This window comes from Marisediminitalea alba (assembly GCF_002993365.1).
In the GTDB taxonomy this organism is placed as follows: domain Bacteria; phylum Pseudomonadota; class Gammaproteobacteria; order Enterobacterales; family Alteromonadaceae; genus Alteromonas; species Alteromonas alba.
Genome location: NZ_PVNP01000124.1, coordinates 1 through 47,644, shown reverse-complemented (window position 1 = coordinate 47,644; position 47,644 = coordinate 1). Strand labels below are relative to the sequence as shown.

Below are 47,644 nucleotides of genomic sequence, written 5' to 3'. Positions count from 1 at the left end.
GATTAATGGTATGGACCCTCTCCTCCCATAAAGGCTTCAAATGAGCCAAGATAGAGTTGTTGAATCACTATCAAGAAGGAGAAGGTCACATGAATAAGGTAACAATAGGTTTAGATATCGCCAAGTCTGTTTTTCATTTAGTTGTTATGAATCAGTCCGGCAGAGTACTCAAAAAGAAGAAGTTAAAGCGTTATCAGGTGCTGTCCTATTTTAGCCAACTGGAGCCAAGTATCGTGGTGATGGAAGCCTGTGGCAGTTGCCATTATTGGTGTCGTGAGCTGACAAAAGCGGGGCATGAAGTCAAAGCCATCGCGCCGCAATATGTTGTGGCATACCGAAAAGGCAATAAACACGATTACAATGATGCAGAGGCGATAGCCGAGGCCTCACAGCGTGAAGGGATGCGATTTGTGCCGTTTAAGTCTCAGGAACAACAAGATATTCAGCTCATGCATCGTATTCGAGAGCGTATGATAGCGCAGCAAACAGCGTTGAGTAATCAGATAAGAGGCTCGTTGGCTGAATACGGTATTGTGTATGCACGGGGCGTAGCGACCGTGGTGAAAGAATTACCTTTCACCTTGGAAGAGGCTGATAATGGATTGAGTATGCTAGCTCGCCAACTGTTTCAAGGTTTATTCAACGATTTGTTGGTGTTACGGGAGCGCATTAAGGAAATGGATAAGGAGTTGAAAGCATTTGCACAAAACCACCCTGTATGCGAGCGCTTAATGAGCATGACCGGTATTGGGCCACTGATTGCTACTGCTTTATATGCAGGTATTGGACAAGGACAGGCTTTTAATAGTGGTCGACATTTAGCCGCTTGGTTGGGTATCGTCCCCAAACAACATACAACGGGAGATAACCCGAGATTGCTGGGTATCAGCAAACGCGGGAATACGTATTTACGCACCCAGATGATTAACGGTGCCAGAGCCGCCTTGCGCCATATCGGTGATAAAACCGATAAAGTGAGCCAGTGGTGTCGGGCTTGCTTAGCGCGAATGAGCTTTAACAAAGCTTGCGTCGCGCTGGCCAATAAGATGGCGAGAATGGCCTGGGCCATGCTGCACCATCAACAGGATTATCTGCCAGGGCAGATAAATAAAGCTGCGGTTTAGCCGGTCAAACCCAAACCAGTAGTAAGCACGTAAACGAAAACAGGAAGCCTATCAACGCATTGCAAAAGACAACGTACTGATGATTAACGGTTCATAACCATCTTGTTCAAATCAGATTATACCAAGGGCCTTCGAGGCCGCCGGATTGATGAGACAACAAGATGCGAACAACCATCAAGGCTAGAAGCCACATGACTTCACTAAAAAGCCGAATATATGGCAGCAATGAATCACGTTAATTAGTCAACACGGTGTCTTGCAATCGGAGAGGGTCCATATATGGTATAAGACTGAAATGGGATTTATTGCAGGCACAGGGGCGGTGTGGACCCCGTCTGAACCTGGTACATCGGGCAGTGTTATCACTAGTCAAATAGAGGCGATTAACTAGGCGTCGCTTTGTCTTTCAAGCTCTATGGCATACTCCACTAATTCGGCATTGGAGAGATTGGCATCATAGCTGTCTTTATCCTGAGCGAGAATTTTATCGATGAATTTTTCAACTATCTGTTGATGACCTTCATCCAGCAGGCGGTATTTTGTGAGGAGCCTTGTCTCTGTATCATTCATATCCAAGTTGTTCTTCCTCTTTCGTTGTTAGTTACAACCCGCTTGTTAGCTGCCAGCACCTGTAATAGTGACAGGGGCATAAGCAACAAGCACTACTGAGTATAGTAGACAGCCAGGGCAGGAATTGCCAATCCGAGCCGCTCAGCCAAACGACTTGTTAGCCGCAACGACCACGATTACAAAATGATACAGAGAAAAGGTTTCCGGTCCTCAGGACTTTGCGTACTATTGGCCTGCATTTTAATAACAATGAGCAGATTACCAGCATGATAAAACCAATTCTTGCACTCAGCACTGCTGCACTGTTCAGCTTGCATGCTGCGGCAACAGTGGTGGAAATTCGCACCAATATGGGCAACATCAGCGTTAACCTTTTTGACGAAGCAACCCCCGAAACCGTTGAAAACTTTCTTGAATACGTTAACTCGGGGGCTTATGCCAATAACGTAGTGCACCGTTCTGAACCTGACTTTGTAGTCCAGGCTGGGGGCTTTACCTACAACAATACCCTGCCTCTCGACAATGTAGCTACCGGTGTTGCGGTGGTTAATGAGCCGGAGCTTTCTAATGTTCGTGGCACTATTGCTATGGCAAAACAAGCCGGCGATCCGAACAGCGCTACATCACAATGGTTATTAATTTATCGGACAACAGCCAGAATCTGGATGTGCAGAATGGCGGCTTTACCGTATTTGGCCAGGTGATTGATAACGGCATGGATGTCGCAGACGCGATTAGCGAGCTTCCTCGCTTTAATCTGGGCGGGGCAGCCAACTCTATTCCGCTGCAGGATTACACCAACGACGATGCCACCAACGGCCGTGAGCCGGACGGCGATAACTTTGTGTTAATTACTGATATTGTGGTTACCGACGCAGCGACTGTTACCAATCCGGATTTAACGCCGGTTCCAAACACTCTGATCGACAATGACAGCGACCCTACACCACCATCCAGTAGCGGCTCCTCCGGGGGTGCAATGCATCCGCTGGCATTACTGGTTATTGCCGTAACCACCATCGTTTTTCGGCGCAGAAAGAAACGCTAACTGATTAATAAGCCCTTTATTCCGGCCAAATCCAAGAAAGCCGCTCAGATGAGCGGCTTTCTTGCTTAAAACAACGACTTTTTACGCTATCCGGATCACCACCGCCTGCCACGGCTCAAGGGTGTATCCTGAGTCATCAGACTGCAGCGACGGATAGTTATTGATCATGACATTATCGCCAATCAATGCCGGCTCCAGTGCACAATGCTGTTGATGGCTCGAATAGTTAAGCAATACCAGAATCACCTCATCATCAAGTTTACGGGTGAACGCATAAATATGCTCATCATCCGGTAGCAGCAATTCATAAGCGCCGTAAACCAGCGTCAGATTTTCCTTGCGCAGGCGGGTAAGCTGGCGGAAGTAATTCAGTGGCGAGTCCGGGTCTTCTTCCTGGGCAGCTACGTTGATCTCAGGATAATTACCGGTCACCTTTAACCAGGGTTTACCGGTAGTAAAACCAGCGTTGGCCGAATCGTCCCACTGGATAGGCGTACGGGCATTGTCGCGACCACTTAACTTATGTGACTCGAGCAGCATTTCGGCATCACCGCCCTCATTTTTGGTGAGGTTATACCAATTAATGGTCATGAGATCGTTATAGTCATCAATGCTGTCGAATTTGGCGTTAGTCATGCCAATTTCATCACCCATGTAATAGTAGGGCGTCCCACGCATGGTAAGCAAAAAGGTACTGAGTAACTTTGAGGACTGCACTCGATGGGCCGGCGAATCATCGCCAAACCAGGTCACCTGGCGCGGGAAGTCATGGTTGGTATGCCATTGGGTGCCCCAGCCTTTTTCGTCGAAGGTGGTTGCCCAGGCGCTCATGATCTCTTTGTACTTCACCAGGTTCTGGAAATCAGCGTTAACGATCTTACGTTGATCAACGCCCAGCTCCACATGCTCAAAGTGATAATTCATGTTTAGTTCCTGACGGTCTTCGTCCACCAGGTCATGAATATTATCTAGGTTTGTGCCCGGCCCTTCGGCTACGGTCATAATATCGTAATGCTGCAGCACCTCGCGGTTCATTTCGTGCAGATACTGATGTAAACGTGGGCCCTGGGCATAAACATCGATCATGGCATCGCCGTGCACGCCCTCGAATACCGGGTAGTCATCATGCTTGGAAATAAAGGTGATCACGTCCATCCGGAAACCATCAATACCCTTTTTAAACCAGAAATGCATCATGTCGAAGATTTCTTCGCGCACTTTCGGGTTTTCCCAGTTTAGGTCTGGCTGTGTTTTATCAAAATAATGCAAATAGTAAGCGTCAGTGGGCTCGTGGTAGGCCCACGCACTACCTTCTTCGTCGAAGAACGACCAGCGCTCCGGCGGCGTGCCTTTTTCAGCCGGCCACCAGTGATAATAATCACGATAGGGATTATCTCGCGATGAACAGGCTTGTTTAAACCATTCGTGCTCGCTGCTGGAGTGGTTTACCACCAAATCCATCACCACCTTGATACCACGGGCATGAAAACCGGCCAGCAACTCATCAAAGTCGGCCATGGTGCCAAACTCATCCATAATGTCCCGATAATCAGAAATATCGTAGCCATTATCATTGTTGGGCGATTTATAAATCGGGTTTAACCAGACTATGTCCACGCCCAGCGAAGCGATGTAATCAAGGCGCTTAATAATGCCCTGCAGATCGCCCACCCCGTCACCGTTGGAGTCCTGAAAACTGCGGGGATAAATCTGATAAACAACGCCCTCTTTCCACCACTGGCGGTACATCTGTTTTAGTTGCATGATTGCTTCTCCTGATTAGCCAGGTGATCAGGTTTGGTGTTAATACGCAATGCCAAACCGGCACCGACCACAAATAAAATACCGGCCAGAGCCAACGCATTTCGCGGGTCCCCGCCAAGCAAAGAATCGTAGAAATAACCGACAGACAGCATTTCCATAATCTGCGGCAAACAAATCATGGCGTTAAGCAGACCCATATAAACCCCTACTCTGGCGGCAGGTGTTACGTCGGCAGCAATGATAAATGGCACAGTGATAACGGCTGACCAGCCAATCCCTACCAGCGCCATGCAGGCAAAAGTGGTATACAGGTCGGTAGTCAGCTGCATCGACAAGTAACCCACACCACCAATTAGCAAAAACAGCGCATAGGTTTTAGCATCGCCGATTTTGGTGACGACCTTAGCAATAACCAGCGCCATGATAAGCGTAGTCACGTTCATTACTGTAAACGCCATACCTACCTGCGCGGTGCCTTCCACAAAGCCGGGGCTGTCCGGATTAGGGGCATCGTAAACGTGACGGGCAATCGAAAGCGCCAGGTACTGCCACATCATAGGTAAACCAAACCAGGTAACCAGCTTCACCCACCACACAGCGCGCAACGACTTAGGCATATCCACCAGCGCACTCCACAACTCGGTAAACACGTGACCAATGCTTTTGTGCTCACGTTTAGCATGAAATGCTTCCATATCTTCAGGCGGGTATTCTTCGGTTTTAACAAATGACCAGGCCATGGAAATCAGAATAACCACTACGCCAATGGCAAAGGAATATTTCACAATTTCCGGAATTTGCTTACCGTCAGTCTCGGCTGAAACGCCAACAGAAATCATAATTAATGGCATTAGCCCGGCCAGCATCTGGCCGGCGGCAATCATGAAAGACTGCAAGGCGTAACCGGTAGGGCGCTGCTCATGGTTAAGCTTATCGCCCACCAGCGCACGGTAGGGTTCCATGGCGGTATTCATAGCAGCATCAAGGATCCAGAACAGCCCTACTACCATCCATAACTCAGGCACATAAGGCATAAACATCACGGCAATGGAGCCAACCAGCGCACCAATCATAAAAAACGGTTTCCGGCGACCAAAGCGGGTCCAGGTACCATCACTGATGGCCCCGATTAGCGGTTGGATGAGTAACCCTGTTACCGGACCGGCCAGCCACAGAATAGGCAGTTCGTGCTCTGCCGCACCGTGATAGCGGAAAATCGGACTCAGGTTAGCCTGTTGCAAACCAAAGCCGTACTGGATGCCAAAAAAGCCAAAGCACATGTTCCATATCTGCCAAAAGCTTAAGTTCGGTTTTAGTGAATCTTTCATATCAAGATCTCTGTTTGTAGTAAATGTTAGCGTAACAAACATGCTCCTGATTCTCACAAACTCGAAACATAAACATGTAACACGCTGATACTAGTGCAAGGTTTGATGTTGTGCGCGACTTTTAGCAGCCTTTCTGCGCAACATAAAACACACAAAAAATTAACTTCGCAAACTGAATCTTAAACGATTAAGAAGATTACGCAAGTTTTCTCCTCACTTTCTTAAAGTTAAGTGTGTAACTCGTTATCCTGCAAAAGAAAATATTAAATATGACTGTTAAACATCAGAGCTTGCCGTTTCAAACGTTTGTCATATCAACAAAATAAAATGAAAATTTACCAATCATAGCGGGATAGCCTTTTGATGAGCTCAGCGATTTCCAGGCGTTTATTTTACGTGCTGACCGTTACTTTTATTCTCCTCGCTGTGCTGGGTCAGCTTTCAACGGGTATCTATACGCCCTTTTTTGAAGAATTAGCCGAGTTGCATGGCACAAAAATCTCTCTGATTGAAAAAAGCGTTGCCCTTTTTCTTATCGCTTTCGCGGTATCTCAGTTGGTATCCGGCATCGCCTGCGACTACCTGAATAAGCCCCGTCTGCTGCAGTCAGGATTACTGTTATTTATAGTGGGCACATTGATCGTTGCCCATGCCAATAGTCCACTGCTCTTTCTTACCGGGCGGGTTATTCAGGGGCTTGGCGGCGGGGTTGGTGTGTCGGTAACGCGAGCCTTATCGAAACAGTTATTTAGTCCACAACAACTAAATATTTCTCTTTCACTCACTAACATAGCCTTTGCCATTGCCCCGGCAATTGCGCCAATGCTGGGGACATTAATCGGTGAGTGGCTGGGGCTCAGAGCCGTATTTTTCGTAGTGCTGGTGATTGCGCTGCTGGCTTTCGGATTACTTTTTGCGGTCACTCCCGCGCTGAAAATACGGCCTGTTTCAACTCTTCGCACGTAATGCGGGATACCTTAACGCTGCTAAAAAGCAGTGTGAGCCCGATTCTGTTAACCGGAACTGCCAGCGGATTACTTTATGGCATCGTTTTCGGCTTTGTGACTATCAGCCCGTCTCTGATTATCAATGAGCACGGTTACAGCAAAGGGGCATTTTCGTTGTTTTCGCTGCTGGCTACCATGTGTTTTGTGCTGGGTAGCGTGGTAAATATTAAATTATCGGGCGTTTCTGCGCTGCATAAATTCACACTGTCCGGGTGGGTGATACTGGGGTTGTCTTGTACCGCCCTGTTGTGGATCTCAATAATGGGGGCTGACAGCCTATGGCTCATTATGAGCTTTAGTTACCTCATTTTCTTCCTGGCCGGTATTGCCATGCCCTGCAGCGTGCTTTTAATGCTCGGCTTTTCTGACACCTCGGCGGGCCTGCTGGCCGCTTTAACTGGCTTTTTCCACCTCACCGGCGCATCCGTCGGCGCATACCTGGTAGCTATAATAAATCAGCCACCCGCTCACGCCTTCATACTAACAACCACAACCTTAAGCCTTTGCTGTGTGATTGCCTGCGCTTTTATCAGCATTCAGCAATCAGACTAACGCAACCACTTAGCGGGCTTAACTATCATGCCCAAAGGTAATCGGTGCCTGCATATAGAAGACATTTAATAGATCATTGAAGACTTTTATCTCTTCTACTGCTAGATAGCGCGAAGGCATTGATAATGTGGTAGTCACGTACAAAGTATCCAGCTCATCGCCGGGCTCAAACCGATAAGAGCGGGTGAGCCTGCCATACTGATGCTCCAGGTTCAGGTCCGGCGGATAGCGGTTGAGTGCCCAGTCATGCGGTACCTGAATTTTATACTCAGACTCGACTAAGAAGCCGGGGTAAAACTGACCATAAACTTCGTTGTTGAGCCATGATGATGAGAGTTCTCCGCGTAACCACGAGTCATTCTCAGCCAGAGAAATGCCCTGCTGAGGATTAAAATAAGGCTCGTAGGTGGTTTCAGAGTGGGTAGTTAACCTACTCGACATAGTATCAACGCCGGAGATCTCAAACACCGGCTCAGCATCTTCATTGGCCACATCATGATAAACATCCACCATGTATTCAAGGCGTTTTGGCTGCGACAGACCAGCCATGTTCTGACGCATTAACGATGCATACTCATTCAGAAAAGTGAGGGTAACGAGCTCTTGCTGGCCCCCCTCTGGCGTAATGGTAATATCTGACAGCGCTTTAAGCTGCCAGCGATATTGCGGGCGTGGAATGGTAGTTAACGACGCATCGTTAGAAAGGTTCAGTGCAACCCGCCCCTGGATCCAGTCTGACGTGCTCTGCCATTGCGTGTAGGGGTCGGTTGGATCGAGGCAATATTGCTGGCCTGCAAAACTAAAACAAACCACTACGTGATCAAATAAACCGACGGCAGCAGCGCCCGCCATGCCCGGCCGCTCTCGTTTGGTTGCCACCAATACCGGCTCAGCATCAATGTTAATGGCGCGGAGCATGGCTATCAGCAAGGCCGATTTGTCTTTACAGTCACCAAAGCGGTTGTCGATGGTTTCGTCCACGTTATGCGGCACTATGTCGTAGCCGGCTTCAGAGCGAGAAACATAACGAATATCGCGGGCAACAAACTCGAAAATACGCTGGATCAGTGCCTGCTTGCCATCAGCACTACCAGCAAACTCATCAACCAGCGGCTGTACGCCCTGGTTATTTTTGATAGCGTTGACAAAGCCAGGGCGCACTTGCGCTTTAACCGCCTGCCAATCTGGCTCTGTAGAAAGCGTGATCTGGCCTAACTTATCGCCCCAGTTCACCACGCTGTCAGACTCTGCCGCCACGAGATTAACGGCGTGACAGTACACCCGCGCGGGCTGCTGCTCACAACTTACAAGCTCACTGGTATTATCAAAATACAACCGGGCGCTGTCGTCCCACTGCGCCTCAAAACTGTAATTCAGCATATCAGCAGTTTGCTGAGGGTAGGAGCGAATACTCCAGAAGGGTCGCTCCGTTGTGAGAGTTTCCTCAATTTTATATGCAATCAGCGTGATGCCGCCCACTTCCACCGCCGGAAAAGACACAATCATCTTTTCGGTTTCCGTGAAGGTATTGTAGGTATCTTCTGCAATGACTTTCTGATGAGACTCATTGACGTAACTCACCTTGCCTTCTGGCGAAATACTCGCTGCCGTCAGCACCGTGAGCTTTTCATTTAACTGATTAAAATAAATGCTTTCGTAAGCATTGTTCTGCACGGATGCTGTGGTGGGATAAAACCAGATTTTATGACCGTAAACGGTTACTTTGTTGTCTTTCACTGCAACTTTGTAGGTACGCTCCAGGCCGGTTAACGCACTGTGGGCATCAGGTTCCAGTTCACTGGCAAGCTGTTTGGCCCGCGCAATCAACCCATCCCCCTGCAGAAATTCAGCCGATACCGGCAGCGTTAACAGCAAACTGAATAATAGGAGTAGCTTACTTCTCATCTGCGATCAGCCCTTTTACGTCCCTGACAAATTGCGGCTTGTATTGCGTATATTTACGCGGTGCCACCCACATGTATCCCACCAGCTCAACCAGGCCTTTCTCCCGTTCGATAAGGTGTGAAATATAGAGCTGCTTATCACCAGCCTCGGTATTTTCGCAGCTTACTACCGAACGCAGCAGATCGGTTCCTTGTTGCAGTGAACGTGAAGCCGTACATTGTGCACCGGGTAGCACTTCAAGGTAAGTAGCGTAGCGATTTTGCGCGACTTCATTAAAGTCGTCATGTTCGGTATAAGTAAATACGGCGTACCACATATTGTTTAATGAGGCAGGCCCTCGTAGTTCGTATTCAGCCGTGCCATCGGTGACAGTGCCAATCGGCACATTTTCCCAGCCTTCCTGGTTCACCGTAAAGCGCACGCCTGCCTCAGGCAGCACGACTTCGGTTCCGGACTCAATACGGGTAGTCTCTACATTCACCAGTTTCAACTGCCCCAGCGCCCAGAACAACCCAACCCACAGGGCTAAAAACAGTAACCCTACCACCCACTCCAGGGCGTTGAATCCGGCGAACCGGTGCATCATTGGTTCGCTCTCAAATGCTTGCCTGATGCGATTTAAACGATGATGTAGTAGCAAAAATAAAATAAACGCCACAGCCCACAAGACAAATTGCAGCGCCTGACTCTCAATGAATTCGGCAACAACATAAGCACCAATATAGGCACCGCTGAACAGGCCATTCCAGGCAATGTTCTGCATTCTGCTCCAGCCCGGCAGTTGCCGCTGGGCTTCAATATCACTAAACGTTTTAAGCAGGATGTGCGAGGCAAAAGGCAACGGCAAACACACTACCGGCGCAAAAAACCACAGGATGGGCGTAAATGAGCGACCGGTTATGCGTTTACAATCGCGGGCGGCAAGGGCAAACCATATAAACAGGTAACAACCCATGGTGACGATGGTCAGCAGACCTTCCAGCCACACGGCACGATAGGGTGCTACCTTCTGATGGGTACGGGGGGAGTCTGTCACATCCTTGTCCTCTACTGCATGGGTAGTCCTCTACCCGATAAAAAAGGCGGCGCTATTTTTCGCCATGGTTATTATTGTTTTTTAAACAATATATTCTACGCGGCAGATTTGCCACACCAGCCTGATTTTATTAGAGAATTGGTAAACCAGTAGCGGCCGAACGATTGTTTTAATTTAGCAATCAGTTTACTTAAGGATTAACAGACCCGCAATCAAAAGCTAACGAACCATCATCTTGTTAAAGCGACCCGGATTAAAACGGCCGTCCGATCTTACGGCTTTATCGCGCTATAATGTACGGCCACAGTTCTTGCAATTTGCTTTGATATTCATCCAGCCGTGAAAGAACGTGAATGTGTCTTGCCCGAGCAGTTGTTCGAAAGTATTCTGTTTGATTATTAATACTATTTTTAGAAAAGCCTCGCTAAGGCTTTGATAATTTGAATCAAGGAAGTACAGGTTATGGAAAACTCAGCTATTCGCATAAGGGAGATTTCTCTGCTGGGATTACTTCTATCTGTATTGTTTGGCTGCAGTGACAATAAACAGGTTTCTGTAACTCAGAGCTCTTCACCAATGCAAGCTACTGCGGTCACTACAGCCCAAATTAGCCAACCTATTAATTATGAAGATATACAGGTTATTATTCGTGATGTCGCGACCCTGCCGATACGTCCGGGTAAACGTTCAGGCGCCAGAATAACTACCCTAGCCTCTGTTAAGGACGATTCAAAGCGCTTCTATTCGGTGGACTTGGATGGTTATGTGTATACCATCGATAACGAAAAGCTCATTAACGAACCCTTTTTAGACGTGAACGCTGCCCTCGGCGATGTGTTTGTTCGAAATGATACCGAAAAAGGGCTGACCTCGATGGCTTTTCACCCCAATTTCGCCCGGCCCGGACTGCCCGGTTTCGGCAAAATCTATACGGCAACCACTGAAAGATACGGTTCCGGCAAGCCAGACTTTAAGGAAGTGAATACAGGAAGAACACCATCGCATCTGGATGTTATCCGGGAATGGCAGATGTCTTCTGTCAGCAATAACCGCATAGATTCTTCTTCAAGTAGGGTGGTAATGCGAATTTCACACCCTTTTCGCGATCACACCATCGGCCAGATCGCGTTTAACAACAGTGCAATGCCAGGTGAACCTGATTATGCCAGGCTCTATATTGGCGTTGGGGATGGCGGTAATACCGTGGGTTATAAACAGGAAATAAACGCTTTTCATACCGCCCAGGACCCACAACTCCCATTAGGTAAAATTTTGCGGATTGATCCGCTTGCCCGAGGTGCCCGACCCTATACAGTGCCGCCGGATAACCCTTTTGTAAATAACCCTCCTTTTTTACCTGAGATCTGGGCTTATGGGTTACGCAATCCGCAGCGGTTTACCTGGGATAGTGCTGGCGACCATCGCATGATTCTCATCGATATAGGTCAGGCTTTGGCTGAGGAAATTAATGTCGGTATCGCCGGAAGCAACTATGGCTGGAGCCAGCGTGAAGGCTTCCTGAATGTCGACCGTAAAAACAATAAAACCTATCATCCTCTCCCGGCAAACGACTCGCAGTTTAACTATACTTATCCGGCCTTACAGTACGAGCATGATTTGGGGCGCGCAATAACTGGCGGATATGTATACCACGGAGCGCTGCTAACTAAACTGAATGGTATGTATATCTTCGGCGATATGGCCAGCGGACGGATTTTTTACACTCAGGCTGCAGCTCTCAGGAATGGCCAGATGGCCCAATTCGGCGAGCTTAAGTTAAAACACAATGCCAGGATAAAAACGCTGTCGGATATTCAAAATGGCGCTAATCATGCGCAGATGCGGTTTGGTGTGGACGGTGCGGGTGAGCTGTATATTCTCACCAGAGGCGATGGCACAATCCGAAAAATGGTGATGGTGTCGGGGTAAACCGGCAGAAGTAAATAACTTCTGCTCCCGGTACGAGAGCAGAAGAGGCCTGTTTTATTGCTCTAAAAACTCATCACTTAAGTAGAGTTCGTCGTTACTGTTGATACCTACTTTGCGGTTGAGTACCGTTTGGGCAATTTCCTGCGCTTCTTTCAGCGAGTGCATCTTATAAGTGCCACACTGGTACTCGTTCAGTTCCGGAATATCAGATTCGGTTTGTACATTCAGTACATCATTCATGGCTGCCAGCCAGGCTTTGGCTACGCGCTCTTCATCCGGCGTACCAATCAGGCTCATGTAAAAACCAGTACGGCAACCCATTGGAGAAATGTCGATGATTTCAACGTCATCCGCATTCAGATGCTCACGCATAAAACCAGCAAAAAGGTGCTCAAGGGTATGAATGCCTTTTTCAGACAATGCTTCCTGATTTGGTACCGTAAAGCGCAAATCGTAAACGGTGATAGGATCGCCCTTAGGCGTCGTCATTTTTTTCGCAATGCGAACAGCCGGGGCTTGCATGCGGGTGTGATCAACACGGAAGCTGTCGAGTAGTGGCATGATTAAATTCCTTGATTGATATCGGTAATGCGACCTTTGTTACGCGCACGACCGTAAATAAGTTTAACGTCGGTCATTGTACATCAACTATCAGGGATAAACATACCGAAGCATCGCCGATGGGTGTACCCTGTAACCAAACCGGCAACTGTTAAAAGGAATGTTATGAAAAAGCTGATAATCGCACTAACGGGCGTTTTACTGCTAACCGCCTGCGACCGCAATGAAGTAGGCGATGTCTCATTAGGGCTGTTTACCACCAAGGACATTAAAATAGACATGTTCACCGACCCACTGATCCCGGGGGTAACCTGTCATGTGGCCAGCATTGAGGCTGACCTGAGCCTTGCCGATCCCTCTGACAGCTCGATTGCCTGCCGTCAGACTGGCGAAATTACTGCAGCCATGATAGCGGCTATCGATAAAACCAAATCCGGTGACGTTGTGTTCAAAAAATCGAAAAGCGTACTGTTTAAAAATATGAAAATTCGCCGCATTTTTGATGCGCAAAACCAAACGCTGATGTACCTGGCCTATTCCACTAAGGAAACCTCGGGCAGTTTTAAACACAGTTTATCGACCGTGCCATTGTGGGGTACAGACGCCTATCAGACTGCGCCTGCTCCAACCAACTAAAACCATGGGGGCACCAGCCCCCCTTCTTTAATCACGGCGTAGTATTTTTAAGTGAAATAGCGTCTTCGTTAATGACACGGACTTCGCGTTGCGGGAATGGGATCTCGATATCGTGTGCCCGCAATGTTTCAAAAACAATCAGCAGCAGGTCGCCTCCGACCCGGTTTTTACCATCATCCACGCCTTCCATCCAAAACTCCACAAACATATTAACGCCGGAGTCGCCAAAGCTGTCAATTTCGCAATCAGGGCGTTCTTCAAAGGGAATATCCGGGCCGCTTATTACCTGAGGATGTTCGCTTACGGCCTCTTTGATAATTTCGACCATGGCGCGGATGTCAGTTTTATAAGCTACCGAAAAATCGATACGGTACCGCTGTTTAGGATCTTTATGCGTCCAGTTAATTAATAACGAACTGATAAACTTCTCATTAGGAACGAGGATATCTTTACCGTCATAGGTTTCAAGCACCGCATAGCGCATTTTAAATTCGCGCACAAACCCCTTGCTACCATCATCAAGCTCAACAAAATCACCAACGGTAAGGGAACGGTCCAGCAGAATAATAATGCCCGATATAAAGTTGGAGGCGATGGATTGCAAGCCCAGGCCAAGCCCTACACCTAGTGCTCCACCAAACACGGCAAGAGCGGTTAGGTTGATGCCCATAATATTCAGCAATAGCAGGAAAATAACGCAGAACAGCACCACCTCGAAAAGCTTGGAAAACACCTCTTTGGTGGTCACATCGAGCTTTTCGTGATTACGAATAATGTCTTTACCCATCACGCTGGATGCACGGCCAAGCCAGAACAATAACACCCCGAAAATAGTGACTCTGGCGACGCCGTAGGCTGACACGCTGACGTTACCAACATTTATCGAGATTGACTCCAAGGCTGCAATAACAGCAGGCAGCACATCAATCATGTGCAGAAAGACAATGGGTAAACCTACCCAGCGCAGAAAGTTCGCTATGCCCCGACTTTCAACAAACGCCCGAATGAAAGAGTTGAGGAAAATCATAATCGCTACCACTACCGCGACTTCCAGCAGCCAGGCATCTAACTGATACTGTTTACCCAGAATAGAGGTAAGCTTGAGCAGGGTAATAGTGAAAATGGGAAACAGCGTACCACCCAGACGGTACATTTTGAGTCGGATTATATGCGTACCATTAGCCGGTGCTTCCCGCGTCCAGCTAAATTGCCGACGCAAGCTTGAGGATATCAGCCAGGCAACGGCATAAATCGATGCAATAACAATCACCTGGTACAAGAATGTTGGACTAAGAACGGCGTCCTGAGCAATCAAAAAGGCTTTCTTCAGCTCAGCGATAAAGGCTTCCATAATTTACCCTGCAGAGGATGTGCTTCGGGCAAGTTTTATCGTTAATCACTCTGCGGGTAAAGAAATATATTTAGAATATATGTAAATAATTATCTATTGAAATTTGATTTAAACAGTTGAAAACCTGAATAATCAAACACAACTAGTTCGCACTTCCTCGTATTCCATAGATTCTCTCGTTTCATATACCCTATCCCGCCAGTGAGCCTGGAAATTTTGCGCAGAACTATAAGCTAACAATTTTTCACAACAGTTAAATGATGGTTCAGCCTGTTCATCCTTTATGTTCAATATCATCTCAGACACGCTCCTTTCATCTAACGAATCTAACAAATAACCAACATTGAAATTTTCAACCATGTATTTAAACCAGTGGTAATTTGGAACCAATACCGGAGTATTCGTTTTTATAGCTCGCATTACAATGCCTGACGGGCTGTAATGATGAGCATAAAGGGCACAGACCAAATCAGCGCAATTCGTAATATCCATTAATTCCTGGTCACTTAGGTACCTATTAATGACATGAAACCTATCCCGTTGTTCTTCGCCGAGATTGTCTATGTAAGTTTGAATCTCTTTCGAAAGTTTGCCGGCCAACACAAGCTTAACCTTATGTTTTGCTGATATTGCAGCTACAGACTTAATAAGCATGATTGCGTTTTTCCGCGGATGTGTATTCATCGCTCCGCATGCCAATAGGTAAAAAAAGCCTTTCTTGAGCCCAAACTGCTCATAAGCAGCTCGTTTGGTTATGGGTTCTTGTTTGTCAATAGGGTCAGGAATCAGTTTGAATCGACTACGGATAAAATAGCCTAACAAACCAGGATGATCATACGAAGCATTATCGATGGTGCTCAGGGTATTTTTCGGATGCAGACACAATAACAAGAGTTTGATCAGCTTCTCGCCATAAGATGCGTTAGTCAACAATCCGGGGCTTAGCATTAAAAAGTGATACTTCCATCGTCCAGAAAAATTGAAAATGGGCCATAGCCATGCTGCTGTAGTTCCTGTTGGAGCAATGATTTTCTTAACTGGAGTCTGGCGAGCCAACTCTGCAATTGACTTACACTCATAGTAACTCTGGATAAAACTATTCGATTTAAAGGTTTTCCGATAAAAAATCACTTTATCAACTTTCTTGCTGATCGCCTCGAAAACAGCGTTTGTCGCCGGGGTCAGTATCAACACCTTTTCATCTTTATCTAGTGCACTCAGAACTTTATCCAGATACGTAAGGTGGTGCCCGGTAACTGAGGGCAAGTAAATGCACAAATAGGAAGGGTTTGTTTGTCGCATAATATGGGCTCACTATTATTTTTTTAATCGGCCACAAAGGTCAATGCCGTGCGAAGTGTAAACCTAACGCACTTAGGTCAGTAATGCTTTTAAGCATTCTCTATCTTTCAGCCTGTATCGTCAGAGTTATTCAACTATTTTTTCGAAATCGGTTTTGACTTAACTATAGTTGAGAAAAACTGACGATGCAGACTGATAGATACTTAGCGAGGACTAATATTCTTTAATTCATATTGTTGAATCAGGCTATTCAGGCGCACAAATGAAGCGGGTTGCGAAAACCGCATACGTTCAAGTTTACGCTGAGCTATCGCTTTGCTGCCTTGTTTTAGCAGCGTTTCAACGTAATTCAGGCGGATGTGTTCGGCAATGCCGGGCTGCTCAATGATCGTTTCGTAAAGTACGATGGCTTCATCTGCCTCCCCTTGTTTGGTTAAAATTTCGGCATAGGTATCCACAACCCCGTCGTTGGTCGGCATAAATTCGTAGGCTTGCTCAATCAACTTTCTCGCTTCTTCTAGTTCGTCCTGATTCATTTTAAGGTACGCGAGATTATTCAGTGCTACGTAATTATAGGGATCTGCCGCGATGGCTTCTTTATAGCTCGTTACTGCCTCATCCGGGGCTAATACCATCTGAAACTCCGCCATCAACATCAGCGAACGAATGTCCTTGTCTGGCGTAGCGTTATGTTTCTGTAACAACGCTAACGCCTCGTTGCGCTTATCCTGTGCCGCGTATATTCGGGTGAGTAATGCGAGGTAATCAAAGCTTCGATTCGCCTTATAAGCTGCCAGCGCATCATCAAGGGCTTCTGCAGGACGTCTTTCCAGCAAACTGATATAGGCATTTATTCCCCGTACTTCTGGTTCATCGTATAGTCGTTCATCAATTTGCTGCCAGGCCGCTTTGGCTTCTTCAAGATTACCCAGCCTTGCATTAAACAACGCCTGAAGGATGCGAATTTCCTGATTATCTTCCAATTGTAAAAAGCGGTTTGCTTCGGCCAGCGCCGCCGGATAATTGCCACGGATATTATTCACTGCAATGACACCTATAGCCGCGTTTTCCTGATTTGGAAAAAATTCGGACCATTGCCTGAAGTGCTCTTCGGCAGCAATAACCTGATTGGTTTGTACTAATACATTACCTTTTAATTGCCACAGCGTTTGAGGGCTGTCAGCAGAGAGTGAAATACCTTCGATTAGCTTAAGCGCCTGCTCCTTTTGGTTGAACTCCAGAGCCTTTTTGGCAGCCAGCATTCTTAGTGGCGGATTCGTCAGGCCCGACTCGAGAGAATTAATGAGTGAGGATAGCTCCTGTTGCGCCTGCTCTTTGTCCTGTGAGAGTAGAAACTGCCATGCCCTAAAAGCGCTAGGGCTGTCTGCAACGATTTTTCTGGCCAGCGTCAATGCATTATCAACTTGCCCTTGCTGTTCAAGCACGCGCATTTTTAAAACCTGTGCAGGTACTGCAGTTGGTTGCTCGCTAAGTGCCTTCTCAACAGCCACCTCAGCCCCAGCTAAATCACCTTTCGCCAGTGCAGCTTCAGCATTGATTATGAAACTGCTGAACGCTGTCTTATCATTGCTATTTAACTCTCTGGCAATGGCTTTTGCTTCGTCATACTTACCATGTTTGATAAGCGCCATAGCAATCATCTGTTTAGCCTGGACCGGGACTTCCTGATCTTCGACGATCTCATCAACACCTATCAAACCGTCAATATCGTCTACCGATAACCGCAACAAATTCAATTGCACAATTTGCTCAGCGCTTTGTGACAAATCTTCCATTTGTTCAATCATTTCGCTGGCTGCCGCCTCATCATCCGCTTTCAACATTTCCAGTGCCGCTTTGGATAACAAGGGAACATCCGTGGATTGAAAGTTATCGAGGCGTTGAATTACGGATTTTACCTGAGCACTGGTACTTGAGTTTACCTGACTGGCAGCAAGCAAACGTAACACTCGGTGATCGTCTGGCAGTAAGCTGGCAACCGTTGATAAATGCTCCACGGCTTTATCGTAATTCTCGGTTTTGTAAGCGGCAAAGCCAGCAACCACTCTTAACGTTGGGTCCAGTCGACCGGTATTTATTGCTATTTCAGCATATTTAAGTGCCGCTTCGTGATCGTTGTCTACTGCCCGCGCAATGCTTTTGAGCTGATTTAAATACGGGCTTTTACTGTTTACCATCAATAGCTCATCCACGAGAGGCTCTGCCTGCTTAGCATCCCGCTGTTGAATCAGCAAACTGGCAAGAATAAATTTCACTCGTATATCAGTAGGTTCAACGCGAAGATAGTCTTTAAACGTTTCAGCAGCTTTCGCTCCCCGACCGGTAGACGTATACAGCCGCGCCAGTATTAATAATGCATCACTATTAAGTGGCGAGCGATCTCTGGCTTGTTCAGCCTTAGCCATCGCCTCCTCATATTTTTCGGCTGCCAGTAATGGAATGAGCTGAATCAGGTCGTGATAAACGCTGTTCACATTCAGCGCTGTTAAATTTTCTGACAGTAACACGGCCTGCTTATTTTGCTTGAGTGTCAGCAGTGATAAAGCTTTGCGATAACCTACAATTACTTTATCAACATTCGATAAACCACTGCTTTCCAGCGGCAATTCTGTCATCGCCACATCGGCGCGGGTCTGCTGAAAAGCCTTGGATAATAATGGCAACACATCGGCCGGTTTGTAGCCATAGTCGAATGCCCGGGAAAGTTCTTTTTCCGCCGACTCGTAATCCTGTTCCTGCAAATAAATTTTGCCCAGTTCAAATCGTGGCTGAGCTGCTTGTGGATCCAGTTGAATGGCATTCTTGAGCGCAATAATAGCGGCTTTATTATCGCCTTGTTCTAAATGCTGTTTTGCTTCACTTATATGCTCAACAGTGGTTTTCTGGCCACAGCCTGCAACCATTAGCAGCACAGCAGAAATCACGGCAATTCGGGTGGAGGTAGACTTGTTCATATCGTTAGAATCGTTACTGAGTGTTTTTATTATATCCAGTTTTCAGCATACCACCTTAATGTCAGTTTTTTTAACAGAATTGTTTGCTCGCACTGAAAGTGCACCGTTAAATATACATATAGTCATTAACTTTCAACAAGTTAAAGAAAAACACAACAGAGGCTCGATACTTGCATAAGAAAATTTCGAAAAAAACCATGTGGAAAAGCAAAATGAAAATAAAAAACAAAATGTTACAAACAGGGACTCTACTTTGTAGTCTCCTGACGGCAGGTCTGGTTACTGCATCACCAGTAACGTTAGAGGGCCATTCAGTTAGTCCTGCTATTGCAGCAGGTGACTCTAACCTGTACGGCAATGGCGGTGCTCCTTTCACGGCAGCAGGTGAATTTACCGGCGTAGTGAGCATTGAAATCTTCCGTGACGGTGGCTTCTACATTTGTACCGGTAGTGCGATTTCGCCACGACACATTATTACTGCAGCACACTGTATTGAACGTGATGACGGTTCAATTATGGACCTGTCTACAGGCACGGTGAGTGCAGTTTTCTCTGACGGCGGCAGTTTTGTTGACTACATCCCTAGCTCCAGCGTAGTCGCTCACCCTGATTACCTGGGTTTTGGCGTTTGCTCAGCTACTGAAGGGGCTGGTTTTTCTGGCGGCTGCCTTAACGATGACATCGCGATTTTAACGCTGGAAGAGGATATTCCTGCGGGCGTTGAAATTTATGATTTCTACACTGGCGACATTGACAATGGTGACCTTTTCACTATGGTTGGTTATGGCACCACGGGTAACGGATTAGATGGTTACACAGCTGGCCCTGACTGGACGAACAAACGTTATGGTTTCAATATCCCGGAGTTTTTCGACTGTGACGATGCCAGTGTGACTGCTCCAGATCGTTCAGGCGGTTATTCATCTTCAGCTGCCTGCCCTGTAGCATTCGGCTCCGAAGCTGAAGTATGGTATGCCGACTTTGACGGTGTAGCCGACGGCACTAACTGGGATTATTTCTGTATCGTATTTGGTGTATGCGGCGACGCCTTCGGCAGCGATACAACTACCGGCTTGTTTGAAGCAAACATTGGTGGTGGTGATTCCGGTGGTCCTTCATTTGTTTATGATTCCACAAACGATAAGTTTTTGTTAGCGGGTAACAATACTTTTGGTATTGATAGCTCACCAGTCGCTAATGGCGGTTACGGTCACATCTTTGGTGGTAACCTGTACGCGCCTTATCTTGATTGGATTAACAGCATCACTAACGCAAACGCGCCTGCTACGCTGGCGATTTTGTTAAGTGGTCTTGGCATCATGGTTGTACGCCGCAGAAAAGCCAAATAAGCATCTCTGATCGTACTAATAAAGGGAGTTCAGTAGTGACTGAACTCCCTTTTTATTTACCTCAAAAAACGCCTTTCTTTGCAAACTACCTTATCACCGCCTCAGACTGTCGAACCGGCCATTGATTGAATTAAACGCCACATCAGGTGTTAGCAATATACCTAACAGGGAACGGCTACGTGGAATAAGCAAACTCTGGACAGAATTGTCGATACAGACGATCTTAAAGTCGTTATTTGTCTTCAATGCTAAGCGAACGAACCCGTGCTGCCACGATTTGCATATCGCCGATTACCTGATTTCAGGCTGAGCTAAACCGTCGATACTCAGCTCAATGGCTCTTTCAATGGTGTGCTGTTGCAACCTGATTGGCCAGTCAGCAGTATTAATGGAAGAGGGTTTATCCAGTATTGCTTTTAGCACCTCATCGCCCAGCTTGGGTCGATAATGGGCCGGCTCCCAGTACCAGGTCATAAGTTGCCTGTCCTGTGCATAGTTAAGCGGTTCCAACGTTTGCTCGCTGGGTAAACTGAAATCATAAATTGCGTATTCAGGGTACCTATCTCCTACCCGGGCTAAATCCCGCTTCCATTGCAGGTAGCTTCCCCAGTGACCGCTCTTGTAAATAACCTGCCAGTAAGACTGATGGTATGGATTGATAAAGAAATGCAGTGCAACCTTCGGATGCGCTGTTTTCATCTCCTCCAGAAAGCTTGTTAGTAAGGCTATTGAATAAACCTGCCCGCCAGCCTGGTAAGTCAAATGTTTGCGCCCAAAACGCATAAATAGGCCATCAAACTGATGTTGAAAGAAGCGTCTTTTACCTTCAGCTTTAATTGCATCCAGGTAATAGCCGCCAGTATTACTGCCCAGGTGGGTAATATTATTATGAGTCCCTCCCTGCTGGGCGATGGTCCTCACCGAATCGAACAGCGTATCAAGTGAAAACACTGCAGGATAAATGCGCATTAGCCTGTCTACAGGGCTCTCAGGATGTTGAGTAATAGTGTCGAGTAACGCCTGCTGAGACCACGGCCCAGGACTATGCGAGTAATTATGCAGGAAATACCGGTAATCCAGGGCGATAATCAGTGTAGTCAGGTTGGGATTATAACGGGCCTGACTCAAGGCATGACGCAATGTTTCCGCCAGACCAGCGCCGGGCAGCGAGAGATTATAGGCGTGACGCCCTTTGAGTACCTCAGATTCAGCAGCAATGCCAAGCTGAACCCTTGAATTACCTATTAAAACAGTATCAGGCTGCAGAGCCTGTGCGCGGTAAGGAGTGACTTCCCTTACTCTTTCATCGGCCTGGGTCTTCTGCTGATTAAACCCTTTTAGCGCCGGGCTCCAATAAAAGCCGTAGGGATCCACCAGAAAGTTGAATCCGCCGACCAGGGCGAAGACAAGAACGATAAACAGTGCTAAACGCGTTAGATAATTCATAGGCTAAAACTGAAAATAAAGGAATTCACTCACCTGAGACAAAGTGAGAACCCCGGCCACAAAAAGTACCGCTGAAATCAAAGCCCAGCGCGTATTCGCTTTCCAGCCTATTCCGGTGACCAGGTTAAATCCGGGCCAGAAGGTATCGCGCCGGTTATAAGATAACTTGCTCAACGAGCCCGCCACCCGACTGAAAATATCCTGCGTATTCGGCATCATCAGCACCACCACCAATAAAAAGAAGTTCCACACCCAAACTTCAACAAAAGCGCTGCTTCCGGCGGAAGACTCGGTTATCCCTATCTGCGATAGCATCCCTGTTACGGTGTCGCCTAAGCGGGTCCAGATACCTTGAGGAATAGATACGCCGTAACCGCCAACCATTCCCTTTAACATAGTAATAGCACCGTCAAAAGTAACCGCCCGGAAAAAGACCCATCCAACGACTACGCCAACAAAGGTAACAGCCCAACCTATCATTCGGGCCCAGCCACTCTGCAACGCATGCAGTGCAGGACACAGGTAACGCCAGGCATGGAAAATAATCAGATAAGAACCATGCAGAGCCCCCCAGATTAAAAAGTTCCAGCCCGCGCCATGCCAGATCCCGCCAATGACCATAGTTAAAAATAAATTGCGGTATCGATTGAAGTTACCGGCCCGGTTCCCTCCCAAAGCTATGTACAAATAATCCCGAAGAAAACGCGATAATGTCATGTGCCAGCGGCGCCAAAATTCAGAAATATTGACGGATTTATAAGGCGAATAGAAATTTAATGGCAAAATGATGCCAAACATTCTGGCCAACCCAATGGCCATATCGGAATACCCGGAGAAATCAAAATAGAGCTGGAAGGTATAGGCCAGAGCTCCGGCCCAGGCAGCAAAAAAATCCAGTGTTACGCCATTATCCACGTTAGCAAAAGCAACATTGGCATAGCCTGCTACACCATCGGCGAGTACCGCCTTCTTAAATAACCCAAGAGCAAATATCGACAATCCCAGTCCCAGATTCCTGGCTGTGATAGAGGCATGGCCATTAGCAAACTGAGGCAGCATTTCTTTATGGTGGACTATAGGGCCTGCTATCAATTGCGGAAAAAACGTCACAAACAACGCATAATCCAATGGGTGTTTTTCTACAGTTTCGCCACGATAAGAATCCACCAGATAAGCAATTTGCTGGAAGGTAAAAAATGAAATAGCCAGAGGCAATACCACACCGGGAAGCGGCAAAGGGGTGTCCAGCAATAAATTGACGTTCTCCAGAACAAAATCGGTATATTTAAAGTAACCCAGCGACAATAAGTTCAGGAAAACACCAATATACAAAGTTATTTTTTTGCGGTTTTTACTGAGGCGCTTTCCTAACTGGTAGTTGAGCACCATGGAGACCAGGATGATAGCGAGGTAAGCCGGATTCCACCAGCCGTAGAAAAATAATGAGGCAAGCACCAGCACGCACACAACGGCTTGAAACGAGGCATACCGCCCAAACAACCACACCAGTAAAATGGTCAGCGGCAAAAACGCAAAAATAAATTCGTAGGAGTTAAACAGCATGCATTATCGCTTTTCGTTCTGTTTTTATAGGGTTACTGTTTTCTTTTGACATTACCCTAACTGGAAAAGGAGTTGAAGCCTTAATTGTACACTTTGTGTTCTCCCCATCTAAGCCATTGGCTTATTTAAGCTAATCACAAGTCGCGTTACACTGGTGCGGTAAAAAAGGACTTGCTGATGCATATTGTTATTATTGATGATCACGAATTAGTCAGGGACGGCATTAAAAACCTGGTTGAGCAGGAATTTGGCTGGCATGTTTTGTTTGATGTAGCCGCGATAGAAGAACTGCCGAATGTAGATGTTCTGGCAGATGTAGACGTAGCAATTATTGATATATCACTGCAGGAAGCCTCCGGTTTTGATGTACTGAATACCGTTAAAACCAACTACCCCGATGTTCGCTGCCTGATGGTAAGCATGTATGAGCATGTCGGCTATATTTCTAAGGCGCTGGAACTGGGTGCCGACGGTTACGTTACCAAAACAGCCGCAACCAAAGAGCTGATGTGCGCGTTGAATGCACTGGAAAACGGCGACAATTATCTCAGCACCGATTTAAGTAACAAGCTTGCTTTTGGCCACAATAACGCCTTTTCGGAACTCACTGAACGGGAAAGAGAGGTGTTTTTATTGTTAGCCAAAGGTTTGCAACCCAAACGTATTTCCAGCCAGCTCAAAACCATGCCAAAAACCATCATGGTGCACCGAACGAACATTTATCATAAGCTCGGGGTGACATCACAGTTCGAACTGCTGCGAATCGCTCTGAATGAAGGTATTCTGAGCCTGGATGACTTTATTCATGCACCCAGCGCATAAACTTTTCACCAGGATTTTTGTGTTACCAGCGCCGTTGTCTATGGTGTCGTCTTTCACTTCATCCTTACAACGTCTGTTCAGCTTTCGCTACCTGCTGATGGGGCTGGTCTATACCTTTGTATTTCATGCCTTCTGGCTGGTGAGCCGCGAATTTGAAACTGTGACAGCTACTGTCAGTTGGTATCTTCCCGCCGGCATCAGACTTGCCGCCTTTTTAGTTTGCCCTTACCGGGCCTGGCCGGCATTGGTTATCTCAGAAAAGCTTACTTTTTTTACTTTGTTTTCACCCGGTGCAGCGCTTGACGAAAGTGCTTTCATGAGTGGTAGCTTTGGCTGGCTGATTGCACACTCAGTACTGTCGCCAGCGGCTGTAATGGTATGCGTGTGGCTGTTCAGAAAGTATAACCGCAGGCCTTTTTTCAATAACGTCAATTCAGTGCTGAGCTTTTTGCTCTCTGGAGTTGCTTTAAGTGCTTTGCTGGGCCTGACTTTTCTGGGCCGGCGAGCAATGGAGAACACCGAATTTCGCGAAATACTCTGGCCTGTCTGGTTTGACTTTATCCTCGGAGATTTTGTTGGCATCCTGGTCCTTACCCCCATTGTTATTGTCCTTCTCCAAAGCAAACTGACCGCTACACGCAGCAAACTACTGTTGCTACTGGCACTATTGTGGGTAACTACCCTATTTTCAGTGATTCTGTCATTTCGTTCCGGATTCGATTTTACTTATCAGCTAAAATACATCGCCATACTGCCTGCCTTGTTTTTCGCCTACCGTTTTGGCATGCACGGCGGCGCGCTGGCCACACTGTTGATAGGGCTAACGGCTTTCGTTGCCTCGCTACATTCAAATGAGTCGCCGCTGGCGCATCAGTTTTACATTGTTGGCATGTCTATTACCGTATTAATTTTAGGCGCCGCTGTAGAGCAGTCGCAACAGATGACAAACCAATTACTGGCAGCCAACAAAAACATGGAAGAGAAGAATCGACTTCTACAAGAAGCTATTAACGATATTCAGGCACTGTCTAATCAATTGGTTGCCACCCAGGAAGCTGAACGCAAACGGCTGTCGCGGGATTTGCACGATGACTTTGGCCATCGAATCGTAGATTTACAACTTCAGCTTGGCCTGGTCGCGTCCCGAATGCCGGCCCAGAATAATGCGCTTAGCACCATTACCTGTAAGCTTGATGAACTGTATAGCGCTATGAAACAGAGTATCGGACGACTGCGACCAGCCGGTATCGACAACCTGCCTTTGGAACACGTACTGCGCAACAACGACACGCTTAAGTCAATGCAGCGGGCCGGTGTTCACTGTCAGTTGCATAGTCAGGGAACGCCGCCCTCGCTAAGCGATGAAGTGCGAATTAATGTGTACCGAATTATTCAGGAGGCCCTTGCCAACATCGCTAAGCATGCCGATGCCACTGAGGTTGAAATCAGTATTACTTATGCTGCCGAAGCCATTCACATCGAGATTGCTGACAACGGCATTGGTCTGATTCAACCCCAGGCTAAACCCTCCTCACTGGGGTTAATCTCCATGCGGGAAAGGGCGCGCTTTATTGGCGCGCAGCTCACCTTCGATTCAGGCCAGCAGCAAGGCACACGGGTCATAATCGATCTTCCTTTAACAGTGCGGCCTAAGTAACTGGCTTAGTCTGACTAGGAGTAATACCAATGGCGGCCTGAGCAGAAACGGTTAATAACTATCTTCGAGGTATAATTAAGGAGGTAGTATGAAAAGTAACACTATTTTATCCGCCCTGACGCTTTCAGCCGCTCTGCTGGCCGGGTGCTGCGCCACTGATCATGCGCAAACACAACCACCCCATCAGCACAGTGCGGGCTCAGACACCTATGCGGTAGTACCCGAACAACCGGTAACACCCACTAACACCGACCATTCTCAACCACCAACACAGCTCGTTCAGTACCGACCACATCAGGATCGCCTGCAAGCGGTGGATCCCTACATTCCCAGAGCCACGCCGGTTTCAGGCTGGGCGCCGCCAGCTCATACCTACAGGCCGGTGTTTACCCACAAATTATTGGGGGATTACGCCGAACAAATGACCATGAAGTTAATTGAGAATATGCGCTATGTTTCCACTAATACACCCGTTGCTGTCACATCACTGGTGGATCTGGATAGCTCACTTTCCCACACTAACATTCTGGGCAACCAGTTGGCGGAAAGCTTCATTACCGAATTGCAGGAGTTTGGCATTCCTGTTGTTGATTTTAAAACCACAGGTGTGATTCATGTTGGCGGCAGTGGCGACTTTGTGTTCAGCCGCAACTTAGGCGAACTGGAACGTAATCCCTACATAAAATACATTTTGTCCGGCACCATGACCTACAATGACCGAGGCATTATTCTTAATATCCGCATGGTCGACATCAACTCGAAAGTGGTGGTTGCCTCTTCCAAAGGTTTTATCCCTCAGTTTGTGGTTGATTCACTTTATCCGCGTAATTACGTCGACGGCATAGTGCTTGATACCACCAGCTAACATGCGCTGTTATCGACGCAACAACCCAGGCTCCGGCAACGGAGCCTGTTAAGGCTTAACCTGCCCGCTTAGCTACTGGTTTACTCGCGCCGCTAAGGACGTACTGTAACCACGTTCTTTTCACTATCAGTTCAAACAAGGTAAAGGCGATAGCCAGAGTAATAAGCGTAATACTGATTAATTTGACTAACCAATGCAGCGGCATTTCAGCAAAGGCCACCTGCAACCACACAACCAGTGGCAAATGAATCAGATACAGCCAGTAGGCCCGTGCCGACAGATAACTAATGGTCGCATTTGGCTGGCTGAATAACCGCTTACAAACAGTCATTAGTGCTGCCGTCAGCAACCACATTATGCTGGCATAACACAGTACAAACCCGGCTTTATAGTAAAGGTAGAACTCATGGCCGGGATGCATCTCGTAAGCAGAAAGAAAAATCGCTCCCATCACGGAAATTACCAACCAGGTAAGCAGAAACCAGCTAATCTGCATAAAGTCTGCCAGTAAAGGCTGGTGTTGGTACAAGCCCCACCCCAGCAGAAAAAAGCCACCATAAATGAGCAGCAATGGTATATGGGGCCACAGAGACTTATCCGGCGTATCGAGCCCCCAGTGCTCCATCCACCACAAGCAGCCAGCCACCAGCAAACATCGCAATACCAGCCCCAAACGGCTAGTACATAGCCAGGCCAGAAAACGCTTACCCGCAAGGGCCAGTGATTGCGAAGTCGCAGGCACTCGCTCAAGCAGTGAGCTCACCAGTACAGCAATGGCAGTAAATAGCATCAGATAATAAAGAAACCATAAGTGAGTGCCGGTAAACATTCCGGCAGGCAGCTCAGTCAGGCTATTCAGACCCTGCCACAAACCGTCGGGTATGTCGGCTTCACCACGCATACTCTGCCCACCCATTACCCAGCCAGAAACCAGTAATGGCCTGAGCAGGAACCAGCCGGCGATAAAAGGTATTCCCAAACGAACTGCACGTGAAGTTGCTAATGCCTTAACGCCATACTTTTGCAGTGACATACAGGTAAAGAACCCCGCAATCAGAAAAAACAGCGGCATCCGGAACGAATGACTCACCAGGCTAAAAATACTTACCACCGGGCTGGTATTAATATCCATCACGGCCCAGCCAATAAATACCGGCATAAACGATAATCCGGCGTGAAACACCACGCCCAGTATTAAGGCAAAAGCGCGTAATGCATCGAGGTATTCAATGCGTTCGGTAGACATTGTCATGTTGTTTTACCTGCGCTTAAGGTTAGTAAAAGCCGATTTCGTCTATCACAAAATCATAAGCCGACTGCTGCATGGCAAAAGCCACTATGCTCAGGCTATTCAGCGTACTGGCATCCAGTGTGGTCTGTTCTGACCAGGCGCGTTTTAAACTGGTAAATGGCAGCTTAACCTCATGAAATTTACCGTCGGCCTTAATCAGTACCGGCGCGGCATGATAATCAAAATTTTCAACCTCTGCGCTATTGGCTGACACTGACATAAGGCCCTGATTGATTTTGACCTTCAAACGAATCCCCTGATATCCGGAGGCGTCCATGGGCTTTCCTTTAGCATCGAGCAGCAGAATCGAACTGGCCCAGGCGGGTTGTCCTCGAGGAGGGATGAGATTGCCAGTGAGATGTATTTTACCGCCTTGGACAGTCACTTCACTTTCACTGCTGCCACCGGCCACCGTATCGTTCATAAACTGGCGCTGCACACCCAGGCTGTTTTGACTCTGATGGCTGAAATCATCAACCAGTTCTGGTAGTTCATAGGCAAAAGCCCACACCGGAAGCAGTATCGCTGCTATCGTAAATACCCCAAAAAGGTAGCGCGCTATGTGACTAAGCATATTCATAATAGGTGTTCTCCGTTTAAACCGTTAAAGTAAGATTTTCCCCGACAACTAAAGCATTGCAGCGGGATTTAACGGATAAGAGCCAGGCGGCATGAGAAAGGTGACAAAAAATGCAAAAAATAATTTTTCATCTTTTTTGTCACCTTTTATTCCCAGGCAGGCACATACCCCCAAAGTAGCCAGGAATAGACACCATGAATTTTTTTAAAAAGCGCTCATCAGTTGCCGGGCAAGGCGATGCCACACTGGTTATGCTCTCGCTCGGTGGCAACCGGCAAGCCTATGGTGAGATTGTTAGTCGCTACCAGACTCTGCTCTGTTCGCTGGCTTACTCATCTACCGGCGATTTCAGGCACAGCGAAGATATCGCTCAGGAGGCTTTTGTTGAGGGCTGGCGTAAACTGGATACCCTGCACGATCCGGAAAAACTCAGGTCCTGGCTTTGTGGCATTTTGCGTTTTAAGGTCAGCCGGCACTATCGAAAAACAGCGAAAGAAACCCAGCATCAGGACATTTTGTTAACCACAGAACAAGACATAGCTGACGAGGCTGCGCTGGATCAAACCGCAATCAGTGAACAGCAGCAGACTTTATTATGGCAGGTACTTGATCAAATGGAGCCGCTGTATCGTGAACCGATGATCTTGTTTTACCGGGAAGAGCAGTCTGTGCAGCGGGTCGCCGAGGAACTGGAACTTAGTGAAGATGCTGTAAAACAGCGTATCTCGCGAGGCCGCAAACTGCTTAAAGAGGCCATGTCAGTCTTTGTTGAGGATGCGCTTAAACACAGTAAGCCCGGCGCCGCGTTTACCGTAGCCGTTATGACCATGATCAGTGGCATATCACCACCAGCGAAAGCAGCCGTTCTAGGCGGTAGTGCCTTAAAGACCGGTTCGCTGTTTAAATTTGCCTCGCTCGCCGCACTGCTGGCTTCGGTCTCGGGGCTGATTGGCTCCTGGTTCAGTCTCAAAGCCAGCCTGGCGCAATCACGTACCAAACGTGAACGGCATCTGGTGAAAAAATCGGTGACGTTGTTTTTTGTGTTCGCAGCCCTATACATTGCCGGTATGGCAGGACTCAAAGCGCTTTGCTACGTATCCCCGCATCACGCTGTCACTCTGAGTCTGCTCTCGCAAACCGTGGTTGCGGCGTTAGTGATCAGTTACGTGGTACTGGTAAAAAAAATGTTCAGCGCCATGAAAGACCTGCGCGCCCTTGAACGAATAACGCAGCCCGAGGCTTTTATTGCCAGCGCCCATCAGGCCGGCGCTAAACAACGGGAATATATCAGCGCCTTCAGGCTGCTGGGCGTGCCATTTTGTCATTTTCAGTTTGGCATGCCTGAACATACCGACACGCCAGCCTATGGCTGGATTGCCGCGGGTACCCACGCCAGAGGCCTGTTATTTGCCTGGGGCGGCGTGGCGGTAGCGCCGGTGAGTGTAGGGATCATTTCCTTTGGTCTTATCACTATTGGTGGCGTTGGTGTTGGCGTTATTGGTACCGGCACGGTTGCCTTTGGCGTGCTGGCATTTGGAGCCTCAGCCATTGGCTATCAGGCATTTGCTTCGTTGTCGGCAGTTGGCTGGCAAAGTGCCATTAGCGGTGGGTTCTCAATGGCACGAGAAGCAGCGCTCGGGGCAGTGGCCATAGCAACACACGCAAACAATGAGATTGCGGCCGATATTGCCAGGCTCTCTGAATTCCAATGGCTATCAACATGGGTTTTTATGGCTATAGCATTATTAGTGATTGTTCCGGCCATCTGGCATGCCCGCGCCGTCACCCAACGAATGAAAGCAGATTAAATATGAGCCCCCATATAGTAGGCATTTTTATTCTTGTACATGTGCGCATCCGCTTTATCCAGCAATTCATTAAGGGTATGCGCATTGTCGGGATATAGCGCCCAGCCAATACTCGCACTGAGGGTGAGTGAGCAGCCTTCAAATTCAAATTCGGGTTCGAGAGAATGTTCAAACCGCTGGTAGATACTTTTCACAGCATCTTCATGTGGATATTGCTCATCAGCACACCAAACTCGTCGCCGCCAATACGGGCCACTTTGTCCGTAGGTCGAAAAGCCTTTAATAACCGCCTGGCCAGTTCACTGAGCATGCTATCTCCCACCCGGTGGCCCAGTTCGTCATTAACAGCTTTCAAACCATTCATGTCGATAATAAAGACCCCGAATTTCCGCCCCGGATAAGACTTGCACAAAGAGTACTCACGATTGAGTTGTTCCATAAAGGCCGAACGATTTAACAGGTTAGTCATTGAATCATGCGTAGCCTGATAAACCAGATTGTCTGCGACAAAGCGGTGACAATAATAAAGCGTGGCGGCCAGTTGCTCTGACACCAGCTTTAAAGCAGCGGTATCCCGCGACGTAAAATGAGGCTTTGCGTGTGAAAAGACTTTGAGCACACCAACCGTGTTGTCATGGTGATGAAGCGGGATCAATAGCATCGAGGCAACACCAATTTCAGCACAGGCTGCCTGGTTGGCCCGACGATTCACGGTAACATCATTGCAAAGTTGTACCTTACCGGTTTGCAAACAAAAACCGGACAGGCTGTTATCGATAGGAATACTGTGCCCTAAAAAAGGCTCAGCCACACCGGAGGTTGCGCGGTAAACCATCGCATTGCCTTCTTTAAATTCGATTGCCGCCCCATCGCATTGCACCAGCACCAGGCAGTGTTTAACGATAATTTGCATCACGGAAGTCAGATCCATGCCCACTTTGGCAATAGAGGTTTGCATATCCACAATCGTGGTAAGCTTTTCGCACCGGTCCTGCCAGCTGTCTGCAATATATTCGATTTCGGCTAAGGTCATTTGCCCCCTGCAAGTGATTTTACAAACCGCGAACATGCCTCTGCTCCCTCAGAACACACTACCACTTGTTGATACAACCACTACGCAGATACCTCTAATTTATCTGTCTGGCTAAAAAATTACCAGTTTGACGCTTCATTGAAATTCTCTTAATGTGCGGGTTTTGTTACCCAAAAGTAACAATCCACATGCCTAAGTCCATTTCACTGTTGTTTACCATGGCGTTGTTTACCATGGCGTTGTTTTCAATGAGTTTTAAGGGGATTGCCCAGTCTCCGGAAACGCCCGTCAAGGCGCTGTTTAACGCTATGCGTGCACATGATGGCGAGCAACTGGCAGCGCAGTTCACCAACAGCGCGCTACTGCAACGCGCTGAGCCAGGCGGTAACATAAAAAGCAACGACCTAAGCCAGTTTGCCGGGTTCGTTAGTCAGACCAGCAAACACCTGGATGAAAAGCTGTTAGCTGTTAGCGGTTACCGTGCAACAAAGCGATAACCTGGCCGCAATATGGACGCCCTATGTGTTTTATCTGGATGGCAAACTAAGTCACTGCGGGGTAAATAGCTTCCAACTGGTCAAAACGGGCCCGGACTGGAAGATTCACTATTTAATAGACAATCTGCACGGCGGCGATTGTGAGCAATTTATCAAGCAATATAGTACAGATGGGTAGCTGCGGCGTAACAACCGCCGCAGCGGGAATAGCTGAAAAGTCTTAGTCGTCGCGAGTAAGGACTTCTAACAACTCAATTTCAAAGGTTAAATCGCTGTTCGGCGGAATAATTTCACCAATCTGGCGCTCTGAGTAGGCCAGTTCTGATGGTACCCAAAGTTTTCGCTTGCCGCCCACCTTCATACCCTGCAAGCCAATAAACCAGCCCTGGATAACCTTGTTTTTTGATAACACGGTCTGAAACGGGCGGCCTTTATTATGCGACGAGTCAAACTCGGTGCCACTGGCCAGCCAGCCCCGGTAATGAGCCGTAATTAACGCGCCTTTTTCCGCGGTTTTGCCGTCGCCAACCACCAGGTCTTCAATCTTTACTTCACGAGTCATATTGCACCCGGCCTAGTGCTTATCGGCGCGGCTTTGGAATTTGCGCTCTTCGGTATTAATTTTTACCCACTCCCCGGTGCTGATATATTCAGGCACCTGCACCACCAGGCCGGTCGACAACGTGGCCGGTTTGGTACGGGAAGTGGCTGAGGCCCCTTTAATCGACGGGTCGGTTTCAGTGACTTCCAGTTCCACACTCATCGGTAAATCGAGGGCTACCGGTACGTCACTGACGATAACGACCAGCAGACCATCGGTATCTTCGTTGATAAACAATACCTCGTCAGCAATACTTTCTTTATTAAGGTGATACGGCGTGTAGTCTTCCTTATCCAGAAAAACATATTCGTCACCGTCAATGTAAGAAAACATAGCCGGCCGGCGAACTAAGTCAGCCATTTCGAGCATGTCAGAGTCTTTAAAGGTTTCATCAAACTTAGCACCACTTACCACGTCGTACATCCGCATTCGATAAATACTGCCTCCGGCTCGCCCCTGGGGAACAGAACGGTCAATGTCCCGCACAATGCAGGTTTTCCCGTTAAATACGATGGTGTTATTCTTTTTAATTTCACTCGCCTTTGGCATGATCACTTCCGCTCTTAATGGCCTGCCTGCTGGCATATGCCGGATTAGAAAACCTTATTTTCCGCGATTTTTGCTCCGGTGGAAAGCCTTATCCGGCGGAAAACCTGACAGCTCCGTTTTGTTTACGTTGCAAAAGACCCGCTTTAATGACAACGCTAAGCGTATTTTACTTCTGTGTGAAATGTGTCCATACTTCCCCGCATAAGAATAATAAGTGGTTGTAGTGAGACTCACCCTTGAATACCTGCTCCTGAGCGGACAGGTTGCTTCGCTGTTTGTTCCCCCCCCGCTATACAAAACAAAATACCTTTGTATGGGTAATCATCACGTATTTTGTTAATCGAAAGTTACAATGCATATCACCAAGACTCATGTTGTAGCCGTATTATGAGCCTGCTAATGCACCGTAATACCCCAAAAAACGCTGCGTATTCGTACGTACTTCCTACTTTAATGACGATTGCACCAGCTACCCTGCTGGCTGCACCAAAGTCAACGGATGACGTTCGCCCTGGTACCGTTTTATATAAAAAGCTCAGCGGTGCCTCAGCGAGTGAATTAAAAGGCCTCAATAGTTTGCTCAATAGTCAGGGCTTACTCGCAGAAAAAACATTGCCTAATTCCGGCATTACCATTGCCACGTTCAACGGTAAAGGACGTGAAAAAGCGATTGCCAAAATATTAAAACACAGCGGTTTGGTTGAATTTGCTGAGGCTGATCAGGCCATGGCACCTACCGTTCAGCCTAACGACCCGAGCTTCTCTGGTCAGTGGCATCATAATAACATCAACAGCCAGCGGGCCTGGGATGTCACTACGGGTAGCAACAGCGTGTTAGTAGCAGTTTGTGATACCGGTTTTGATGCGGATCACCCGGATCTGGCGGCTAACCTGCGCACCGACCTGGCTTACAATGCCGAAGAAGGCACCAGTTACATCGAAGACGCCAACGGTCACGGCACCGGCACCGCAGGCACCATCGGTGCGGTGGGCAACAATGGTACCGGCCTTGCCGGGGTAAACTGGAATGTTGATATCATTCCGGTCAGAATTGCCATTAGTGATACCAATAGCTCAGCTTATATTTCTACCATGGCAAAATGTATTGAGTACGCAGCCGACAACGGTGCCCGTGTGGTTAACCTGAGCTATGGCGGTATTCAGTCAGCCACCATCGATGCTGCCGCAAAGTACCTGCGCGATCGCAACGGCCTGCTGTTTATGTCGGCGGGTAATTCCGGCACTGAATACCCCACTTTTCCTGACTACACCAGCTTCGTTGGCGTAGGTGCCACCGATCAAAACGACAATAAAGCTTATTTTTCTGACTGGGGCACTTATGTAGACTTAACTGCACCGGGCGTCAGCATTGGCACCACCTATCTGAATGGTCAGTATATTAATTACAGCGGTACGTCTTTTTCTTCTCCCGTGGTAGCTGGTGTTGCCGCACTAATGGTAGCAGCCAATCCTGGGATTTCGGCGGATGAGATTGAAAATGGTCTTTTCAGCACCGCCAAAGACATCGGCGCCAACGGCGACGATATTGTGTTTGGTCATGGTCTCATAGATGCCCAGGCAGCAGTAAACTATGCGATGAACCTGGGTAATTACACCGCGCCAGTGGCAAGCATCAGCCAAACTTCCAGCTCCGTTACCTTTGGCTCTGCAGTAACTTTCAGCGGCGCAGGATCAACCGATGGCGATGGTAGTATTGTGGCGTATCAGTGGAACCTGGGAGACGGTACCACGTCATCTCAGGCTGAGGTTTCGCATATATATGACGCCGCCGGCACTTATCAGGTTAGCCTGACTGTCACCGATAATGACGGCCTGACCAACTCTGCAACCACACTGCTTCAGGTAACTAACGAAGTACCGGTTGCAGTGATTGATTCGATGGTCACCAGTTATAACATTGGTGATACAGCCTTCTTCAGTGCCTCAGGTTCTTATGACAATGATGGCAAAATCATGCAGTACGCATGGGACTTCGGTAATGGCGACAGTGCTTCCGGCCAGTCGGTCAATTATGCTTACCCAACCGGGGGAAGCTACACCGTTACGCTGACAGTAACAGATGACGCCGGCGCGCTTAACAGCACCAGCATTAATGTTACTGTAGATGACCCTATGGCACTTACTGCTCCACAAAATTTATCAGCAGCGGCCAACGGTCTTGACGTGACCTTAAACTGGACCAATATGAACAATAATGCCGACTACTTCTTTATTGAGCGTGCTGTGAAGTTCCGTGGTAAAACACGTTATGAATCGGTGGGTACCGCAGTTGCAGGTAGCACTGAATATACTGATTCAGTACCGTTTGCCGACAACTACTGGTATCGGGTAACTGCGGTGAATGCCAGCTATGAAGCTACCTCAGCAAGCATTCAGGTATCAGTCTCTGAGACATCTGATCAACCTGCACCACAGCCAGGCACAATGGCAGCGCCGGGTAACCTGTCAGCTTCTCAGAGTGGCAACACTGTTTATCTTAGTTGGGCCGACAACAGCGGTGATGAGCTCGGCTTTTACCTGGAAAGAGGCGTTAAGCAGAAAGGTAAAATCCAGTTTGAACGCATCGCCGTGGTAGGCCAAAACATTACCACAATAACCGACGATGCAAACGTGTTAGCCAGTGGCAATTACGCCTACCGTGTGCAGGCCTACAAAGACGGCGAAGTATCAGCTTACAGCAATACCTTCGAATTGCGCTTAAAGTAAGCCGGTAAAGCCACATCAAAAAAAGCCTGATAAGGTAGCCTTATCAGGCTTTTTCTTTGCCCGGACTGCGGGCTTGCTATAGAGGCTTTATAGTGACTATCTTAAAGGGTCGCCACAAAATCATCTAGTAGTACCAGCTGTGGCAATGCACCTTCCATTGCACCGTTAACCGCAATAGCAGTATACACATTGCTGGCACCTGCACTAAGTCGGTGGCATCGGTAAACTCAGCAGTGGCCAAAGGCTGCTCGTCAGCCAGCATCGCATCAGGGGCCGAGACATAGATACCAACGGTGGGCGCCGCTGACGCTGCGTGGACAATCCGGACCTGAGTATTACCAGCGGTTACCGGCGTTTCGGCACTGGTTACCGGCAACAGCATGAGCGAATCATCGGCTACACCTGCCTACGGCTAAAACGTCATAGTAGGTATCGGCTTCCAGCGCCACAGCGGCCTACAGAACATCCGCGTCGTCTGTTGGCAGGATAGCGATTACGCCAATATCGTAGGTGCCGGTTTCAACCTCAAAGCGGCCTGATAATCAACGCCTTTAAGATTATTGAGGATAGCATCATTGCCCGTAATGCTAACCAACGGCGCATCACAAGAGCCGTGAATGACCCTCACATTGGCAAATTCGGGTTCCGGTTGTGCTATCTCATCATCGTCATCGTCGAATAAGCAACCCGTTAAAAAAATGGCAGACTGCATGCTACAAGGAGCGACATGGTCCTGCTCATCGTTAAGTCCTCGCTGTTGTGTTGTGACGAATACGATTACGAGGTCTTTTTGTGGGAGCATGCTCCTTGCAACTTTTGGCTAACATCATTTGCATTTTGCAAATAGCGTTTAGCCAACTGTCTGAACAGAGCAATTTTCAGATCCAGAAGCCTGTTACCAGCCTCATACTCCATTGCAGCGCCCTTTGGTTCTGATAATACAATGCCAGAACTGAGCCAGGTGAAGATATTACGGCGAAATGATGTACTCAGCTAGAGCCCTGTCAGAAATGCACAGGGCTTTACAGGCTAGCGCTGGCTTCAGGCTTCCACCGCTTTCCGCTTTACCTGAGTATTGACTCTGCGGCGACGCGGTGGGCGTGACTGACTGTTGTTATCAGCCGCTTTATCAGAGCGTGGTTGGTTGTTACCGGTGCGTTGAGGCTTACCGGCCGCTTCTGACGAACTGGACTTAGGCTTCTTCGGCTTTTTAATTTTCTTTGGAGGTAACAGTTTGGTTTCTGGTAAAGACTGATTAGGTTCAAACCCAGCCAGACTCTCGCGCGGAATCAGCAACTGAATAAGTCGTTCAATATCCTGCAATTGTTCAATTTCATCGGCGCTTACCAATGACCACGCCTGACCCGCAGAACCGGCCCGGCCTGTTCTGCCAATACGGTGCACATAGTCGGCAGCAGTGTTGGGCAAGTCAAGGTTTATCACAACAGGCAGCTCACTAATATCAATACCACGAGCGGCTATATCCGTCGCAACCAGCACTTTTACACGGCCATCCTTAAACGCTTTGAGTGCCGTTGTTCGCGCTCCCTGGCTTTTGTTGCCATGGATGGCTGCGCTGGGCAGACCGGCACTCTCGAGTTTGGCTGCAATTCGGTTGGCGCCATGTTTAGTGCGACTGAATACCAGCACCTGTTGCCAGCCCTGAGTCTTAATCAGTTTGGTCAGTGCCGCAATCTTGCGTGATTTATCCACCGGCACCAGTTGCTGCTCAATCTTCTCAACCGTTGTATTAGCCGGCGTGACCGCCAGTTTAATCGGATTACGGGTAATCGACTCAGCCAACGACATCACATTGTCGGCAAAGGTGGCCGAGAATAACAGCGACTGGCGCTGCGCAGGCAGTAACTTAAGAATACGCTTAATGTCGTGGATAAAGCCCATATCGAGCATGCGGTCGGCTTCGTCCAGTACCAGGATTTCCAGTTGCTCAAACTTCACTGCATTTTGCTGATACAAATCCAGTAAACGGCCCGGTGTTGCCACCAGCACATCCACGCTGGAACGCAGTATCTTCATTTGCGGATTTATACCCACACCACCAAACACCACCGCACTTTTTAACCGCAGGTGGGTTTTGTATTCACGAATATTGGTTTCAACCTGCGCCGCAAGCTCGCGGGTTGGCGTAAGAATAAGCGCACGCACATGATTAGCTTTGGGTTTCGGACCCGCCGCCAGACGTTGCAGAACCGGCAGGGCAAAGCCTGCGGTTTTACCGGTACCGGTTTGCGCTGCGGCCAGCACATCACGGCCGGTCAAAATAGCCGGGATCGCCTCTTGCTGAATCGGCGAAGGCGAACTGTAGCCCTTCTCTTTAATTGCTTTAAGAAGTGGGTCACACAGCCCTAATTGACTAAAAGACATAATACCTCGGTGTATTAGTTAGTACGAAATAATGAGTCCATGCACGACTCGCAGTTGCACGAAAGAAAAAGGCTATCGGTGTTTACCTGGCTCATATCAGACGGTCAGAATGTGAATCTCTAAGGGGACTTACTCGGACTAACGGAAGAAGCGTGAAGCAAATTGAAATAGTATCTTTCAAAGGCGCACGAATAGTACCATCCTTTGGGTGCGCCCGCCAGATTATTTTTTAAACAACCACTGTAAACGGAAAACGCCCACCCATTAAAAAAGCGGCCCACAGGCCGCTTATGCAAAAGAATCCGGATTAGCGAAATTAAAAGCTAACGGTTACGCCAGCCCAGAAGTTTCTGGCTCTGTCTTTAACGTTGTAATCGTCGGTAAAGTTAACTTCACTCACTACACCGCGCCCGGTGAGGTATTCAAACTGACCATCATTGTTCAGGTCGTCGTAGGTAACCGAATAAGTAGTAAAGTCTCTGTCGAGCAGGTTGTTAACCCGTAAATTCAGGATCACGCTGTCGTTTAACTGCCAGCGTGCGCCTAAGTGCAGCATGGCGAAGTTTTTAAAATACAGCTCACGATCCAGGGTTGAATCGTAACCTCGATAGCGATCTGAACGGTACTCACCCTGCAAATATACGTTTAAGTCGGCATTCACCTGCCAGGTGATATTACCGTTAGCCATGTGCTCTGCGGTGTTAGTGAGAGGCAAGCCGGCCTCCGGGCCACTTTTTTGTTCACTGTCGGTCCAGGTATAGTTAAGGTAAACAGACCAGTCTTCGCTAATACCGTAACGGCCGGCCATTTCGATCCCCTGCAACTCAACTTCGTCGATATTAATACGCTGGCTGTAGGTATCGTAACCGAGTTCGTCATATTCACCCAGGTTTACACAAGGGCGAACACCACCGGTAGTATTGCAGCTCTGCACCGTATCACCTTGGGCAATCTTGTCTTCAAAATCTGTTTTAAAGTATGTGATGTTGAAGTTGTGCGCATCGCGGCTCCAGTAAACCGCGATTTCAGAGTTTACACTGGTTTCAGGTGTCAGATCTGGGTTTCCGGCAAAGGGGCTGGTGCCCTGACCACCAAAACCAATAATACCGTCGTACAAATCGGTCGTTTGCGGGGTTTTGTAGCCAGTGCTCACACCGCCTTTTACAGTCCAGTAATCAGTTATGTTATACACCGCATAAACTCGCGGCGAAGTCTGGCTACCAAAAACATCGTGCTCGTCGTAGCGGAAACCAGCAGTCAGGGTCATGTTATCAATAATGCCCCAGTTATCCTCGGCAAACAGGGAATACATTTTTTGTTCCTGCACGGCACCGGGTTCGCCGGACTCAAGACCAAATACGCCGTCTTTCAGCTCGCCGTCGATGACCTGCGCGCCAAGCACAAAATTATGATCGCCAGCTAAGTCTTCAACCGGAATATCAAAGCGTAAATCAAAGGTATACTGACTGCTGTCGAGCGGACGTGCCGGACGCGGCAGAAACGTTTGTTCGGCCAGATCCCGCCGGTCTTCTTCACTCATGCCTTCGTATTCACCGGTACCGTCGTACATGGCTTGTAGCAACTGACGTTCCGCCACACTCAGCGGTAACGTACGGCCATTGTTCTGAGTATCAACGTAGGCCAGTGAGGCAGCAACGGTACCAAAGTTCAGCTTACCATCGTAAGTTAATGACCACCACTGACGGTCAAATTCCTGCTCTGCGGCATATCCGGCACGCGGATTTACCTGCCCACGGCGGTCCTGCCATAAACTTTCAATGCTATCGCGGGTCCCCAGCGGATAAAGAATTTCACCGGTATCCAGGTTAAATTCAGGCGTGTTATCATACTGCTGATGTGAATCATCAAAATCGAAACCAATTTCGTGGCCGTCAGCAGGCGTGTAATTAAGGCTGAAACCATAATGTTTGCTGTCGTTATCCACCGTGCGACCACCGCCACCAAAACCCAGTGAACGCATATGCACAACGCCATTCGGGTCGATTGCCGGTGCCAGTTGTGGCGTAGACGCCTGCTGCTCATAAACACTACCGCGAATACCGACGCTTAACAGGTTTTCAATTAACGGGCCGGTTACTGAAAAGTCGGTAGTGATGTCATCACCAAAATCGTCGTTGGTTTGCAGACTGCGGCCAAAGGTAATGTTGCCGCCCACTCAATGCGGTGCTTTTTAGTGATCACGTTAATGACACCACCTAGCGCGTCTGCACCGTAAAGCGTTGACGCTGGTCCACGAATGACTTCGATTCGTTCAATGGTGTCGAGCGGTGGCATATGATTGAATGCGTTGCCACCAAAGTTGTTTGGATAAATATCACCATGGTTATTCTGACGACGCCCGTCGATCAATAGTAGTGTGTACTCGCCGGTAAGACCACGCATACTCACGCTGCCTTTGCCGGTTTTATCACGGGTCGTGCCAATATCAATACCTTCCTGAAACTGCACCGCATCGAGTAAAGAGGTAAACGAACGGGTTTTAAGATCCTCTGCGGTGATCACAGAAATACTGGCCGGTGCTTCGGTAATTTTTTGTTCAAAGCCGGTTGCCGATACTACAACGTGTTCAATATCTTCGCTATCTGGTACTGCATTAGCCAGAGCGGCGGGTATCATTCCTAACTGGATGGCGAGTGCCAAACAAGAATATCCAAAACGAGATTTCATGAGTTTCCTATGTGTGTATGCATTGTTCAGTGTGTGTTTTTATGGGGCTTATAGTAAACAACCAAAAAGCAAAGTCAATACAAACGATAGTTATTCTCATTTAGATTTTTAAATAATTCGTATTTGGTTAATTGAGATCAATGAAGTCGGCCTTATTCAAGTAGTCTAAGGCCAACTTTGCAGGCGATGAATAAATAGCAACTCAAGCAAGCCAAAGCTTACTCAGGGTGCTATTGCAGTTACCGCTTATTCGCCAGTTAAATTGGTCAACGCAAAGTCCCAGTTAACCAGTTGCCAGAAGGCATCCAGATAGGCCGGCCTGGCATTGCGGTGATCAATATAATAAGCATGCTCCCAGACATCCACGGTAAGTAAAGGCTTGAGACCCTCATGGGCAATCGGTGTATCGGCATTAGCGGTGTTAACAATCACCAACTCGCCGGACGAGTTAAGCGCCAGCCAGGTCCAGCCGGAACCAAAATTGTTAATAGCTTGCTGAGTGAACACGGTTTTAAAGGCATCAACCGACGCCCAGTTTTCCTCAATAACCGCTTTCAGAGTTTCTGGCGGCTCTCCACCACCGACAGGTGACAGGCATTGCCAGAAGAAAGTATGATTCCACACCTGAGCGGCGTTATTAAAAACCGGCCCTGTGCTGGCTGCAATAATGTCTTCCATCGACTGGCTGGCGTAATCAGTACCGGCGACCAAATCATTAAGTTTATTGACGTAGGTCGCATGATGCTTGCCATAGTGATATTCCAGCGTTTCCCGGGACATCGCTGGTGCTAGGGCATCTTTTGCATAAGGTAAATCGGGTAAAGTAAAACTCATCTTTGTCTCCTGACTCAAATAGTGGATAGCGCAAATTTGACTAGTCGACACAAATACTAAAACCTCATGTCTACTTGAGGTCAATAACTTTTTTGGGGATGATGATGGATAACACACTAAGTGTTGGTGATGTCGCCAGGCGCAGCGGCGTGGCCGTTTCTACGCTTCATTACTATGAAGAAAAAGGATTAATTCAGAGCCTGCGCACGCAGGGCAAGCAACGCCGCTACCACCGCAGTATTCTGCGCAGGGTGGCGATTATTCGTATCGCTAAACAGGCCGGTATTTCGTTAAGGATCATAAAATCACATCTGGAAAAATTCCCCACCCGCGAAGTCTCTCCTTCTGACTGGCAGCAGATGAGCAGTGAATGGCGGGCGATGCTGAACGAGCGCATTCTAAGCCTGACCCAGCTCAGGGATAAGCTCGACAGCTGCATTGGTTGTGGTTGTCTCTCTTTACGTGACTGTCCACTAAGAAACCCAGAGGATAAGCTGGGCGAAGAGGGGCCGGGGGCAAGAATCCTCGAGGAAGAGAGACAGAGTTAAACCATAGGTGTAAAAATTGGTTCAGTTAATATCTGCGATGCCCAGTTCCTGCCGCTTACGTTTGCTCAGGCCTAGCGCCACGATTCGATAGGACTCGCTGAGATAATATTTTAAGTCGTCATCAAGGGAGCCGGATGTACCGGTTTGCTGGATCCACTTCATACCGCGACTCGCCAGGTAAGGCGCCGGAATGTAGCCCTCAGCCTGACATAAAAATTCGAAGTTGAGCGGTGAGGTTTTAAAAGTATAGGCTGGCGTGCCAGCTTTCGAGCGACTGCCGATGGCGAACACTTTACCGCCAACTTTCCAGACCTCAGAGTTCCCCCACTGCACCACATGCGTAGTGGCTTTGAACGTCCGGCAATAGGTATTAAAGGCGTGATGATTCATGGTTAATCCGTTGTCAGAGGCTGCAGTATTCTGTTAGCGGGCGACGCTTGCTACTCAGCTGAACACATACACCAGATTGCGCCCTTCCCGCTTCGCGGAATACAACGCCTGATCTGCCTGTGAGTACAGATGTTCCCAGTCGTAGAGCACTTCATGAGACACCGCTATGCCAATACTGACCGTAATAGTAACCTGTTTATCACCCTGTTTAAATCGCAGCTCAGACACTTTATGTCTAAGCCTGTCGGCAACGCCCTGGGCCCGCTCGGTAGAGACGCCTGGTAGCAGGATAGCAAACTCTTCCCCCCCCATACGACCCACAATATCGGTTTGCCGCAGTCCTTCTGCTAATATTTTCCCAACCCGACTGAGTACCTCATCGCCAAAGGTGTGGCCGAACTGATCGTTCACTTGTTTAAAGTGATCGATATCGACCATCAACAGGGAATGGCAGGTTTGATCATCGGCGGATAACGATTTCGCGGCTTTTTGCACAAAGGCGCGGCGGGTAGGCAACCCGGTTAATTCATCAAGGTTGGCGAGTTTCTGCCATTGCCGGCGCTGATTCATCACATGTAATAATGGTAGCACCAGCGCCGTAGCCACGGTTAATAACAGGTGCGAGAGCAAGACGATATTGAACAGATAGCGGGTATCCGAGTCCTGGGCAGCCAGCATTTGCACCAGCATTACAATCCCCTGCAAAAACAATACAAAGGCGTGCAACAATAGCAGCACACGCAACACCAGATAGACACTTTTATAGGGAGACTTGCGTTGATAAAACAGCCCTTCGGTCATCACAAACATAAGCGCCATGCCCACAGAGGCCACCACATTAACCATTGTTGAATAAAACCCGGCCACCGTAATGACTGCGCTGCCAACCACAAAAATACTTCTTACCCGGCGGTAAAATTTTATCGAGCCTGGTGACAATTCGAATTTGTTCAGCCCGCAGTAAAGTCCAAAGGAAGCGGTAAATAAAAGCAGACAAGCCAGTGTGTTGACGGCCTGCAATCCCTCTGCTGCATGAGCAATGACAGACGCACCAATACCTGCCGCGAATAAGGCACAGGAAACAGACCAGTACAAATAAGACTGGTTGCGCTGTTGCGCTCTGTACACAGCAAAAAAATAAACGCTGACCAGCACATTGATGGCGAAAGCCATCGCAATACCGGTGGGAAGGCCAGACGACATGAAGCGTGAAATCTCCACCAGACACCAGAGTTGTAATATAGTCAAAAGTATAACAACTTGGCCGCCCGTAACCTCATCTGATAGGTATAACCCCGGCAATATAGGTGTAATTAATTATACCCAAGTATTCTTATCAGAAGGCTTCTATAATTTCAGCTTAGTCCCATATCATTGGTCTAAAAGTAAATATTCACAAGATACAAACTCGGAAAACCGGTGCGCCACATCCTTGACTATTTGATGGTTGGCGATATTCTCGACCATTTAGATCATTGTTAGAAAGAGCCTGTCATTATTATGCAAGTGGATGCAGTCAAAGTTCGCCGTCTTTATCTGGAAGTTGCGACTCAAATAGAACAGCAAATTCAGAGCGGCCAGATTGGCCCGGGCGAGCGCTTGCCTTCCGAAAGGGATCTGGCCAGTCGCTTTGAAGTCAGCCGGCCAACTATTCGGGAAGCCATGATTGCACTGGAGATAGCCGGTTTAGTCGAAATTAAAACTGGCTCGGGCATCTATGTTCTGGCCCAAACGGAAACACTCGCCCCTCATAGTCTTGATGACGTTCCGGGGCCGTTTGAAGTCCTCGAGGCACGGCTGCTGATTGAGCCTCAAGCTGCCAGTCTTGCTGCCGCCCGGATCAGCAAAGCCCAGTTAAATAGCATTGAGCAAGCAGTGCAGATCATGGGCGATGCCAACTCCTCAGAACACCAAAAAGAGCAGGCAGACGAACTTTTTCATGTCACCATTGCCCAGGCCACCGATAACAGTGCCCTGGCATCAACCATTAAATGGTTGTGGGAACTCAGAAACCAGTCTGCGCTGAGCTCACGCTTTCACCAGCGCGTGCGGGAGCTGGGCGTTCAACCCTATGTGGAAGAACACCGAAAAATCTTTAATGCGCTAAAACTCCGCGATCCGGAACGCGCCAGAACCGCTATGCATCACCATATTTCAAATGCAATTGAACAGGATATGTCGGTGTTGGATCTGCATGACAACGAGGACGATTAGTCGGCGTTATCAGGCATCATTGCCGGAAATACTTACCGTTGCGCTCATACCGGATACCAGAGTATAGCCATCAGGCAAGGCAGAAGTATCAAGGTGAATTCTTACCGGTACCCGCTGAGCCAGGCGCACCTAGCTAAAAGTCGGGGTGATATCACTTAACATATCGGCACTGGTCGCTGCGGCATTATCGGCAATCCCACTGGCAATACTATCTACCCTGCCTGGCACTTTAATATCGCCGGCCATAAGAATTACCTCCGCTTTATCACCTACACGGATCCGTGGCAGCTTGGTTTCCTCGAAGTAACCGTATACCCACATCCCGTCACGCTTTACCAGGGCCAGACTCGCAACGCCTGAAGTAACGTAATCTCCCTGCTTCACATTGAGATTTGTAACAGTACCATCAGCTGCCGCTGTCACCCGGGTACGGGCATAGTCCAGTTCGGCAAGTGCCAGTTGGTTTTCGATTTGTTTTACGGCCGCCTGGGCTCGAATAGTGTTGGCGGTTGCGAGTTTAGCCTGTGCCAGTGCTTGCTGCAGCTGGGCATAAGCTTCTTCCGCCAGGGCCTTGCTATCATGGATTTCCTCATTCGAGACCGCTTTATTCAGCCTGGCACGTCGTTCAGCCCGCTCATTCAGGTTCGCATAGTAAGTCTCGCTGGCCGCTACAGCAGACTCAGCAATGGCTTCGTTTGCTCTTGCCGCAATAACGGCGGCCTTTGCTTCGGCCAAATCGGCTTCGGCTGCTTTAACATTTTGCGCATAGCGAGCGGGATCAATGACGAATAGCAGATCGCCTTTACGCACGGCCTGATTATCTTTTACCGCAACCTCAGTGACCAAACCGGACACATCACCGGCAACTTTGATGATGTCAGCTCTTACACGCCCGTCCCGAGTCCATGGCTGGGTAGTAAAATGGTGCCAGGCCAGATAAGCACCATAAGTTGCTATGGTTACCATTAACAGGGTCACCAGTACCCGTGCAGATAAAATGTGTTTCATAATTAACCTACCAATTGAATAATCGCCAGCGCGTATAAGCTAATCATCAGCGCCATGCGAAATAGAGATGGATGCCACAACCAGCGGTACCAACCCATAACTACCAGCATGCGATCAATGACGATGAAAAAAGGAATTAAAGCAATAAGTAATAGTGCGGCACCGGGCAGATACACCCCGGCAAAAGAAAACGCTAGTGGCATGCTGCAACCCCTTCGTATGAATATTCGGCCATCGACAACGGCTCTTTTAACACGCTGCTTAGTAAAAAAAGGTGCTGCCGCACAGCGCCATAGGGCTCACTTCTCTCGAGCTCATCCAGCAAACTGCTCACTCTGTCTTGTATTGCCAGCATCTTATTTTGTGAGTACTCACTTTTACTGCAGGTATTTACTATTAAACGTATAAGTTCAGAAATAGCGAGTTTTTGGTGAGCCTGCGGTGGATGTTGGATGAGGTCTTCACGTAATGCAATCACTGCATAACATAGCTCATTGGTATTTAATGCTGCGGCTAAAAATCGCTCCAGCACTTCGGGCCGGGAAGCAAAATGCTGTGACACCTGTACCGTGATATCACTGTTTCGACTGCGCACTTTTTGAGCCAACCCTTTTTCGCCATGCAACCCTGCCATCCTCACACTTTGTCCCAGCATGTTGAGATAGCGGCTGTACTGTGCTTGCGTGCCGACAATTTTAGGCATAAGCAGGAAACCACTGCACGCGGTGATCACCCCAACAATCGCAGCCAGCATTTCATTAAAAAAACGCGTGTAGTCAAGGCTGACTACCGGACCAATATTCAGTGCCACTAAAAATCCCATTAACAGCGGTATAGCCAATCCGATTCCGCCTGGTAAGGTGGCGATATAAAACATCGCCAGAAGGTAGGGTGCAGTGCCTATTACAAACATTGGATATGTCGTAAATGTAGGTAGCATAACAAAACAGCTGAGCGCCAGGAATGGCGCGATACTGTGCCCCACCGCGGCCATTTTTACTGCCGCCAGCGGATTAGGCAGCGGCGCAAACATCATGCTGAGCGCCACAACAATAAATACGGCTATAGCACCTGCCTGCCAATGGCTGTTTACCCATATTAAGCCAACCACCTCAGTAACCAAAAAGGTCCGGAAAAAGGTGAGTCTTACCACCGACGAATCAAATACACTGCTAAACCTTACTTTACTGAGCGCAGCAGCTTCAGTATGACGCCGCTTACTGGCCACCAGAAAAGCACGCAAACAAAGAGTCAGGGATTTAGTCACTTTTTCCAGCAAAATTATGCCGGCTTCAAGTTCAGTGTTTACCTTGCTGTGATCGTCGTATGCTTTATGGGCGCCTCTTTGCAACTGTTCTGAGTACTGATGGAGGCGTGCCAGGATATTTTCTCTATCCTCCTCCCTCTCTAGGGCCTGTTGATCTTTGCTGCATATATTTCACTCAGCAGTACATGGGTAGCCACATCATCGAAAATGCCAGTGATACCATGCTGGCATAATTCCTTGCTAACTTTTCATACCTCGTTGATATTGAACGATAATGCTTTATTCGAGCAAAGGCGTTTTCAACTAGGTGGCGATATTTATAGAGGCACCAATCAACGCTGTCTTTGTCTATATCTTGGCCATAGTTCCGTTTAGGTATGACGGAGATACCTCCTTTGGCTTCAATATATTCTCTTAATGCGTCACTATCGTAG

42 protein-coding genes and 2 pseudogenes are annotated in these 47,644 nt (G+C 48.1%); 16 read left to right on the top strand and 28 right to left on the bottom strand.

Going from position 1 to position 47,644, the window contains the following annotated elements:
- Nucleotides 1–89: 89 nt before the first annotated feature.
- Entirely contained in the window at nt 90–1,124 is a 1,035-nt protein-coding gene (locus C6Y40_RS12115; protein ID WP_105933601.1) for an IS110 family RNA-guided transposase, read from the top strand.
- Between the two features lie 387 nt (nt 1,125–1,511).
- Here the strand turns inward: C6Y40_RS12115 and C6Y40_RS12110 are convergent, their stop codons facing one another.
- The gene (locus tag C6Y40_RS12110) at nt 1,512–1,694 is read right to left on the bottom strand and encodes a hypothetical protein (RefSeq protein ID WP_105934815.1); all 183 of its coding nucleotides are present in this window, start codon (nt 1,692–1,694) and stop codon (nt 1,512–1,514) included.
- A gap of 266 nt (nt 1,695–1,960) precedes the next feature.
- Between C6Y40_RS12110 and C6Y40_RS25555 the strand changes: the two genes are divergently transcribed.
- A complete protein-coding gene (locus C6Y40_RS25555) occupies nt 1,961–2,398 on the top strand; it encodes a peptidylprolyl isomerase (RefSeq protein ID WP_420836934.1) in 438 nt (145 codons plus the stop codon).
- On the top strand, nt 2,362–2,742 hold the full coding sequence (locus tag C6Y40_RS25550; RefSeq protein ID WP_420836933.1) for a peptidylprolyl isomerase: 381 nt from the start codon (nt 2,362–2,364) through the stop codon (nt 2,740–2,742). Before C6Y40_RS25555 ends, C6Y40_RS25550 begins: the two co-directional genes overlap by 37 nt.
- 81 nt (nt 2,743–2,823) lie before the next feature.
- Here C6Y40_RS25550 and C6Y40_RS12100 read toward each other — a convergent pair whose 3' ends face one another.
- Both C6Y40_RS12100 and C6Y40_RS12095 read right to left on the bottom strand, forming a co-directional pair.
- On the bottom strand, nt 2,824–4,506 hold the full coding sequence (locus C6Y40_RS12100) for a glycoside hydrolase family 13 protein (RefSeq protein ID WP_105934814.1): 1,683 nt from the start codon (nt 4,504–4,506) through the stop codon (nt 2,824–2,826).
- The gene (locus C6Y40_RS12095) at nt 4,497–5,834 is read right to left on the bottom strand and encodes an MFS transporter (protein WP_105934818.1); all 1,338 of its coding nucleotides are present in this window, start codon (nt 5,832–5,834) and stop codon (nt 4,497–4,499) included. Before C6Y40_RS12095 ends, C6Y40_RS12100 begins: the two co-directional genes overlap by 10 nt.
- A 363-nt stretch (nt 5,835–6,197) precedes the next feature.
- Between C6Y40_RS12095 and C6Y40_RS25205 the strand changes: the two genes are divergently transcribed.
- Complete coding sequence (locus C6Y40_RS25205) at nt 6,198–6,800, top strand: MFS transporter (protein ID WP_240621938.1); 603 nt, start codon at nt 6,198–6,200, stop codon at nt 6,798–6,800.
- Between the two features lie 32 nt (nt 6,801–6,832).
- On the top strand, nt 6,833–7,393 hold the full coding sequence (locus tag C6Y40_RS25200) for an MFS transporter (protein WP_240621936.1): 561 nt from the start codon (nt 6,833–6,835) through the stop codon (nt 7,391–7,393).
- Nucleotides 7,394–7,411: 18 nt separating this feature from the next.
- Here C6Y40_RS25200 and C6Y40_RS12085 read toward each other — a convergent pair whose 3' ends face one another.
- Entirely contained in the window at nt 7,412–9,298 is a 1,887-nt protein-coding gene (locus tag C6Y40_RS12085; protein ID WP_105934813.1) for a DUF3857 domain-containing protein, read from the bottom strand.
- On the bottom strand, nt 9,288–10,334 hold the full coding sequence (locus C6Y40_RS12080) for a DUF4234 domain-containing protein (RefSeq protein ID WP_146129560.1): 1,047 nt from the start codon (nt 10,332–10,334) through the stop codon (nt 9,288–9,290). Before C6Y40_RS12080 ends, C6Y40_RS12085 begins: the two co-directional genes overlap by 11 nt.
- 462 nt (nt 10,335–10,796) lie before the next feature.
- Here C6Y40_RS12080 and C6Y40_RS12075 point away from each other — a divergent pair, with 462 nt between their 5' ends.
- A complete protein-coding gene (locus C6Y40_RS12075) occupies nt 10,797–12,263 on the top strand; it encodes a PQQ-dependent sugar dehydrogenase (protein WP_105934811.1) in 1,467 nt (488 codons plus the stop codon).
- Nucleotides 12,264–12,317: 54 nt separating this feature from the next.
- Here C6Y40_RS12075 and luxS read toward each other — a convergent pair whose 3' ends face one another.
- Entirely contained in the window at nt 12,318–12,824 is a 507-nt protein-coding gene (gene luxS / locus C6Y40_RS12070; RefSeq protein ID WP_105934810.1) for an S-ribosylhomocysteine lyase, read from the bottom strand.
- A 165-nt stretch (nt 12,825–12,989) separates the two neighbouring features.
- Here luxS and C6Y40_RS12065 point away from each other — a divergent pair, with 165 nt between their 5' ends.
- On the top strand, nt 12,990–13,460 hold the full coding sequence (locus C6Y40_RS12065; protein ID WP_105934809.1) for a CreA family protein: 471 nt from the start codon (nt 12,990–12,992) through the stop codon (nt 13,458–13,460).
- Between the two features lie 31 nt (nt 13,461–13,491).
- On the opposite strand, the gene C6Y40_RS12060 is transcribed toward C6Y40_RS12065, so the two are convergent.
- From C6Y40_RS12060 to prsT, 3 genes are all read right to left on the bottom strand, one after another.
- Nucleotides 13,492–14,811, bottom strand: a complete 1,320-nt coding sequence (locus C6Y40_RS12060) for a mechanosensitive ion channel family protein (protein WP_105934808.1) — start codon at nt 14,809–14,811, stop codon at nt 13,492–13,494.
- Between the two features lie 132 nt (nt 14,812–14,943).
- Nucleotides 14,944–16,113, bottom strand: coding sequence for a glycosyltransferase (locus C6Y40_RS12055; RefSeq protein WP_105934807.1), 1,170 nt, complete (start codon nt 16,111–16,113; stop codon nt 14,944–14,946).
- A 203-nt stretch (nt 16,114–16,316) separates the two neighbouring features.
- Nucleotides 16,317–19,088, bottom strand: a complete 2,772-nt coding sequence (gene prsT / locus C6Y40_RS12050; RefSeq protein ID WP_105934806.1) for an XrtA/PEP-CTERM system TPR-repeat protein PrsT — start codon at nt 19,086–19,088, stop codon at nt 16,317–16,319.
- A gap of 212 nt (nt 19,089–19,300) precedes the next feature.
- Here prsT and C6Y40_RS12040 point away from each other — a divergent pair, with 212 nt between their 5' ends.
- Nucleotides 19,301–20,437: a trypsin-like serine protease gene (locus C6Y40_RS12040; protein WP_170308473.1), complete on the top strand. Its 1,137-nt coding sequence runs from the start codon at nt 19,301–19,303 to the stop codon at nt 20,435–20,437.
- 291 nt (nt 20,438–20,728) lie between these two features.
- Here C6Y40_RS12040 and C6Y40_RS12035 read toward each other — a convergent pair whose 3' ends face one another.
- Nucleotides 20,729–21,883 (bottom strand): hypothetical protein, encoded by a 1,155-nt coding sequence (locus tag C6Y40_RS12035; protein WP_105934803.1) that lies wholly within the window; start codon nt 21,881–21,883, stop codon nt 20,729–20,731.
- Between the two features lie 3 nt (nt 21,884–21,886).
- Nucleotides 21,887–23,446 (bottom strand): MBOAT family O-acyltransferase, encoded by a 1,560-nt coding sequence (locus tag C6Y40_RS12030; RefSeq protein ID WP_105934802.1) that lies wholly within the window; start codon nt 23,444–23,446, stop codon nt 21,887–21,889.
- A 177-nt stretch (nt 23,447–23,623) separates the two neighbouring features.
- Here C6Y40_RS12030 and C6Y40_RS12025 point away from each other — a divergent pair, with 177 nt between their 5' ends.
- The 3 genes from C6Y40_RS12025 to C6Y40_RS12015 all read left to right on the top strand — a co-directional run bounded on the left by C6Y40_RS12025 (nt 23,624) and on the right by C6Y40_RS12015 (nt 26,790).
- A complete protein-coding gene (locus C6Y40_RS12025) occupies nt 23,624–24,268 on the top strand; it encodes a response regulator transcription factor (protein WP_105934801.1) in 645 nt (214 codons plus the stop codon).
- 19 nt (nt 24,269–24,287) lie between these two features.
- Nucleotides 24,288–25,925 (top strand): MASE1 domain-containing protein, encoded by a 1,638-nt coding sequence (locus tag C6Y40_RS12020; RefSeq protein ID WP_170308472.1) that lies wholly within the window; start codon nt 24,288–24,290, stop codon nt 25,923–25,925.
- An 88-nt stretch (nt 25,926–26,013) separates the two neighbouring features.
- Entirely contained in the window at nt 26,014–26,790 is a 777-nt protein-coding gene (locus C6Y40_RS12015) for a FlgO family outer membrane protein (RefSeq protein WP_105934799.1), read from the top strand.
- Nucleotides 26,791–26,845: 55 nt separating this feature from the next.
- On the opposite strand, the gene C6Y40_RS12010 is transcribed toward C6Y40_RS12015, so the two are convergent.
- Both C6Y40_RS12010 and C6Y40_RS12005 read right to left on the bottom strand, forming a co-directional pair.
- Nucleotides 26,846–28,042, bottom strand: a complete 1,197-nt coding sequence (locus tag C6Y40_RS12010; protein WP_105934798.1) for an acyltransferase family protein — start codon at nt 28,040–28,042, stop codon at nt 26,846–26,848.
- A 22-nt stretch (nt 28,043–28,064) separates the two neighbouring features.
- A complete protein-coding gene (locus C6Y40_RS12005) occupies nt 28,065–28,661 on the bottom strand; it encodes a CIA30 family protein (protein ID WP_205664768.1) in 597 nt (198 codons plus the stop codon).
- 194 nt (nt 28,662–28,855) lie between these two features.
- Here C6Y40_RS12005 and C6Y40_RS12000 point away from each other — a divergent pair, with 194 nt between their 5' ends.
- Entirely contained in the window at nt 28,856–30,469 is a 1,614-nt protein-coding gene (locus C6Y40_RS12000; protein ID WP_105934797.1) for an RNA polymerase sigma factor, read from the top strand.
- Here C6Y40_RS12000 and C6Y40_RS25410 read toward each other — a convergent pair.
- Entirely contained in the window at nt 30,466–30,663 is a 198-nt protein-coding gene (locus C6Y40_RS25410; RefSeq protein ID WP_170308471.1) for a diguanylate cyclase domain-containing protein, read from the bottom strand. The two genes, C6Y40_RS12000 and C6Y40_RS25410, sit on opposite strands and share 4 nt — an antisense overlap.
- Nucleotides 30,660–31,502, bottom strand: coding sequence for a sensor domain-containing diguanylate cyclase (locus tag C6Y40_RS11990; protein ID WP_170308470.1), 843 nt, complete (start codon nt 31,500–31,502; stop codon nt 30,660–30,662). Before C6Y40_RS11990 ends, C6Y40_RS25410 begins: the two co-directional genes overlap by 4 nt.
- A 188-nt stretch (nt 31,503–31,690) precedes the next feature.
- Here C6Y40_RS11990 and C6Y40_RS11985 point away from each other — a divergent pair, with 188 nt between their 5' ends.
- Entirely contained in the window at nt 31,691–31,999 is a 309-nt protein-coding gene (locus C6Y40_RS11985) for a hypothetical protein (RefSeq protein WP_105934794.1), read from the top strand.
- 220 nt (nt 32,000–32,219) lie between these two features.
- Here the strand turns inward: C6Y40_RS11985 and C6Y40_RS11975 are convergent, their stop codons facing one another.
- Both C6Y40_RS11975 and efpL read right to left on the bottom strand, forming a co-directional pair.
- Nucleotides 32,220–32,561: an FKBP-type peptidyl-prolyl cis-trans isomerase gene (locus C6Y40_RS11975; protein ID WP_105934792.1), complete on the bottom strand. Its 342-nt coding sequence runs from the start codon at nt 32,559–32,561 to the stop codon at nt 32,220–32,222.
- Between the two features lie 12 nt (nt 32,562–32,573).
- Nucleotides 32,574–33,149 carry an elongation factor P-like protein EfpL gene (efpL, locus tag C6Y40_RS11970; protein WP_105934791.1) on the bottom strand — a complete coding sequence of 192 codons (576 nt, stop codon included), beginning with the start codon at nt 33,147–33,149 and terminating at the stop codon, nt 32,574–32,576.
- Nucleotides 33,150–33,602: 453 nt separating this feature from the next.
- Between efpL and C6Y40_RS11965 the strand changes: the two genes are divergently transcribed.
- Complete coding sequence (locus C6Y40_RS11965) at nt 33,603–35,876, top strand: S8 family serine peptidase (protein ID WP_205664767.1); 2,274 nt, start codon at nt 33,603–33,605, stop codon at nt 35,874–35,876.
- A gap of 124 nt (nt 35,877–36,000) precedes the next feature.
- On the opposite strand, the gene C6Y40_RS11960 is transcribed toward C6Y40_RS11965, so the two are convergent.
- From C6Y40_RS11960 to C6Y40_RS11940, 5 genes and pseudogenes are all read right to left on the bottom strand, one after another.
- Nucleotides 36,001–36,258: a hypothetical protein gene (locus C6Y40_RS11960; protein ID WP_105934790.1), complete on the bottom strand. Its 258-nt coding sequence runs from the start codon at nt 36,256–36,258 to the stop codon at nt 36,001–36,003.
- 111 nt (nt 36,259–36,369) lie between these two features.
- A complete protein-coding gene (locus C6Y40_RS11955) occupies nt 36,370–36,678 on the bottom strand; it encodes a hypothetical protein (protein ID WP_105934789.1) in 309 nt (102 codons plus the stop codon).
- 239 nt (nt 36,679–36,917) lie between these two features.
- Complete coding sequence (locus C6Y40_RS11950) at nt 36,918–38,261, bottom strand: DEAD/DEAH box helicase (protein ID WP_105934788.1); 1,344 nt, start codon at nt 38,259–38,261, stop codon at nt 36,918–36,920.
- A gap of 316 nt (nt 38,262–38,577) precedes the next feature.
- A pseudogene (locus C6Y40_RS11945) lies at nt 38,578–40,898 on the bottom strand (TonB-dependent receptor domain-containing protein).
- Nucleotides 40,899–41,195: 297 nt separating this feature from the next.
- Nucleotides 41,196–41,783 (bottom strand): superoxide dismutase, encoded by a 588-nt coding sequence (locus C6Y40_RS11940; RefSeq protein WP_105934787.1) that lies wholly within the window; start codon nt 41,781–41,783, stop codon nt 41,196–41,198.
- A gap of 104 nt (nt 41,784–41,887) precedes the next feature.
- Between C6Y40_RS11940 and soxR the strand changes: the two genes are divergently transcribed.
- Nucleotides 41,888–42,331, top strand: coding sequence for a redox-sensitive transcriptional activator SoxR (soxR, locus tag C6Y40_RS11935; protein WP_420836932.1), 444 nt, complete (start codon nt 41,888–41,890; stop codon nt 42,329–42,331).
- 21 nt (nt 42,332–42,352) lie between these two features.
- Here the strand turns inward: soxR and C6Y40_RS11930 are convergent, their stop codons facing one another.
- Together C6Y40_RS11930 and C6Y40_RS11925 are read right to left on the bottom strand one after the other, a co-directional pair.
- Nucleotides 42,353–42,721, bottom strand: coding sequence for an MmcQ/YjbR family DNA-binding protein (locus C6Y40_RS11930; protein ID WP_105934785.1), 369 nt, complete (start codon nt 42,719–42,721; stop codon nt 42,353–42,355).
- A gap of 54 nt (nt 42,722–42,775) precedes the next feature.
- A complete protein-coding gene (locus tag C6Y40_RS11925; protein ID WP_105934784.1) occupies nt 42,776–43,924 on the bottom strand; it encodes a GGDEF domain-containing protein in 1,149 nt (382 codons plus the stop codon).
- Nucleotides 43,925–44,221: 297 nt separating this feature from the next.
- On the opposite strand from C6Y40_RS11925, the gene C6Y40_RS11920 reads away from it, so the two are divergent.
- Nucleotides 44,222–44,935, top strand: a complete 714-nt coding sequence (locus C6Y40_RS11920; RefSeq protein WP_105934783.1) for a FadR/GntR family transcriptional regulator — start codon at nt 44,222–44,224, stop codon at nt 44,933–44,935.
- 9 nt (nt 44,936–44,944) lie between these two features.
- Here the strand turns inward: C6Y40_RS11920 and C6Y40_RS11915 are convergent.
- From C6Y40_RS11915 to C6Y40_RS11900, 4 genes and pseudogenes are all read right to left on the bottom strand, one after another.
- Nucleotides 44,945–45,901: pseudogene (locus tag C6Y40_RS11915) on the bottom strand (HlyD family secretion protein).
- Nucleotides 45,902–45,945: 44 nt separating this feature from the next.
- The gene (locus tag C6Y40_RS11910; protein ID WP_105934781.1) at nt 45,946–46,146 is read right to left on the bottom strand and encodes a DUF1656 domain-containing protein; all 201 of its coding nucleotides are present in this window, start codon (nt 46,144–46,146) and stop codon (nt 45,946–45,948) included.
- Nucleotides 46,137–47,378: an FUSC family protein gene (locus C6Y40_RS11905; RefSeq protein WP_105934780.1), complete on the bottom strand. Its 1,242-nt coding sequence runs from the start codon at nt 47,376–47,378 to the stop codon at nt 46,137–46,139. Before C6Y40_RS11905 ends, C6Y40_RS11910 begins: the two co-directional genes overlap by 10 nt.
- A 7-nt stretch (nt 47,379–47,385) precedes the next feature.
- Nucleotides 47,386–47,644: transposase (locus C6Y40_RS11900; RefSeq protein ID WP_146129559.1), on the bottom strand; the 259-nt coding region annotated here is incomplete at its 5' end.

Coding starts and splice junctions, on each gene's coding strand:
- luxS (WP_105934810.1), bottom strand. CDS start 12,824: ATGCCACTACTCGACAGCTTCCGTGTTGATCACACCCGCATGCAAGCC.
- C6Y40_RS12010 (WP_105934798.1), bottom strand. CDS start 28,042: ATGACAATGTCTACCGAACGCATTGAATACCTCGATGCATTACGCGCT.
- C6Y40_RS11950 (WP_105934788.1), bottom strand. CDS start 38,261: ATGTCTTTTAGTCAATTAGGGCTGTGTGACCCACTTCTTAAAGCAATT.
- C6Y40_RS11965 (WP_205664767.1), top strand. CDS start 33,603: ATGACGATTGCACCAGCTACCCTGCTGGCTGCACCAAAGTCAACGGAT.
- C6Y40_RS11925 (WP_105934784.1), bottom strand. CDS start 43,924: ATGTCGTCTGGCCTTCCCACCGGTATTGCGATGGCTTTCGCCATCAAT.
- C6Y40_RS12055 (WP_105934807.1), bottom strand. CDS start 16,113: ATGCGACAAACAAACCCTTCCTATTTGTGCATTTACTTGCCCTCAGTT.
- C6Y40_RS12060 (WP_105934808.1), bottom strand. CDS start 14,811: ATGGAAGCCTTTATCGCTGAGCTGAAGAAAGCCTTTTTGATTGCTCAG.
- prsT (WP_105934806.1), bottom strand. CDS start 19,088: ATGAACAAGTCTACCTCCACCCGAATTGCCGTGATTTCTGCTGTGCTG.
- C6Y40_RS25205 (WP_240621938.1), top strand. CDS start 6,198: ATGAGCTCAGCGATTTCCAGGCGTTTATTTTACGTGCTGACCGTTACT.
- C6Y40_RS11910 (WP_105934781.1), bottom strand. CDS start 46,146: ATGCCACTAGCGTTTTCTTTTGCCGGGGTGTATCTGCCCGGTGCCGCA.
- C6Y40_RS12025 (WP_105934801.1), top strand. CDS start 23,624: ATGCATATTGTTATTATTGATGATCACGAATTAGTCAGGGACGGCATT.
- C6Y40_RS12015 (WP_105934799.1), top strand. CDS start 26,014: ATGAAAAGTAACACTATTTTATCCGCCCTGACGCTTTCAGCCGCTCTG.
- C6Y40_RS11940 (WP_105934787.1), bottom strand. CDS start 41,783: ATGAGTTTTACTTTACCCGATTTACCTTATGCAAAAGATGCCCTAGCA.
- C6Y40_RS11930 (WP_105934785.1), bottom strand. CDS start 42,721: ATGAATCATCACGCCTTTAATACCTATTGCCGGACGTTCAAAGCCACT.
- C6Y40_RS12100 (WP_105934814.1), bottom strand. CDS start 4,506: ATGCAACTAAAACAGATGTACCGCCAGTGGTGGAAAGAGGGCGTTGTT.
- C6Y40_RS12065 (WP_105934809.1), top strand. CDS start 12,990: ATGAAAAAGCTGATAATCGCACTAACGGGCGTTTTACTGCTAACCGCC.
- C6Y40_RS11975 (WP_105934792.1), bottom strand. CDS start 32,561: ATGACTCGTGAAGTAAAGATTGAAGACCTGGTGGTTGGCGACGGCAAA.
- C6Y40_RS12110 (WP_105934815.1), bottom strand. CDS start 1,694: ATGAATGATACAGAGACAAGGCTCCTCACAAAATACCGCCTGCTGGAT.
- C6Y40_RS12005 (WP_205664768.1), bottom strand. CDS start 28,661: ATGAATATGCTTAGTCACATAGCGCGCTACCTTTTTGGGGTATTTACG.
- efpL (WP_105934791.1), bottom strand. CDS start 33,149: ATGCCAAAGGCGAGTGAAATTAAAAAGAATAACACCATCGTATTTAAC.
- C6Y40_RS12040 (WP_170308473.1), top strand. CDS start 19,301: ATGAAAATAAAAAACAAAATGTTACAAACAGGGACTCTACTTTGTAGT.
- C6Y40_RS11955 (WP_105934789.1), bottom strand. CDS start 36,678: ATGCTCCCACAAAAAGACCTCGTAATCGTATTCGTCACAACACAACAG.
- C6Y40_RS12075 (WP_105934811.1), top strand. CDS start 10,797: ATGGAAAACTCAGCTATTCGCATAAGGGAGATTTCTCTGCTGGGATTA.
- C6Y40_RS12000 (WP_105934797.1), top strand. CDS start 28,856: ATGAATTTTTTTAAAAAGCGCTCATCAGTTGCCGGGCAAGGCGATGCC.
- C6Y40_RS12085 (WP_105934813.1), bottom strand. CDS start 9,298: ATGAGAAGTAAGCTACTCCTATTATTCAGTTTGCTGTTAACGCTGCCG.
- soxR (WP_420836932.1), top strand. CDS start 41,888: ATGGATAACACACTAAGTGTTGGTGATGTCGCCAGGCGCAGCGGCGTG.
- C6Y40_RS12035 (WP_105934803.1), bottom strand. CDS start 21,883: ATGAATTATCTAACGCGTTTAGCACTGTTTATCGTTCTTGTCTTCGCC.
- C6Y40_RS12115 (WP_105933601.1), top strand. CDS start 90: ATGAATAAGGTAACAATAGGTTTAGATATCGCCAAGTCTGTTTTTCAT.
- C6Y40_RS11985 (WP_105934794.1), top strand. CDS start 31,691: ATGCCTAAGTCCATTTCACTGTTGTTTACCATGGCGTTGTTTACCATG.
- C6Y40_RS25555 (WP_420836934.1), top strand. CDS start 1,961: ATGATAAAACCAATTCTTGCACTCAGCACTGCTGCACTGTTCAGCTTG.
- C6Y40_RS12030 (WP_105934802.1), bottom strand. CDS start 23,446: ATGCTGTTTAACTCCTACGAATTTATTTTTGCGTTTTTGCCGCTGACC.
- C6Y40_RS12095 (WP_105934818.1), bottom strand. CDS start 5,834: ATGAAAGATTCACTAAAACCGAACTTAAGCTTTTGGCAGATATGGAAC.
- C6Y40_RS11920 (WP_105934783.1), top strand. CDS start 44,222: ATGCAAGTGGATGCAGTCAAAGTTCGCCGTCTTTATCTGGAAGTTGCG.
- C6Y40_RS11960 (WP_105934790.1), bottom strand. CDS start 36,258: ATGCTGTTGCCGGTAACCAGTGCCGAAACGCCGGTAACCGCTGGTAAT.
- C6Y40_RS11990 (WP_170308470.1), bottom strand. CDS start 31,502: ATGACCTTAGCCGAAATCGAATATATTGCAGACAGCTGGCAGGACCGG.